The organism is Faecalibacterium gallinarum (assembly GCF_022180365.1).
GTDB classification, from domain to species: Bacteria; Bacillota; Clostridia; order Oscillospirales; family Ruminococcaceae; genus Faecalibacterium; species Faecalibacterium gallinarum.
Genome location: NZ_BQKV01000098.1, coordinates 57,061 through 113,872, shown reverse-complemented (window position 1 = coordinate 113,872; position 56,812 = coordinate 57,061). Strand labels below are relative to the sequence as shown.

56 protein-coding genes and 1 tRNA gene (2 of these 57 running past the window's edge) are annotated in these 56,812 nt (G+C 57.5%); 25 read left to right on the top strand and 32 right to left on the bottom strand.

From position 1 onward, the window contains the following. The 6 genes from JCM17207_RS11105 to JCM17207_RS11080 all read right to left on the bottom strand — a co-directional run. Positions 1–670 carry the 5' portion of a sugar transferase gene (locus JCM17207_RS11105; protein ID WP_238317691.1) on the bottom strand. It extends 83 nt beyond the left edge of the window, so the window shows 670 of its 753 coding nt (coding positions 1–670); the start codon lies at positions 668–670; its stop codon lies off the left edge, out of view. Positions 671–847: 177 nt separating this feature from the next. Beyond that, the gene (locus tag JCM17207_RS11100; RefSeq protein WP_238317690.1) at positions 848–1,579 is read right to left on the bottom strand and encodes a hypothetical protein; all 732 of its coding nucleotides are present in this window, start codon (positions 1,577–1,579) and stop codon (positions 848–850) included. 3 nt (positions 1,580–1,582) lie between these two features. Beyond that, a complete protein-coding gene (locus tag JCM17207_RS11095) occupies positions 1,583–2,326 on the bottom strand; it encodes a CpsD/CapB family tyrosine-protein kinase (protein WP_238317689.1) in 744 nt (247 codons plus the stop codon). Then, complete coding sequence (locus JCM17207_RS11090) at positions 2,323–3,108, bottom strand: YveK family protein (protein ID WP_238317688.1); 786 nt, start codon at positions 3,106–3,108, stop codon at positions 2,323–2,325. The genes JCM17207_RS11095 and JCM17207_RS11090 overlap by 4 nt, the downstream gene beginning before the upstream one ends. Positions 3,109–3,133: 25 nt before the next feature. Further along, entirely contained in the window at positions 3,134–4,150 is a 1,017-nt protein-coding gene (locus JCM17207_RS11085) for an LCP family protein (protein ID WP_238317687.1), read from the bottom strand. Next, entirely contained in the window at positions 4,147–4,860 is a 714-nt protein-coding gene (locus JCM17207_RS11080; protein WP_238317686.1) for a CpsB/CapC family capsule biosynthesis tyrosine phosphatase, read from the bottom strand. Before JCM17207_RS11080 ends, JCM17207_RS11085 begins: the two co-directional genes overlap by 4 nt. A gap of 288 nt (positions 4,861–5,148) precedes the next feature. Here JCM17207_RS11080 and JCM17207_RS11075 point away from each other — a divergent pair, with 288 nt between their 5' ends. Beyond that, positions 5,149–6,288, top strand: a complete 1,140-nt coding sequence (locus JCM17207_RS11075; protein ID WP_238317685.1) for a tyrosine-type recombinase/integrase — start codon at positions 5,149–5,151, stop codon at positions 6,286–6,288. A gap of 275 nt (positions 6,289–6,563) precedes the next feature. On the opposite strand, the gene JCM17207_RS11070 is transcribed toward JCM17207_RS11075, so the two are convergent. The 9 genes from JCM17207_RS11070 to JCM17207_RS11030 all read right to left on the bottom strand — a co-directional run bounded on the left by JCM17207_RS11070 (position 6,564) and on the right by JCM17207_RS11030 (position 18,937). Beyond that, positions 6,564–7,208, bottom strand: a complete 645-nt coding sequence (locus tag JCM17207_RS11070) for a ribonuclease M5 (protein ID WP_238317684.1) — start codon at positions 7,206–7,208, stop codon at positions 6,564–6,566. Next, complete coding sequence (gene holA / locus JCM17207_RS11065; RefSeq protein WP_238317683.1) at positions 7,205–8,230, bottom strand: DNA polymerase III subunit delta; 1,026 nt, start codon at positions 8,228–8,230, stop codon at positions 7,205–7,207. The genes JCM17207_RS11070 and holA overlap by 4 nt, the downstream gene beginning before the upstream one ends. A 66-nt stretch (positions 8,231–8,296) precedes the next feature. Beyond that, on the bottom strand, positions 8,297–10,405 hold the full coding sequence (locus tag JCM17207_RS11060; RefSeq protein WP_238317682.1) for a ComEC/Rec2 family competence protein: 2,109 nt from the start codon (positions 10,403–10,405) through the stop codon (positions 8,297–8,299). A 4-nt stretch (positions 10,406–10,409) separates the two neighbouring features. Next, a complete protein-coding gene (locus tag JCM17207_RS11055; protein ID WP_238317681.1) occupies positions 10,410–10,949 on the bottom strand; it encodes a phosphoribosyltransferase family protein in 540 nt (179 codons plus the stop codon). Positions 10,950–11,002: 53 nt separating this feature from the next. Next, on the bottom strand, positions 11,003–11,344 hold the full coding sequence (locus tag JCM17207_RS11050) for a histidine triad nucleotide-binding protein (protein ID WP_238317680.1): 342 nt from the start codon (positions 11,342–11,344) through the stop codon (positions 11,003–11,005). 107 nt (positions 11,345–11,451) lie between these two features. After that, positions 11,452–14,112 (bottom strand): alanine--tRNA ligase, encoded by a 2,661-nt coding sequence (gene alaS / locus JCM17207_RS11045; RefSeq protein WP_238317679.1) that lies wholly within the window; start codon positions 14,110–14,112, stop codon positions 11,452–11,454. 431 nt (positions 14,113–14,543) lie between these two features. Beyond that, entirely contained in the window at positions 14,544–15,332 is a 789-nt protein-coding gene (locus JCM17207_RS11040; protein WP_238317678.1) for an MBL fold metallo-hydrolase, read from the bottom strand. Between the two features lie 83 nt (positions 15,333–15,415). After that, positions 15,416–16,699: a UDP-N-acetylglucosamine 1-carboxyvinyltransferase gene (gene murA / locus JCM17207_RS11035; protein ID WP_238317677.1), complete on the bottom strand. Its 1,284-nt coding sequence runs from the start codon at positions 16,697–16,699 to the stop codon at positions 15,416–15,418. Between the two features lie 231 nt (positions 16,700–16,930). Next, entirely contained in the window at positions 16,931–18,937 is a 2,007-nt protein-coding gene (locus JCM17207_RS11030) for a fructose-1,6-bisphosphatase (RefSeq protein WP_238317676.1), read from the bottom strand. Positions 18,938–19,078: 141 nt separating this feature from the next. On the opposite strand from JCM17207_RS11030, the gene JCM17207_RS11025 reads away from it, so the two are divergent. From JCM17207_RS11025 to JCM17207_RS11015, 3 genes are all read left to right on the top strand, one after another. Further along, a complete protein-coding gene (locus tag JCM17207_RS11025; protein WP_238317675.1) occupies positions 19,079–19,999 on the top strand; it encodes a radical SAM protein in 921 nt (306 codons plus the stop codon). A gap of 159 nt (positions 20,000–20,158) precedes the next feature. Then, entirely contained in the window at positions 20,159–21,247 is a 1,089-nt protein-coding gene (locus JCM17207_RS11020) for a sugar kinase (protein ID WP_238317674.1), read from the top strand. A gap of 179 nt (positions 21,248–21,426) precedes the next feature. Next, a complete protein-coding gene (locus tag JCM17207_RS11015; RefSeq protein WP_238317673.1) occupies positions 21,427–21,867 on the top strand; it encodes a putative ABC transporter permease in 441 nt (146 codons plus the stop codon). A 286-nt stretch (positions 21,868–22,153) separates the two neighbouring features. On the opposite strand, the gene JCM17207_RS11010 is transcribed toward JCM17207_RS11015, so the two are convergent. Then, positions 22,154–23,359 (bottom strand): tyrosine-type recombinase/integrase, encoded by a 1,206-nt coding sequence (locus JCM17207_RS11010; protein ID WP_238317672.1) that lies wholly within the window; start codon positions 23,357–23,359, stop codon positions 22,154–22,156. A gap of 47 nt (positions 23,360–23,406) precedes the next feature. Further along, positions 23,407–23,877, bottom strand: a complete 471-nt coding sequence (locus tag JCM17207_RS11005; protein ID WP_238317671.1) for a helix-turn-helix domain-containing protein — start codon at positions 23,875–23,877, stop codon at positions 23,407–23,409. Between the two features lie 295 nt (positions 23,878–24,172). Between JCM17207_RS11005 and JCM17207_RS11000 the strand changes: the two genes are divergently transcribed. The 15 genes from JCM17207_RS11000 to JCM17207_RS10935 all read left to right on the top strand — a co-directional run bounded on the left by JCM17207_RS11000 (position 24,173) and on the right by JCM17207_RS10935 (position 34,378). After that, entirely contained in the window at positions 24,173–24,367 is a 195-nt protein-coding gene (locus tag JCM17207_RS11000) for a hypothetical protein (protein WP_238317670.1), read from the top strand. Between the two features lie 2 nt (positions 24,368–24,369). After that, complete coding sequence (locus JCM17207_RS10995) at positions 24,370–24,567, top strand: hypothetical protein (RefSeq protein ID WP_238317669.1); 198 nt, start codon at positions 24,370–24,372, stop codon at positions 24,565–24,567. Continuing rightward, positions 24,548–24,871 (top strand): hypothetical protein, encoded by a 324-nt coding sequence (locus JCM17207_RS10990; RefSeq protein WP_238317668.1) that lies wholly within the window; start codon positions 24,548–24,550, stop codon positions 24,869–24,871. The genes JCM17207_RS10995 and JCM17207_RS10990 overlap by 20 nt, the downstream gene beginning before the upstream one ends. Next, complete coding sequence (locus JCM17207_RS10985; protein ID WP_238317667.1) at positions 24,864–25,313, top strand: helix-turn-helix domain-containing protein; 450 nt, start codon at positions 24,864–24,866, stop codon at positions 25,311–25,313. Before JCM17207_RS10990 ends, JCM17207_RS10985 begins: the two co-directional genes overlap by 8 nt. Beyond that, a complete protein-coding gene (locus JCM17207_RS10980) occupies positions 25,294–26,574 on the top strand; it encodes a DnaB-like helicase C-terminal domain-containing protein (RefSeq protein WP_238317666.1) in 1,281 nt (426 codons plus the stop codon). The genes JCM17207_RS10985 and JCM17207_RS10980 overlap by 20 nt, the downstream gene beginning before the upstream one ends. 1,280 nt (positions 26,575–27,854) lie before the next feature. Further along, positions 27,855–28,091 carry a hypothetical protein gene (locus JCM17207_RS10975; protein ID WP_238317665.1) on the top strand — a complete coding sequence of 79 codons (237 nt, stop codon included), beginning with the start codon at positions 27,855–27,857 and terminating at the stop codon, positions 28,089–28,091. A gap of 81 nt (positions 28,092–28,172) precedes the next feature. After that, positions 28,173–28,529 (top strand): hypothetical protein, encoded by a 357-nt coding sequence (locus tag JCM17207_RS10970; protein ID WP_238317664.1) that lies wholly within the window; start codon positions 28,173–28,175, stop codon positions 28,527–28,529. Continuing rightward, on the top strand, positions 28,523–29,140 hold the full coding sequence (locus JCM17207_RS10965) for a hypothetical protein (RefSeq protein ID WP_238317663.1): 618 nt from the start codon (positions 28,523–28,525) through the stop codon (positions 29,138–29,140). Before JCM17207_RS10970 ends, JCM17207_RS10965 begins: the two co-directional genes overlap by 7 nt. Positions 29,141–29,362: 222 nt before the next feature. Beyond that, positions 29,363–29,797 (top strand): hypothetical protein, encoded by a 435-nt coding sequence (locus JCM17207_RS10960; RefSeq protein ID WP_238317662.1) that lies wholly within the window; start codon positions 29,363–29,365, stop codon positions 29,795–29,797. A gap of 22 nt (positions 29,798–29,819) precedes the next feature. After that, entirely contained in the window at positions 29,820–30,662 is an 843-nt protein-coding gene (locus JCM17207_RS10955; protein ID WP_238317661.1) for a major capsid protein, read from the top strand. Further along, on the top strand, positions 30,662–30,859 hold the full coding sequence (locus JCM17207_RS13880; RefSeq protein ID WP_373871960.1) for a helix-turn-helix domain-containing protein: 198 nt from the start codon (positions 30,662–30,664) through the stop codon (positions 30,857–30,859). Before JCM17207_RS10955 ends, JCM17207_RS13880 begins: the two co-directional genes overlap by 1 nt. A 166-nt stretch (positions 30,860–31,025) precedes the next feature. Next, a complete protein-coding gene (locus JCM17207_RS10950; RefSeq protein WP_238317660.1) occupies positions 31,026–31,400 on the top strand; it encodes a hypothetical protein in 375 nt (124 codons plus the stop codon). Next, positions 31,397–32,926 (top strand): phage terminase large subunit family protein, encoded by a 1,530-nt coding sequence (locus JCM17207_RS10945; protein WP_238317659.1) that lies wholly within the window; start codon positions 31,397–31,399, stop codon positions 32,924–32,926. The genes JCM17207_RS10950 and JCM17207_RS10945 overlap by 4 nt, the downstream gene beginning before the upstream one ends. Before the next feature lie 14 nt (positions 32,927–32,940). Beyond that, a complete protein-coding gene (locus JCM17207_RS10940) occupies positions 32,941–34,203 on the top strand; it encodes a phage portal protein (protein ID WP_238317658.1) in 1,263 nt (420 codons plus the stop codon). Beyond that, positions 34,190–34,378, top strand: a complete 189-nt coding sequence (locus JCM17207_RS10935; protein WP_238317657.1) for a hypothetical protein — start codon at positions 34,190–34,192, stop codon at positions 34,376–34,378. The genes JCM17207_RS10940 and JCM17207_RS10935 overlap by 14 nt, the downstream gene beginning before the upstream one ends. 72 nt (positions 34,379–34,450) lie before the next feature. Here JCM17207_RS10935 and JCM17207_RS10930 read toward each other — a convergent pair whose 3' ends face one another. Further along, positions 34,451–35,029, bottom strand: a complete 579-nt coding sequence (locus tag JCM17207_RS10930; protein WP_238317656.1) for a hypothetical protein — start codon at positions 35,027–35,029, stop codon at positions 34,451–34,453. A 120-nt stretch (positions 35,030–35,149) separates the two neighbouring features. Here JCM17207_RS10930 and JCM17207_RS10925 point away from each other — a divergent pair, with 120 nt between their 5' ends. Continuing rightward, entirely contained in the window at positions 35,150–35,350 is a 201-nt protein-coding gene (locus JCM17207_RS10925) for a helix-turn-helix domain-containing protein (protein ID WP_238317655.1), read from the top strand. A gap of 180 nt (positions 35,351–35,530) precedes the next feature. On the opposite strand, the gene JCM17207_RS10920 is transcribed toward JCM17207_RS10925, so the two are convergent. The 11 genes from JCM17207_RS10920 to JCM17207_RS10870 all read right to left on the bottom strand — a co-directional run bounded on the left by JCM17207_RS10920 (position 35,531) and on the right by JCM17207_RS10870 (position 47,977). Next, positions 35,531–35,608, bottom strand: a tRNA-Pro gene (locus JCM17207_RS10920). 86 nt (positions 35,609–35,694) lie between these two features. Beyond that, positions 35,695–36,342 carry a ComF family protein gene (locus JCM17207_RS10915; protein ID WP_238317654.1) on the bottom strand — a complete coding sequence of 216 codons (648 nt, stop codon included), beginning with the start codon at positions 36,340–36,342 and terminating at the stop codon, positions 35,695–35,697. A 113-nt stretch (positions 36,343–36,455) separates the two neighbouring features. Continuing rightward, entirely contained in the window at positions 36,456–38,486 is a 2,031-nt protein-coding gene (locus JCM17207_RS10910) for an S-layer homology domain-containing protein (protein ID WP_238317653.1), read from the bottom strand. A gap of 98 nt (positions 38,487–38,584) precedes the next feature. After that, on the bottom strand, positions 38,585–39,787 hold the full coding sequence (locus tag JCM17207_RS10905) for an ABC transporter permease (protein WP_238317652.1): 1,203 nt from the start codon (positions 39,785–39,787) through the stop codon (positions 38,585–38,587). Then, positions 39,778–40,521: an ABC transporter ATP-binding protein gene (locus tag JCM17207_RS10900; RefSeq protein WP_238317651.1), complete on the bottom strand. Its 744-nt coding sequence runs from the start codon at positions 40,519–40,521 to the stop codon at positions 39,778–39,780. Before JCM17207_RS10900 ends, JCM17207_RS10905 begins: the two co-directional genes overlap by 10 nt. Continuing rightward, positions 40,518–42,155, bottom strand: a complete 1,638-nt coding sequence (locus JCM17207_RS10895) for an efflux RND transporter periplasmic adaptor subunit (protein ID WP_238317650.1) — start codon at positions 42,153–42,155, stop codon at positions 40,518–40,520. Before JCM17207_RS10895 ends, JCM17207_RS10900 begins: the two co-directional genes overlap by 4 nt. 233 nt (positions 42,156–42,388) lie before the next feature. Next, entirely contained in the window at positions 42,389–42,772 is a 384-nt protein-coding gene (locus JCM17207_RS10890; RefSeq protein ID WP_238317649.1) for a NusG domain II-containing protein, read from the bottom strand. Further along, positions 42,769–44,673, bottom strand: coding sequence for a flavocytochrome c (locus JCM17207_RS10885; protein ID WP_238317648.1), 1,905 nt, complete (start codon positions 44,671–44,673; stop codon positions 42,769–42,771). Before JCM17207_RS10885 ends, JCM17207_RS10890 begins: the two co-directional genes overlap by 4 nt. A 121-nt stretch (positions 44,674–44,794) precedes the next feature. Then, positions 44,795–45,793: a GGGtGRT protein gene (locus tag JCM17207_RS10880; protein ID WP_238317647.1), complete on the bottom strand. Its 999-nt coding sequence runs from the start codon at positions 45,791–45,793 to the stop codon at positions 44,795–44,797. Between the two features lie 17 nt (positions 45,794–45,810). Further along, the gene (locus JCM17207_RS10875; protein WP_238317646.1) at positions 45,811–46,512 is read right to left on the bottom strand and encodes an iron-sulfur cluster assembly scaffold protein; all 702 of its coding nucleotides are present in this window, start codon (positions 46,510–46,512) and stop codon (positions 45,811–45,813) included. A gap of 232 nt (positions 46,513–46,744) precedes the next feature. Then, entirely contained in the window at positions 46,745–47,977 is a 1,233-nt protein-coding gene (locus tag JCM17207_RS10870) for an MFS transporter (RefSeq protein ID WP_238317645.1), read from the bottom strand. Between the two features lie 136 nt (positions 47,978–48,113). On the opposite strand from JCM17207_RS10870, the gene hisS reads away from it, so the two are divergent. Together hisS and glpK are read left to right on the top strand one after the other, a co-directional pair. Further along, a complete protein-coding gene (hisS, locus tag JCM17207_RS10865; RefSeq protein WP_238317644.1) occupies positions 48,114–49,358 on the top strand; it encodes a histidine--tRNA ligase in 1,245 nt (414 codons plus the stop codon). Between the two features lie 345 nt (positions 49,359–49,703). Next, the gene (gene glpK / locus JCM17207_RS10860) at positions 49,704–51,194 is read left to right on the top strand and encodes a glycerol kinase GlpK (RefSeq protein ID WP_238317643.1); all 1,491 of its coding nucleotides are present in this window, start codon (positions 49,704–49,706) and stop codon (positions 51,192–51,194) included. Between the two features lie 108 nt (positions 51,195–51,302). Here glpK and JCM17207_RS10855 read toward each other — a convergent pair whose 3' ends face one another. Then, positions 51,303–51,986, bottom strand: a complete 684-nt coding sequence (locus JCM17207_RS10855) for a metallophosphoesterase (RefSeq protein WP_238317642.1) — start codon at positions 51,984–51,986, stop codon at positions 51,303–51,305. A gap of 170 nt (positions 51,987–52,156) precedes the next feature. On the opposite strand from JCM17207_RS10855, the gene JCM17207_RS10850 reads away from it, so the two are divergent. Continuing rightward, positions 52,157–53,503 carry a D-alanyl-D-alanine carboxypeptidase family protein gene (locus tag JCM17207_RS10850; RefSeq protein WP_238317641.1) on the top strand — a complete coding sequence of 449 codons (1,347 nt, stop codon included), beginning with the start codon at positions 52,157–52,159 and terminating at the stop codon, positions 53,501–53,503. A 64-nt stretch (positions 53,504–53,567) separates the two neighbouring features. On the opposite strand, the gene JCM17207_RS10845 is transcribed toward JCM17207_RS10850, so the two are convergent. Then, on the bottom strand, positions 53,568–53,768 hold the full coding sequence (locus JCM17207_RS10845) for a type II toxin-antitoxin system antitoxin (RefSeq protein ID WP_238317640.1): 201 nt from the start codon (positions 53,766–53,768) through the stop codon (positions 53,568–53,570). Further along, the gene (locus JCM17207_RS10840) at positions 53,768–54,817 is read right to left on the bottom strand and encodes an SPFH domain-containing protein (RefSeq protein WP_238317851.1); all 1,050 of its coding nucleotides are present in this window, start codon (positions 54,815–54,817) and stop codon (positions 53,768–53,770) included. The genes JCM17207_RS10845 and JCM17207_RS10840 overlap by 1 nt, the downstream gene beginning before the upstream one ends. 194 nt (positions 54,818–55,011) lie before the next feature. On the opposite strand from JCM17207_RS10840, the gene JCM17207_RS10835 reads away from it, so the two are divergent. Then, positions 55,012–55,482, top strand: coding sequence for a MarR family winged helix-turn-helix transcriptional regulator (locus tag JCM17207_RS10835; RefSeq protein ID WP_238317639.1), 471 nt, complete (start codon positions 55,012–55,014; stop codon positions 55,480–55,482). A 128-nt stretch (positions 55,483–55,610) separates the two neighbouring features. Next, on the top strand, positions 55,611–56,812 hold the 5' portion of the coding sequence (locus JCM17207_RS10830; RefSeq protein ID WP_238317638.1) for a linear amide C-N hydrolase. The gene runs 7 nt beyond the window's last position; only the first 1,202 of its 1,209 coding nucleotides appear in the window; its start codon is at positions 55,611–55,613; its stop codon lies off the right edge, out of view.

The following is a 56,812-nucleotide window of genomic DNA, read 5'->3' as shown; positions in this document are numbered from 1 at the left end:
ATTTGAGATCGAGCTCCATCCATCGGGCAAAGCTCAGCTCATTTCGCCCAGGCTGTACCTGCCAGTAGCAGGTCAGGCCCGGGGTCACATAGAGCCGCTGCCGCTCATACCGGGTGTACTGTTCCACCTCCCGGGGCAGCGCCGGGCGGGGCCCCACAAAACTCATCTCGCCTTTCAGGATGTTGATCAGCTGGGGCAGCTCGTCGATGCTGGTACTCCGGATCCAGCGCCCCACCCGGGTGATCCGGGGGTCGTGTTTCATCTTGAACACTGGGCCATCCATCTCGTTCTGGTCCAAAAGACTCTCCAGCCGGGCTTCGGCGTCCGGGACCATGGAGCGGAACTTCCAGAGCCGGAAGAGCCGCCCGTCCCGGCCCACCCGCTGCTGGACAAACAACGGACTGGCCCCGGGGCTGTCCAGCCAGATCGCCAGAGCCACCGCCCCCAAAAAGGGCGAAAGCACCACCAGCGCCGCCAGCGCAAGAACCACATCCTGCACCCGGCGGCACACCCGGTAGAGCCGCCGCTTTTGCCGAAGCTCCGCCGGGTCAAACCAGTAAATATGGGTGGTTCTCTCCCCCGGAGCCGTCCGTTCCGGCCCGGACTCGGCCAGCGCAGCGTTAAAATCGGCCTTTGGCTGGGGCCGAACCCACATTCTGATGGATCGCATAAGAATCTCCTTCCCTATTCCCGCCGAATCCACGTACAAAAAAGGAAGGCTGCTCTCCTTGGCGTTTTACACGTTCGGAAAGCAGCCTTTTGGTATCCCTGGTTTATCCTGGATGGATCGGTGCAGCTACCAGAGAGCGGCTGCTCTTATTCCCCCAGAAAACGCGATCGGATGGGGTTAAGCCTGCGTACGGGTCATGAGCATGACAGGGCCGGAGGTTGTCACCGACAGGTAGACCACGCCGTCCACCACCCGGACCGGAACGATGCGGGAGTTGCCGGCACGATCCCAGCAGATGGCGACCATCTGGACGCCGTCCGCCACGCCGGGCACAGCGATGGCCACATCCACACTGCCGTTGGCGGCGATCACGCCGGCCGCACCCGCCGAGGCCGCAATATCGTACAGGGCCAGCGGGGTGTAGGCGTCCGCCGGGGCGCCAACGGTGGCGTCAAAAGCCGCCGCTGCGGCAGGGGCGGTAGCTGCCAGCAGCTGGCTCACCGAGGGGGCGGCGTTGACCTGATTGTACAGGCTGTTCAGCTGGCCGTTGGCCGCATAGGACAGGCCGCTGGAAGTGGCGGCACCTGCCATCTGCTCGGCGGTCAGGCCGGGGTTCGCCGCGTTGAGGGCGGCATTGGCGGCCAGAGTCTGGGACAAGGGGGTCACCTGGATGATGGCATCCTGAGAGCTCTCCACCTGGACGGCAGAACCGGTAGCCGGGTCCACCGCAGGGGCCGAGGAGACCGACACCGTAGAGCCTGCCGGGGTGGTGATGACGGGGTGCGCCACCCCCACCTCGTTCTGGGTGCGGCTGGGGTACCACTCGGCTGCGAGGGCCTGGCCCCCCAGCGCCGCCATGGCCGCCGCCAGCGAGACGCTGGCCAGACCGATTACAAACTTTTTGTTCATCTGTTACTTACCTCCATTGGTAGTTGGTTTATTGTGCGAATGACCATAGCCGTAGCCATAATCACTGCTACCATAATAACGGTGGTAGTACGCATTGGAGCGGCTGCCCACGTCCGCCCGGTTCAGCACCACCCCCAGAAGGGGGCTCTCGGTGCGCCGGAGCAGCTGAGCCGAATTTTCCACCAGCTTGCGGGGGGTGCTCCCGCTGCGTACCACCAGGACACTGCCGTGGCAATGCCGCGCAATGGTCAGCGCGTCCGCCACCCGCCCCAGAGGCGGAGTGTCCAGCAGAATGTAGGAAAACTGGCCGGCACATTCCTCCACCATCCGGGAGAAATTGTCGCTCTCCAACAGGATGGTGGGGTTAGCGATAGTAGAGGCCACCGGGATCATATAGCCATTGGGGACATTTGTCTTGTAAATAACCTCCTCCAGGCTGGCTTGGCCGGCCAGATAGTGGGCCCCGCCGATGAGTTTCTGGCCCGAAGTGCTGTGGATGCCGTACTTCCGGCGCATCTCCGAGTTGCGGAAATCACAGTCGATCAGAAGGGTTTTCACCCCTACCTCGGCCATCATCTTCCACAGATGAAGGGTCAGAAAACTCTTGCCCTCGTTGGGCACGCTGCTGGTCATCATGACGATTTTGATCCCGCCGCCGCAAAAGCCCAGATTGATCCGGAGTTGGTTGAGGGCCTCCGTCACCCCGAAGGGCAGCTCCCCCAGCTGCTTGATTTCCAGCTCTTTCATGTCGTTTCCTTTCTGTTTGGCCCAGCGGGCTTTTTGGCTTTGGGGGCAGCCGGGCCGCTGCCCGCTTCAGGGACGGTGGCCAGCGGCTGGACGCCAAAATACTTGACGATATCATCCGGCGTCACAAAGGTGTCGTTGAGCAGCTGGCGGACAATCAGCACCCCGCAGCAGAGAGCCGCACCCAATACGCCCCCCAGAATGACACTGCGGGCGTAGCTGGGGCTGGCCTTGGTCGTGGGCAGGATGGCCTCCTCCACCAGGTTGGGCTCTTCGGTCTCCATGATCTGGGGCAGGTAGACCCGCGCCAGTTTCACCAGTTCGTTGGCCACATCGGCGGCCTGCTGGGGGTCCGGGCTGGTGACCGTGATTTTCAAAATCCGGGTGTCCGAAGCGTTGGTAATGTCGATTTGATCCGCCAGCTCCTCAGTGGTCATTTCGAGGCCGAGGTTCGCCACCACATCCTCCAGAAGGGGGCGGCTGAGCATCAGCTCCTGATAATCGGCGGTCAGCTGGGCGCCGATCTGAAGGTCGGTCAGGTTGACCACCGAGTTGTTGGAGGCCGAGACAATATAGATGCTGGATGTGGCTTTATACAGCGGTGTAATAAAAAACCGGGTGATCCCGAAGGCCAGCACCGCCCCCAGAACCAGGCAGAGGACAATCTGCCGGATATGCCCCCAGAGCAGGTAGAACAGCTCGACCAGGTCGATCTCCTCTTCCTCCTCCGGGCCCCGGGTGTTCCAGCCCTGGGGCATCTCGCTGTGGATGGATGGGTTTTCCATAACCAATGTTTCCTCCTGTGTTGGGTTAAATTTCCTGATAGAACAGCTGCAAAATGGTCTGCTGTAAGCTGTCCTCGTTCAGATAATAGGCCCAGTAGCCGTCCTCCACCGTGTTTTCACCCTCGATGGTCAAGAGGGGCAGCTTTTGGTACCGCTGGAGCTTGTCCGCCAGCTGGACCGCCGGGCCCGCCGCAATGTTTGTAATGGCATACTCTGACAGCGCGTCGTAGGCATCTACGGCGAACTCCGGCTGCTGGCGGCGGACCTGGGCCTCAAAGGCCGAGAGAAACTGCCGCTGCCGGTCCATCCGGGCGAGATTTGTCTGGTCGTCCACATATTGGCGGCTGCGGACGTATTCCAGCGCCTGGTCGCCGTTCAGTGTGATGGTTTCGCTCTCGATCAAAGTGGGGTCGATGGCCGAAAAATCCGAGGTAACGGTGAGGGGCACCCCGCCCACCAGGTCCACCAGAATCCCGATGCCGCCCATATTCAGGGCAAAATATCCGTCGATGTCCTGGCCGCCCAGTAACATGGACACCGCCAGGACATTGTTTTCGCAGCTCTGCTCCCGACCGTTGCCATAGGCGTGGGCCAGGGCCAGCTGCTGGCGGATGGTGTAGGGTACCGTACCCATCATGCTGAGCACCGGTACTTCCACCATGCTGTCCCGGTTGAACTGGAGCATCTGCCAGGTCTGGGCCTCGTGGTCCAGCACCAGCAAAATCTGGGTATCGGCCTGCCCCCCGGCGATGTAGCTCTCGGTGCCCACGGCTTTGCCCATCACGTCAATGCCAAGAAAAAGATAGCTCTCCACCTTGGATTTTTGCCGGTAGGTTTTGCCGCTGTATGTAAGTTCCTTCTGGGCGACAGGCCGGCGGTGGTCGCTGCCCGTGCCGGTGGGGCTGGTCTCCGCCCCCTGGGCGTTCTCCCAGACCTGGAGGCCGTAAGCTCCACCCCCCAGAGCCGCCAGAACCAGGGCCGCCGCCCCCGCCGCCTTGCAGAAATCCCGGCGGCTGATCCGCTTTTTCTCGTATCCGCTCATGAGGCAGCCTCCCCTGCGGGAGCGGTCATCTCGGCGGCGTTTTGGTCCATCCGAGCCAGAAAACCCTCTCCCAGTTTTTGCATGACAACGGTTCTCCCTTCGTTCAGGTTGGGGGGCCTCAGGCCCAGGTTATGGCAGTCGCTGGCCAAAAGGGGCCGCCGGGCCTGGCGCAGAAGTTCCAGGGCCAGCTTCCGGCTGCGCCAGTGGAGCAGCGCCGAGGCGTTGACCTGCCAGCCGATGTCCAGCTGCCCCAGCTGGGCCAGTTTTTCCCGGTTGGACCGACTGGAGCAAAACCGCTCGGGGTGGGCCAGAATCACCCCAAACCCCCGGTCCAGCACCAGGGCGGCCACTTCTTCCAGCTGGAAGTCGTTCCACTCGGCAAAGGGCATCTCCAACAGGAGCGTCCGGCTTTCCCCGATGCAGAGCCGGTCCAGCCCCGGGCACTCGCTGATGCCGGAGAAAAAGGCCACCTCCGCCGCCGGGATCACCCGGGGCAATTCCGGGCTCAGCAGAGGCCCCAGCCGCTCCAGAGCTCGGGCCCTGCGCTGGCAGAATCGTTCGATGGAGTTCTGCCGCCGGTAATAGTGGGAGCTGGCGCAGATGGCCTTAACCCCCTGCCCCGCCTCAAGTCGGAGCATGGCGGCCGAAGTTTCCGGGTCGGGACTGCCGTCGTCCATTCCGGGCAAAATATGAGTATGTAGATCCAGCACAGCGGCTGCCCTCCTTTCATTTGAGAGTACCTCCATCTTTAAAATGGAAGTACCTCTTTTTGGCAAACAAAAAGCCCCCCGTTCTGAAAACGGAGGGTTTGAATGGAGATCGGCCTCGGTTTTGGGGCGAGGTCAGCGCCGGAAAAGGCTTTTTGCGGCCAGGGCTGCCCCCAAAAAGAGGCATCGGCGGCAGAGGGTTGGTTGGTTCTTTGCAAGGTTAAGTGGTCAGATAAGTGGTCCAAACTTACAGGGGGCCCAGAGCCCCCGGAAAACCGGGAGGAATAACCAATGGCAAGACACGGCGAAAACATCCGCAAACGCAAAGACGGCCGGTGGGAGGGCCGCTATATCAAAGGCAAGGACAGCGACGGGAAAACCCACTGGGGTTATCTCTACGGCCGGGACTACGCCCAGGTCAAACAGGCGCTGATCCAAAAGAAAGCCGAGAGCAGCTACTACCTGCTCAACGGCCGGGACCCCACTTTTTCCATGCTGGCATGCCACTGGCTGCGCTCCATGGAGCAGGGGGTCAAACCCTCCACTGCGGCCCACTACCGCTACACATTGGAGCGGTATCTGCTGCCGGTCCTTGGTCGGTACCGGGTCTCCGAGCTGGACGAAGATACCTTGGAACAGGGGCTTTTGGCCGTCTTCCGCCCGGAGGACAGGAGCCACCGGCCTTTGGGCGCCGCCATGGCCCGGGAATGTCTGGTGCTGACCCGGCGGATCTGCAAATACGGCGCCCACCTGCGGTATATGCGGCCGGTGGAAATCGTCGTGCGGCTGCCCCGGCCCATCCCCCGGGCCACCCAGCCCCTGAACCAGAAGGAACAAACCCGGCTGGAAGCCTCGATCCTGGCCCGGCCCACCGCCCGGGGGCTGGGGCTGCTGCTCTGCATGCAGCTGGGGCTGCGGATCGGCGAGGTCTGCGGCCTGCAATGGCGGGATATCGACCTGAAAGCCGGGGTGCTTTCGGTGCGCCGGACGGTGCAGCGGATCTGCTGCGGCGGGGGCAAAACCCAGGTGATTCTGCAAAGCCCCAAAACCCCCTCCTCCCGCCGGGAGATCCCTCTGCCCCGCCCCCTGCTGGAAAGTCTGAATGCTCTTGCCAAAACCCAGGGGGGCAGCGGGTGGTTTCTATCCGGCCGGGCAGAGAAACCGGTGGAGCCCCGCAGCTACCGCAAGAGCATCAAAGCCCTGCTGAAAAAAGCAAAGGTGCGCCTGGTGCATCCCCACATGCTCCGGCACACCTTCGCCACCTTCTGTGTCCAGAAGGGCTGCGATCTGAAAACTTTGAGTGAACTGATGGGCCACGCCGACGCCAGCATCACGCTCCGAAAATACGTCCACACCACCCTGGAACGGAAACGAAAAGAGCTGAACCGGATCTACCCGGCGATGCGGGTGAAAACCGTTCAGCTCGAATAAAAAGGGTCAATAAAGGGGCAGCCCCGCCGGAAAAGGCGGGCCGCCCCACGAAAAACCGGCCCGGCCCTCCATTTTAAAGATGGAGGCACCCATCGGCCCGTCTATGCGGGCACACCGGCGGCCCCGGCAGAGCGGACGCCCACTGCCCCGGAACCCGGCCCCCCAGGCCAACTTATACCGCATTTAACCGTGCGCAGAACGCCGTCAAAAACCACGCTGCGCACTGGGCAGTAAGATGATATCATGCACCGGTTTGGCTTGTCAATTGGTTTGGCTTATTTGTCAGATATTGTCATGGCCGCGTTCTCCCCCGCCTCGGCGAAAAGCCGGGCCTGGAGCGCGTCGATCTGCTCGAAGGTGTACAGCCGGTTCAAAGCCTCCACCAACTCCTTTTTGGACAAGCGGGGCGGCAGCCCCAGGGCGGAGAGCAGTTTCGCCTTTCGTCCGGCGGAGCCCGCCGTCCCCGACAGGCCCCACTCGTACAGATCGGTATAAGTAATCTGGCGGCCCTCCGGGCGGGGAGGCGCGTCCCCGGCCTCGGGGCCCAGAGCCTCCCGCAGGGAGCGGAGAATCTGCTCGTCCGGCACCCCTTCGACCCCCAAAAGCCCCTCTTTGCCGGGCTGGGCCTTCCGTTTTTCTTTGCCCTGGATGGCCGGGACATAGGCCTGGACCACATGCTCCGCCCCCACCAGGTTGGTGATGTAGTTGCGGATCCGGAACCCCGCCACGTCCGAGTCGGTGAGAAGAATCAGGCCGTTCTTTTTCGCCAAAGCCTTAAACAGCTGCTGCCGTTTTTTATCCGAATAAATCCCGAACCCATCGGTCAGCAGGATCATGGCGTCGGTCAGCCGGGCCAGCCGGGCTGCGTCGTATTTGCCCTCCACGATCAGGACACGATCGGTGTGCAGTCTCTCGTTCATCGTCCGCTCCCCGCCAGGGCCAGGCGGCAGAGGGCTGTTTCCAGCAGAATCTGCGCCGAAACCGGCTGGCTTTTTAAAGATTCATCCAGCTCCGCCAGGATCTCAAGGCACTGTTCCAGCTGGCCGAGGCTGTAATGGGCCGCCGTCTGGGCCGACCGCTTGAGCCGGTAATCGCTGCCTTTGTAGCCGAAATCCTTGAATACGGCGCTGTAATTTTTGCCCTTCTGCTGGCCGAGTTTCACCCGGTAGAGATCCACATAGCTGCCGATCATGGCCGCAGTGATGGCGATGGGCTCCTGTTGCAGCCGCAGAAGGGTCTGGAGCTTTTTGCAGGCCCCCGAGGCATTTTTGGCGTTCACCATCCGGATCATCTCAAAGACATCCGCTTCCAGGCTGACGGTGCCCATCTCGGCCACCATGGAAGCGGTGACGGTGCCATACCCCGCCAGAGCGCAGAGTTTGTCCACCTCATTTTCCAGCAAAAAAAGCTCCTCACCGCACCGCTCCAGCAGAGCGTCGGCGGCGTTCTGGGCCAGGGAAGCCCCCTGGGCCGCCGCCCGCTCCATCAGCATAGCCTTGAGCTCGTAGGGCTTGGGCTTGGCCAGTTCCTCCACGTAGCCCAGCTTTTTGCAGTGGGCGATCAGCTTCTGGGCCCGTTTGGAAAGTTTGAGCTTACCCCACTCGGGCTCGAAGGTACTGCACAGCACCAGCACCGCATTTTCGGCGCTGGCGATGGTATCGCAGAGGGCGTCCAGATCCTTGTCGCTGTACGATGCGGGGTCCAATTCGGGCAGAAGCACCACCCGCTTTGTCCCGAAAAAGGAGATGGTGCCCGCCGCCATGATGATCTGCTCGATTTCCGGCGCAGCGCCGTCCAGGGTGGTCACCTCTTCGGCGTCCTCCGCCAACAGACGGCAGACCGTCCGGCCCGCCTGGCGGACCAGATAGGCCTCGGTGGAATAAAAATAGTACACCGGGCAGCCTTTGGCCGCCACTTGGCGCAGCTTCTTTTCGTCCGGCATCCTTTCGCCTCCCCTCTCCGTTTATGGATATGATACCACAGCGGCCCGGCTTTTGCCAGCCCGGAGCTAGCTCAGCCGCCAGCCGCCCCCCGGGCGAAGGGATAAGGTCTGGTCCAGCCAAGCCTCCCCCGCCTCGGTCATCCAGGAACAATCCTCTCGCAGGGTCAGAACTTCGTCCCAAGTGAATGCGTCGGGCGCCGAGGCCGAGGCCAGCAGAACATCCCCGTGGACCGGCCGGGCCAATTCAAAGTCCCCGCTGACCGCCACCAGGCTGCGGCCTCCCGCCATCAGCCGGACCCCACAGCCCGCATGGGTGCGGAACACCTCTACCCCGATCCCGCCGCAGCGGTATTTTTCGGTATTGTAGTCGGCCATATCGGCCACAGTGAGGCTTTGTTCTGCCTCCAGGGTACAGGGCGTTTCAGGGGAAAGACGGAGGTCCACCACCAGGGCGATCTGTTCCACTCCGTCCCGGGCGAGGCGATTTTCTACGGCGGTTTGGCCGCTGGTGCCGCCCCGGTAGAGTACCACCGCCTGGCCGTTTTGGGTCAGAACCACCGATGGGGCCGTACTGCTGCCCACCAGAGTCACCTTGATGATATCCCGTTCCAGGGCGTTGCCTGTCAAAATTCCCACCGACGCCACCAGCAGGATCACCGGCAGGGCCAGCCGAAGCCGCACCCGCCAGTGGTAGGCCAGCAGACACAGCCCAATCAAGACCAGACAGAGAAACGCCGCATACCCGGTCTCAAAATAAATCTGCGCCCCGGGCCAGGTTTCCACCCACCGGGCCCAGCCGTTGAGCAGCCAGACCAGCAGCCCCGCCCCAAAGGAAAATACCATCTGAAGCGGCCGCAAAAAGGGCAGAAGCCCCGTGATAGCGGCGCCGATGCCCAGCAGAAGAATGGGCTGAACCATCCAGAGCACCGCCACACTGGACACCAGAGCATACAGGCTGGTACTCATCCCCCGCAGCACCAGCACCGGGAAGGTGGCCGCCGAAGCACAGACCGAAATACAGGCGGATTCCCACACCACCCCAGCGATACGCCCCCGCCACTGCCGGAGGGTGCTGGGCTGCGGGCGGTTTTTTCGAAGAGCCTGGCGTTTCATCCGGGCGGCGCGGCTCCGGCGGACCACTTCCGCACCAGCCAGGGTTCCCAGCACCGCGGCAAAGGAGAGTTCAAAGCCCACATCACAGACGGCGTAGCTGTTGGGCAGCGTGATCCAGAGCCCCGCAATGGCCAGGGAGGTGAGGGCATCCGCCGGGGCAAAGAGCCAGACCCCCAGGGCACCGATCCAGATGGAAATCCCTGCCCGGAGGACCGACGGCGTAAAACCGGTGATCCCCACCAGCAAAATGGCCATCCCCGCCGACGCCACCGACCGCAGACGGCTGCGCCAGAGTTTGCGGGGGCGGGTGGCGCTGGCGCGGCCTGCAAACAGCCCGCCGCAGAGGATGGTGGCGTGCATACCGCTGACCACCAACACATGGGAGAGCCCCGCCGCCCGGTAGGAGGCGTTCAGCTCCGAAGAAAGGTGACCGCGGTCCCCCACCACCATGGCGGCCAGCACACCACCGGTGTCCTCGTCGAGGAAGCGGCGCACCGCCCCGCTGAGGGCCTGCTGCCATCGGTAAGCCCGAGTGCGGAAGCTGTCGTCCTGCCCGGCGACCACAAACCCGCTCTCATATTCCGCCGAAAAGGCCAGGCCGTCGGCATAATAGTCCAGCCGATCCGCCCGGGCCGGGACTTCCAGCCAGAATTCCGCCCGGATGAGATCCCCCACCGAGCAGGCGGGCAGATCGTTGCATTGGCAGCGGAATTCCACTGCCTCGCCTTCTGCCTGTTCCACCCGGAGCAGAGCGCTCACCCGGCCATCCCCATAGGCGTCTATTTGTTCCACACAGGCCGACAACTGCACCAGGCGCCCCGCATAGCGTTGGTTCAGTTTTTCCAGCTCGTTCTGGGTACGGGCCAGCAGGGCCAAGCCAACCACCGCCCCCGCCAGCAGCACGATTGCGCCGCCCCGGGCCGGGCGGCAGGCAACCCCCGCCGCCAGACTCAGGCATACAAAGAAAGCCGCAAACGGCCAAAACACCGTCTGCGGCAAAAATATGGCAGCAATCTGTGCGCCCAGCAGCCCAGCGCAGAGCACACAAAGCGGCCTTCTCATCGCATCAGTGGAAGAACAGGGGCAGCGGCTCGAGGAAGATGATGTCGTCGCGCTTGGCGGCATCGCCCTCAGCCAGGACTGCCGCCTGGCCCACGATCTCACACTGAGTATGCTCGGCCAGGTTGTCCAGCGCCTTGAGGGAACCGCCGGTGGAGATCACGTCGTCCACCACCAGAACCCGTTTGCCCTTCATGGAGTCCAGCTCCTTGCGGTCGATGACAAGCCGCTGCTTGCCCTCGGTGGTAATGGACTGATCCTCCACAATCACCGGGTCGTGCATATACAGCTTGACGTTCTTGCGGGCGCAGACATAGGGCTTGCCGCTCTGGCGGCTCATCTCGTGGGCCAGGGGGATGCCCTTGGCCTCAGCGGTCAGCAGCACGTCGAACTCGGGGCACTTTTTCAGCAGTGCTTCGGCGGCGGCCACCGTCAGCTCGGCATCGCCCAGCATGATAAAGGCCGCAATATCCAGGTGGTCGTTCACCTTGCAGATGGTCAGCTCACGGGTCAGGCCCGCAACGTTCAGGGTATAGGTTTCAGCCATTGATAGCCTCTCCTTCTGTCACTCGGTTTGTGATTTCTGTCGGGGCAGGGCGATCAGCCCGGAGGCCAGGCCAGGCTGCGCTTGGCCAGCACATGGAAGTGCAGGTGTTTCACACTCTGGCCGCCGTCCTCGCCCACATTGGACACCACCCGGTAGCCGCCCTCACAGCCCAGCTCGCCGCACAGGCGGGCGATCACTGCGAAGATGTGGCCCAGCAGCGCGCCGTCGGCCTCGGTCAGGGCAGCCGCCGACTCAATGTGCTTCTTGGGGATGACCAGGAAGTGGACCGGCGCCTGGGGATCGATGTCGTAGAACGCCAGCAGCTGATCGTCTTCATACAGCTTGTTGGAGGGGATCTCCCCTGCTGCAATCTTGCAGAACAGACAATCGTTCATGGGATTCGCTCCTTTCGTCCGAAATTAAACCAAATCCAAAACAGCCCGGCGGCCCCAGCGTCCCCCGCCGGGGCGCCGCACTGCATTTACGGGAAAATCGGCCGAACTCAGGCCATCTGCTGGGCTACCACGCCGCCCACAGCGTTCAGAGCCTCGTCGATCTTGTTGGGATCCTTGAGGCCGGCCATAGCGAAGTCCGGCTTGCCGCCGCCCTTGCCGCCGGCGATGGCAGACAGCTCCTTGACCAGGGCGCCCGCCTTGAGGCCCTTCTCCTGGGCCAGCTTGTTAACGGTGACGGCCATGGTGATCTTGCCGTCGGCGCTGCCCACCAGGACAGCCGTCACAGGGTTGACCGCCCGCTCACGGATGGCGTCGCACATACCCCGCAGGGTGTCGCCGCTGGTGCCGGAGAAGAAGGCAGAAACGATCTTGACGCCGTTGATCTCCTCGGCGGAGTCGAACAGCTGCTGCACCTTGGCGCTGGCGATCTGGACTTTCAGGTTCTCCAGCTCGCGGCTCATGGCCTTGTTCTCGGCCATGACGGCCTCGGCGCGGGCCACCACATCGGCCACATTGTTGGCCTTGAGGGTGCCGGCGGTCTGGCGGAGGGTCATCTCGATGCCATTGGCGCGGGCCAGCAGGTTCTTGCCGGTGACGGCCTCGATGCGGCGGATGCCCGCTGCCACAGAGGACTCGCTGATGATCTTGAAGCCGCCGATCTGGGCGGTGTTCTTGACATGGGTGCCGCCGCAGAACTCGGTGGACCAGCCTTCCACATCCACAACCCGGACGATCTCGCCGTACTTCTCACCAAACAGGGCCATGGCGCCCAGCTTCTTGGCCTCGGCGATGGGCATGGTGCGGACCTGGACATCCATGGCCTCAAAGATCTTGTCGTTGACGATCTTCTCCACCTGAGCCAGCTCCTCGGGAGTCACGGCGCTGAAGTGGGTAAAATCGAAGTGGGTGACCTGGGCGTCCTGATAAGAACCAGCCTGGTGGACGTGGTCGCCCAGAACCTCCCGCAGAGCCGCCTGCATCAGGTGGGTAGCGGTGTGGTTGCGGGCAATGGCCATCCGGTACTCAGAATCCACCTGGGCGGTCAGAACATCGCCCACCCGGACATAGCCGCTCTCCAGCACACAGGTGTGGACGAAGTAGCCCTTGGGGGTCTTCTTGACATCCAGGACCCGCAGGGTGCAGGACTCGCCGGTCAGAACGCCGTGGTCGGCCGCCTGGCCGCCCATCTCGGCGTAGAAGGGGGTCTTGTCCAGCACCACCAGCACGCCCTCTTTGGCCTGGTCGTCGGTGGAGATGGCGTCGGTCAGGGTCTCCTCGTCGGACAGGGCCACCACGGTGCCCTCCTCGGTCAGGGACTCATAGCCGGTAAAGACGGTGGGAGCAGCGGTCAGCTCGCCGAACAGGTCGGCGCTCCAGCCGGAAATATTCTTCTTGAGGCGCTCGGCGCGGGCCCGCTCCTTCTGCTTTGCCATCTCGGCGTGGAAGCCCTCCTCGTCCACCTGCAGGCCCTGCTCGGCCGCGATCTCGCGGGTCAGGTCCAGGGGGAAGCCGAAGGTATCGTTCAGCTTGAAGGCATCCAGGCCGCTGAGCAGGTTCTGGTGAGCCTTCTCCAGGCTGTCGATCAGGTTGGTGAGGATGTTCATGCCGGCGTCGATGGTGCGGGCGAAGTTGGCCTCCTCGGTGCCGATGACCTTCTTGATATAAGCGTCATGCTCCCGCAGCTCGGGGTAAGCCGACTCGCTGGACTGGATGACGGTCTCCACCAGATCCACCAGGAAGGGGCGCTGGATGCCCAGCATCCGGCCGTGGCGGGCGGCGCGGCGGAGCAGACGGCGCAGCACGTAGCCGCGGCCCTCGTTGGAGGGCAGAATACCGTCCGACACCATGAAGGTGCAGCTGCGGATGTGGTCGGTGATGACGCGGATGGAGATGTCCACCTTCTCATCCTGCTTGTAGGTCTTGCCGGAGATGGCCTCCACATGATGCAGAACGCTCTGGACGGTGTCCACCTCGAACAGGTTGCCCACACCCTGCATCACGCAGGCCAGACGCTCCAGGCCCATGCCGGTGTCGATGTTGGGGCGGGGCAGCCGCTCATAGTGGCCCTTGCCGTCCGAATCGAACTGGCTGAAGACGTTGTTCCAGATCTCCATATAGCGGTCGCAGTCGCAGCCCACGCCGCAGGTCGGCTTGCCGCAGCCGTACTCGGGGCCGCGGTCGAAGTAGATCTCAGAGCAGGGGCCGCACGGGCCGGAGCCGTGCTCCCAGAAGTTGTCCTCTTTGCCCAGACGGACCATGTGGCTCTCGGGCACGCCCACCTTCTTGGTCCAGATGTCGTAGGCCTCGTCGTCCTCCTGGTAGACCGAGACAAACAGCCGGTCCTTGGGAATGGCCATCCAGTCCTCACTGGTCAAAAACTCCCAAGCCCAGGGAATGGCCTCCTCTTTAAAGTAATCCTGGAAGGAGAAGTTGCCCAGCATCTCGAAGAAGGTGCCGTGGCGGGCGGTGATGCCCACCCGCTCGATGTCGGGGGTGCGGATGCACTTCTGGCAGGTGGTCACCCGATGACGGGGCGGCTCCTCCTGGCCCAGGAACCATTTCTTCATGGGGGCCATGCCGCTGTTGATCAGCAGCAGGCTGGGGTCGTTCTTCGGGACGAGCGGGAAGCTGTCCAGGCGCAGATGGCCCTTGCCCTCAAAGAAGGTAAGGTACTTTTCGCGCAGTTCATTCAAACCGGTCCATTGCATAGATGTTATTCTCTCCTCAATTCCCCTGCCGTGCTGTTCACAACACGGCGGTATTTTTCTGACAGCCCCGCTCAAACGCAAAACAGCCCCCGCCCCAATCGAGGGACGAAGGCTGTGATAAGCTCCGTGGTACCACCCAACTTGCAGAGAAAGCGCACCTTCTCTGCCGCTTTGCCGCGATAACGCCGCGCTACGTCCGGCTTATCTCGCCGGAAGCTCGAGGGTGGCTTGGGACCTACGCATACCGGGGAGCCTTTCAGCCCCTTGCGGGGGCTCCCTCTCTGGGCGGCTGGTTGCAGACCCTGACCCTTTCTTAGCTGCTGTCATGATTCGACTGATTGCGCCGGACCGCATAGCCCAGCACACAGTATAGATTATAACATTTTCAAGCGCCTTGTCAACACTTTGACGCAAAAAGCGGCGCGCCCGGCTCAAAATTCCAGGGGCGGGCTGATCTCATTGCGGCGCTGGGCCTGGACGATGCAGTCCTTGTCCGGCACCACATCCGCCGCCCCCAGGGTGGTGAACACCGTCTGAAGGGCCAGCGCGGGGGTGTTATTATCCTGGGAAAGATGGCAAAGGGCGAACCGCTTGCATCCCTCCTGGATCAGTTCCAGCAGCTTTGCCGAGCACTCGTCGTTGGAAAGATGCCCCCGGACGCTCTCGATCCGGGCCCGCAGATAATAGGGGTAGGGCCCGGTGCGAAGCATGTGCAGGTCGTAGTTGCTCTCCAGCGCCACCAGGTCGCAGCCGGACAGGGCTTCATGTACAGCGGGGGTCAAGGTGCCCAGGTCGGTGGCGATGCTCATGGTCTTGCCGTCCGGGGTGTGAATGCGGTAACCCACGCAGGGCACGTCGTGACTGGTGGGGAACGCCTGGACTCCGAAAGCGCCGATGTCCTCTTCCCGGCCGCCCAGGGAATAGAGCGGGCAGGAAGCCGGGACAACGCCGTTCGATTCCAGCATATCCACGGTATCCGCCGATCCATAGACCGGCAGCGGATATTTCTTTAAAAAGGTGGTCAGACCCTTGACGTGGTCGCTGTGCTCGTGGGTGATCAGGACGCCGTCGCAGTCGCTGACGGACAGATCCAGAGCCTTGAGGGCAGCAGAGGTGGTGCGAACCCCCTTGCCCATATCCACCAGAAGATAACGCTGGCCGCAGCGCACCACGCTGCAGTTGCCGGACGATCCGGAATAAAGTGAGATAAATTCTGCCATGGGCCCCGGGCCTCTCCTTTCTCGACAGGAAAAGAGCCGCACCCGGTTCGATGCGGCTCCTTTGGGTTCATTTAAAAGATGGATTACAGCGCCTGTTCCATCGTCACAGGCACACGCTCCACTTTACGGATATCGGCTCCCAGGCCGCGCAGCTTCTCCACGATATCCTCGTAGCCGCGCTCGATGTGGCTGATCTCCTCGATCTCGCTGGTGCCCTCGGCCATCAGGGCGGCCACTACCATAGCGGCGCCGGCCCGCAGGTCGCTGGCGTGGAGGGGGGCGGGCTGGAGCTTCTCCACCCCTTCAAAAACGGCCACCTGGCCGTCCACCTGGACGTTGGCGCCCATCTTGCGCAGCTCGTCCACATAGCGGAAACGGTTATCCCAGATGCCCTCGGTGATGGTGCTGGTGCCCTGGGCCACGCTGAGCAGCACGCCCATCAGGGGCTGCATATCGGTGGGGAAACCCGGATGGGGCATGGTGTTGATCTTGAGGGGCTGGATGGGCCCGGTACGACGAACCCGGACGGCGTCGTCGAACTCCTCCACCTCAGCCCCGGCGCGGCGCAGTTTGGCCGTGATGGGCTCCAGGTGCTTGGGGGTGACGTTCTTGACCAGGACATCGCCGCCGGTGGCCGCTGCGGCCACCATATAGCTGCCGGCCTCGATCTGGTCGGGGATGATGCTGTAATTGCAGCCGTGCATGGACTCCACGCCCTGCACCTTGATGACGTCGGTGCCGGCACCGCGGACGTCCGCGCCGCACATGTTCAGGAAGTTGGCCAGATCCACCACGTGGGGCTCCTTGGCGCAGTTCTCCAGAACCGTCTGGCCCTTGGCCATGACGGCGGACAGCATGGCGTTCATGGTGGAACCCACGCTGACCTTATCAAAGAAGATCCGTGCGCCGTTGAGCTCGGTGGCCCGGACGGTAATCATACCGTAGTCCACACTGTCCTGGGCGCCCAGGGCGCTGAATGCCTTCAGGTGCTGGTCGATGGGACGGGGGCCCAGGTTGCAGCCGCCGGGCATGGCCACCTGCGCCCGGCCGAACCGGGACAAAAGCGCCCCCAGGAAGTAGTAGCTGGCCCGCATCTGGCGGGACAGGTCGTCCGGCACATTGGTGCCCACCAGATGGGTGGTATCAATCTCATAGGTGTTTTTGCTCAGCATCCGCACCTTGGCGCCCAGCGCGCTGAGAATATTGAGGCTGACGGATACATCGCTGATATTCGGCAGGTTTTCGATCACGCAGACATCCGCTGCCAGGATGGTGGCCGGCAGGATGGCCACCGCCGCATTTTTTGCACCCGAAATCGAAACTTCGCCGTACAAGGGCTTACCGCCCGTAATCACAAATTTTTCCAAAACAATGCTCTCCTTCATGGGTCCGCAAATTCCAGATAACGTCCCACGCCGCAAAAGCGGGCAGCACAAGCTCCGCCCTCTCTCAACGGCTCACCTTATTATACACAACTTCCCTGAAAAAGCAAAGGCTGGGTTTCACCGTCCTCCTTATTTTCTGTTTTGCCCAGATTTTTTCGCGACATGCGGCATTTTTCTTATTTTTTTAACAGACTCGACGCAGGATCTACACCTTTACCAGATGCGGTCCTCGCTGCGGGACTCCTTGATCCAGCCCAGCTGATAGGCGGTCACCAGCTGTTTGAGGTCGTGAACCCGCTCCCGCAGAGCCTCGCCCTCGTCGATATCTTCCACGAGAATCCGCCGGTTTTCCGTCTCCACGATGTTTTTCCGGGAAATAATATCCAGGTTTTCCGAGATGGCTTTTTCGGCGCTGACAAAGGGCTGATGGGTCCGCAGAGACATGCTCCGGCTGGAATACACCAGGGTATACCCGGCGATGCCGGTTTTTTCGTGGTAGGCCCGACAGAAACCGCCGTCGATCACCAACAGCCGTCCCCCGCCCTTGATGGGGCTCTCGCCGTTTTTCTCCTGGACCGGGACATGGCCGTTCACAATATGGCAGCTGCCCGGCAGACCGAACTCGGCCAGAATCCGGCGGCAGACCGCCTCGTCGTTGTACCACTTATAATAGGGGTCCTTGGTTTCGGTGTGGGTGGATTTGTCGGCCACATAGAGCCGCTCGAAGGTGGTCATGGCGCTGCGGCCAAAGAGAGGGGACATCTTGCCACACCAGAGATACCACAGAAAATCCTGTCCGTTCCGGCGCTCGGCGCTGCCCTCGGGGGCGTAATAACCCCGCCGGGCCCGGGCGTCGCAGTAATCCATCAGGGCCCGGCCCGAGTAGTTCCGCCCCTCGAACCGCTCCACCGCGAAGGTGCCCTTTTCGGTCATGGGCACCACTCCATGGTAGAGCAGGTTGCCGTTTTCGATGTGGTAGACACTGCCCTTAGCGTAAAGGAATCCCACGTGCTGCTGGAGCTTTTCGCTCTCCCGGAAGGAGCGCACCAGCCGTTCCAGCACCATCTCTTCGTCCTCGTTCAGGGCGGTGGGGTCGGCGGGGTCTACGGTAGGGAAAGAAGTATCCCGCAGGGGGTAGTCTTTCCCTGCGATGTTGACCGTCCCCTTTTCCCAGTTGATCCGGCGCAGATAGTCCCGCCCGGCCATCTTGAAGTCGGGGTTCCGGTCGATGACCCGGCACTCCACCTTGAACATCAAAATTGAGATGGCCTTGTGCATCACGGCACAGCGGTGGAGCATCCCCTCGGTATAGGGGCCCCGGGCGGCGTCGGTGTGGGGCATCCAGATGGACAGGTCGTCCTGGCCGTAGTAGTACTCCGCCATCCGCTGCAAATGCCGCAGGTTGATGCCATAGCAGTCCTCCAGCATCCCGTGGTTATGGTAGGCCAGGGTGGTCTTAAGTACCGTACAGGCACAGATGGCGCTGCCGGCCGCCGCCCCCATCCAGACCACGTCATGGTTGCCCCACTGAATATCCACACTGTGGTGACGCATCAGCCGGTCCAGGATGATATCGGGGTGGGGCCCGCGGTCAAACAGATCGCCCACGATATGGAGTTTATCCACCGCCAGCCGTTTGATCAGCTCACACAGCCGGATGATGAAGGCATCCCCCCGGCCGTTCTCGATGATGCTGCCCACGATCTGACCGTAGTAGAGTTCCTTATCGTGGTCCTCGAAATGGGCGTGGAGCAGCTCGTCCATAATGTAACCGCAGCTGGCGGGCAGGCACCGCCGGACGTGGGAGCGGGTGTGCTTGGAGGAAACCAGCCGGCAGATCTCAATCAGCTGAAAAAGCGTCTCGGTGTACCACTGGTCCAGCCCATCCTCGTCCGCCCAGCGGGCTTTGAGCTGGGGGAGCTTTTCGGCGGGATAGTAGATCAGGGTAGCCAACTCGGCCCGAGCCTCCTCGGGCAGGGTGTCGCCCAGCACGATATCCACCTTTTCCCGGATGACCCCCGAGGCGGAGTTGAGGATGTGGACAAAAGCCTCGTGTTCCCCGTGGAGGTCGCTCATAAAATGTTCGGTGCCCTTGGGCAGTTTCATCAGTGCCTGGGTGCTGATGATCTCGCTGGCCGCTGCCGCCTGGGAGGGATAATCCCGGGCAAGCAGGCTGAGGTATTTGAGATTGTCCCGAATCTCGTCGGTTTCGGTGCGCATTGGCTCTCCTCCTCTGGGATACAGACCGGGGCATTTTGCATCCAAGTTATTTTGAAAATAGTATAACACGTCCCGGGCAAAAAATGGTATAATTTTCTTATTCACTTTCCCATCAATTTTTTACAAAGGACTTTATGCAATATGTCAGAAACCCTTTCTTTCACTCCCCCTGCCCATTGTGAACTCTGCCCTCGCCGCTGCGGCGCCAACCGCGCCGCCGGGCAGGCCGGTTATTGTGGGGCGGGCGGCACCCTGAAAGCCGCCCGGGCCGCCCTCCATTTCTGGGAGGAGCCCTGCATCAGCGGCACCCGGGGCAGCGGCACCGTCTTTTTCTCGGGCTGCACCCTGCGGTGCTGCTACTGCCAGAACTACCCCATCAGCGCTGAAGGGCTGGGGCGGGAGATCACCGTTCCTCGCCTGGCGGAAATTTTCCTGGATTTGCAGCGTCAGGGCGCCCACAACATCAACCTCGTGACCCCGGGGCAGTGGCGGCCCTGGATCACGGCGGCTCTCGATCTTGCACGGGCTCAGGGTCTGAAACTCCCCATTGTCTGCAACACCGGCGGCTACGAGACGGTGGAGAGCGTGGCCGCCTGGCAGGGGTACATCGACATCTGGCTGGCCGATTTGAAATACTTCTCCCCCGCCCTTTCGGCGGAACTCTCGGCGGCCCCAGATTATTTTTCTGTGGCCAAGGCCGCCATCGAGGCCATGCTGGCCCAGGCGGGCCGCCCGGTTTTTGATGAAGAGGGGATCCTGCAAAAGGGCGTCATCCTGCGGCATCTGGCCCTGCCCGGCCATGTCGACGACAGCTTCGCGGTGCTGGATCAAATGGCCGCCTGGAATGACGCCGACCCGGGGTGCTTTTTGCCCAGCCTGATGAGCCAGTACACCCCCTTCTACAAAGCAGCGGAACACGGCATCGGCCGGCGGATCACCACCTACGAGTACCGCCGGGTGGTCAACTACGCCATGGACAAGGGCCTGACGGCTGGTTATATGCAGCAGAAGAGCAGTGCTAAGGAGGAATACACCCCCGCCTTTGACCTGACCGGAATTTAACGCTCTCGAGAAACCCGTCATATTTCACGAAAAATACAGGTCATCCAAACGATAATTGTCAATTCTGCTTGCAATCATCCGGAATTCCGTTATAATGGATACAAGAGCTTTATCACACGGTTGAATTGCATCCGGTGACACCCGAAAAGGAGGACCACGATGGAACATTATAACCCTCTCTTGGGCAACGGCACCAAGGACCACAAGTTTATCACCTGCGGCGAGATTATGCTCCGGCTGACCCCGCCGAACTACGAAAAGATCCGGATGGCTTCCAGCTTTGAGGCCAGCTACGGCGGCAGCGAGGCCAACATCGCCCTGGCTCTGGCCAATCTGGGGGTGGACAGCACCTTCTTCAGCGTGGTGCCCAATAACAGCCTGGGCAAGAGCGCTGTCCGGATGCTCCGCTCCAACGACGTCCACTGCACCCCCATGATTCTCTCCACCCAGGCCGAAACCCCCAGCCACCGGCTGGGCACCTACTACCTGGAAACCGGCTACGGCATCCGGGCCTCCAAGGTTACATACGACCGCAAGCACAGCGCCATCACCGAGTATGATTTCTCCCGGGTGGACCTGGACGCCCTGCTGGATGGGTACGACTGGCTTCACCTGAGCGGCATTACCCCGGCCCTGGCCCCCAACTGCCGCACCCTGATTATGGACCTGCTCCAGGTGGCCAAGAAAAAGGGTCTGACCGTCAGCTTTGACGGCAACTTCCGCAGCAGCCTCTGGACCTGGGAGGAAGCCCGGGATTTCTGCACCCAGTGCCTGCCCTATGTGGATGTGCTGCTGGGCATCGAGCCCTATCACCTGTGGAAAGACGAATCCGACCACTCCAAGGGCGACTGGAAGGACGGCGTCCCCCTCCAGCCCAGCTATGAGCAGCAGGACGAAATCTTCCAGCATTTCATCGAGCGGTACCCCAACCTCAAGTGCATCGCCCGCCATGTGCGGTACGCCCACAGCGGCAGCGAGAACAGCCTGAAAGCCTTCATGTGGTACCAGGGCCACACCTTCGAGAGCAAGCTGTTCACCTTCACCATCCTGGACCGGGTGGGCGGCGGCGACGCTTTCGCCAGCGGTTTGATCTACGCCATGCTCCACGACTACAAGGCCATGGATATGATCAACTTTGCCGTAGCCAGCAGCGTCATCAAGCACACCATCCACGGCGACGCCAACATCACCGATGACGCCGCCAGCATCCGCAATCTGATGAACATGAACTACGACATCAAACGGTGAACCTGCATCAAAAGCCCCCGGCCATTTCTATGGCCGGGGGCTTTTTGTGTCCAGGAGCGCATAGATTCTCTTTCGGCGCCGTATGGATGATATCAGTCCACTATCCCAATGAAAACCACATTTCCCGAAAAAGACACAATTATTTTATCGCATTTACTCTCCGAAAAAGGCAGGTACAGATGAAACATATTCTCAAGGGTACCCTTCTTGCACTTTGCGGCGGCTGTCTCTATATCCTTCTGGAGTGGATCTGGCGGGGGTACAGCCACTGGACCATGGGGATCCTGGGCGGGATCTGCTTTGCACTGATAGGTCTTTTGAACGAGACCTCCGCCCGTCAGACGCCGCTGCTCTGGCAAGGGGCGATCGGATCCGCCTGTATCATCACTCCCCTGGAGTTTCTCACCGGATGTATCGTGAACCTCTGGCTGGGGTGGGATATCTGGGATTATACCGCCCTTCCCTGCAATCTGCTGGGCCAGGTCTGCCTGCCTTTCGCCCTGCTGTGGGTTCCGGTGGCCATGGCGGCGGTACTGGTGGATGACGGGCTGCGCTGGCACTTTTTCGGTGAGGAACCGCCCCACTATACCCTGATTGTCCCGCGGAAAACTCCAACATGACACGCCCGCCCCCAGCGATAAGAGGGCTTTTGTTTCGTACACCGAAAAAAAGAAATCCGAACCTATCTCCTATTCGGAAGACAAAGTTCGGATTTCTATCTTTTGGTCCGAGTGGCGAGAATCGAACTCACGGCCTCTTGAACCCCATTCAAAAACACATCTCATTGCATTATCCCTTATCTTTATGTAAAATGGCCTAAATAGGCCATTTTTTGAGCCTTAGTTTGATTATCTTCTTGTATCGCTTCGGCTCTTAACGCAACTTTGTTGACAGATTTGTTGACAATCAACCGCCTATTGCAAGGGTCTTAGCCAAACTGTTCCCAGCTTTGCGCAGGCTCTCGGCATCTACACCAGCGTAAAATTTGAGCGTGGTTTCAGGGTCCTCGTGCCCAAGAAACTCCTGTACGGCTTTAAGATTGACACCGGAATCCAACATTAGAGAGCCACAAGTATGACGCAGATCATGCGGGGACATATCAGGCAAATTGTGCGCCTTGCAGAACGCTTTAACCTTCTTTGTGAGATGTGTTGGAAATTGCGGACTGTACGGGTCTGTGTCGGCATTGAAAACAAACGCGGTTTGGGTAATCACCACAGTTGCACCAGCCGCCTTACAAAACTGACCTGCTTGCTCTTGTTTCCATGCTCTAAGTGTTTGCATGAGTGTTATCGGAGCGGGCAGAATGCGGAAACTGTTTGTTGTCTTGGGTTCTCCAACTATCACTCCCGCAGCAGCAGTATATGTCACATTGCGGCGTACATTTATTGTATTGGCCACAAAATCCACGTCCTGCCATTGAAGGCCGCACACTTCACCACGCCTGAGGCCCAAATAAATCATAATTTGCATGATTGCTCTCCATCGTGTAGGAGCTTCTTGGAGGGCCGTGATAAATCGTTGCGCATCCGCTGGGGCTAGATAGTCAACCTCTTTATGCGGCTGTTTGGGCGGTTTTACGCCGTGCATCGGGCTTTTGGCTATGTAGCCCTTTTCTTCGGCGAATGCGAAAATTGTTCGCAAGAAATTGAAAATGTGCTTTTGAGTGCTAGCTGAAAGGGGCTGGCCGTTTTTTTGTTTCTGATCCCGGAGCCAGATAAGGAACCTCTCGCAGTCTGTTTGACGTATAGCGGACAACTTTTTGTTGCCAAAGTATTCAATACAGCGTGGTTTCATGTTGGTATAGAACGCGACCGAGGACGGTTTAAGATTGCCTCCCAGAACATGAAGTTCCCAGAAATCACCCTCGACAAATGCCTTAAAACTACTATTATCTCGACTCTCTGTTCCTGCTATTAGTCCCTTCTCCCAGCTATCGGCCTGCAACTGCCAGGCCTTTTTTATTTTTGCCTCAGTGCGCTCGTCTGGCACATCTTTTACTGTCTTAGTCGCCCAGATTTGCTTACCCGTGCCGTCTCTCCCCAGGCAGGCCCGCCAGCGGCAGCTGATTATAACGCCGTTCTTGTCTTTATTGACTTTGATACTCGCCATTTTACCTCTCCTTCTTTTTTATTATTATTATAAGGTGTCTGCTTGCCCTATTCCTCCACATCACCCCCTTTAGTGGCACTCTTAAAGACTTTAACACTTGCATTAAATGCAGCCTGCAACTGCTCTAAATACTGCGGTGAGCCGACCGGCAACTTGTCCAGAGCCTCTAGCGCCTTACAGAGCCTTGCCACACTGGCCGTATCATCCAGTAATATAGTAAGGCCCGAACCACCACCTTGCTGTGTAATCGCGTCTACCTGGCTTTGGAGCTTTCCAACAGTGGTATCCAGTCGCCGAGTATGCCGTCCTTTGTCCAGAGCTTCTAGTAACTCATGCGGGAGTTCAAGAAAGTCAACCAACTTTTGCATATTATTGAAACTTGGCACCGTGCGCCCAAGCTCCCACAGTGCAAGGGTCGTTCGGTTTATCCCCAACTGCGCTGCTAATTGTCCCTGTGTCAATCCTTTCGCCCGCCGAGCTGTTGAGATCGTGGTAGCAATATTATTTAACTCATCCATCTTGCCGCTCCTTATTGTGCAATTCGCAGAATTACAGACTATATTTTTGTGCACTTTCGATTGTTTTTGTTGTTTTTGTTGTATAAACAGTGCACAACAAAGCCGCTTTGCACTTGTTTATATCCAATACAAACTATACAAATTGCGTGAATTTCCATTACAAAAATCGCGTTTTGTCAAGTTATTTTTAAATAAAAATGCGAATATATACATCCTTGACACTCAGCCGTACCTGTGTTAAACTCATTATATCACAATTAAACACGCCAAGCAATAAGAGGAAAGGAAAAAATCCATGAAAAAACTTTGCAGCATCCATCAAGCAGCTCAACACCCCGATATCTGCTTGAGCGAATACGCATTGCGCCGAATGGCCAAGCAGGGCAAACTGCCTTGCATCTATTCAGGAAATCGGTGCCTGGTCAATGTTGAGCAGCTTATTAACCAGCTTAACGATCTGCCCGGAAACATCAATAGTAAGGAGGGTTAAAAATGACTTTGAATGAACTTAACCACATCAGCGAGGCGGCAGCCGCAGCAGCTCACTACGACCCTTCCAAGGGTTGTGCAGTAATCGAGTTGTGGCAGCTTGACCGCATCCTTTACGCGACTAACTACGGGCCTGACAGTGCCGTTGTGCCGTCCCTCAATACCAACGAGGTAGCGGCACATGGTAAAAACGACCGATAAGATTATTGATTTGCTCCAAAGCGGAGAGGCCAACGCCAAAACGGCCCGCGATCTGGCTACAATCACTGGACTGACCCTGCGAGAGGTTACGCTCCAGATTGCCAAAGAGCGCCAGGACGGTGCGGTTATTCTATCGAGTGGAAAGGGCTATTTCCTGCCGGGGAATATCGAGGAAGTCTTGCACTTCTGCCGGACGATGGACAGCCGGGCAAAAAATATCTATCTCGCATCCCGCAGCGCTAAAGCCCTACTAGCTCAGATACCGGGCCAGCTTGACTTAGAGGGGGTGGGGCCAGATGACTAAGACAGGATTTTGCCCCATGAGTCGAGAAGTGCTTAATGGCCCCTGGCATGACACCCCCAACACGCAGCTTGTATGGCTTACCCTACTGCTTTCTGCCAACTGGGAACCTCGTCAGTGGCGTGATATTACGATCCAGCGCGGACAGCTTGTTACAAGCTATTCCAATATTGCACAGCAAACCGGCTTAACCGTTCAAAATGTGCGCACTGCGATTAAACACTTAAAATCAACAGGCGATCTAACACAGGTGATAACGTCAGAATATAGCGTATTCACGATTAAAAATTACGATCTTCTTTGTCCATCTAACAAAGGTTCTCACAGTCAGTCAACACACGACTCACAACAAAATAAACATTATAAAAATTATAAAGAGGATTCTTCTCTTGAAAAAACCGGGAGCGAAGGAGGGTTTAGCGTAGATGCAGAACCATTATGGTAATGGGTATGATCCCAATTTTTCGCCATTACTGGCGAGCGCTGAGATGTTGACGATTGCGTTGGTTGCAATGCCAGAAACAGCATGGCCGATAGTACGCAGCTCTCTGACTGAGCAGATGCTCCCGACAATAGAACCCGTAGATATGTTGCGCCGGGTGTATGCAGTATGCTCCCAGATTGAGCAAGAGGGGCGGGAGCTGACGGTAACCGGCATTGTTGACTTGCTTAGCCAGCCCGAACGCAATCAGTTGTACCAGTGGCGAGACTGCCAGTTATATAGCCTATCTGCCGAGCGTATACAGGATTGGGCTGACGTTATTTACCAAAATTTCAAGAGTCTGCAACTTGGGCAGAGTCTGGCCGAGACGGCAGTTAGACTGCAAACCAATCAGACAACCTTGGCAGAGGCTATTAGTGTAACACAAGCCGCCCTAGACAGTGCAACGGCAGGAGCAGCTAATACCAGTAGCGCAAAGGACTATACAGCTCGTTATATTGAGTATCTAGCTACTCCAAATAATAGTATACACACTGGTATAGATGCTCTTGACACCTATACCGGAGGGTTAATGCCCGGCGATCTTAACACCATTGCGGCACGTCCTGGCGGCGGCAAAACCGACTTTGCCCTTTGGATAGCCAGACATATTGCCGAGGGTGGAGACACTGTATTATATATCTCTATGGAGCTGTCAGAAATCGAAATAAATGAGCGTCTATTTGCATCTGCTGGAATGATAAATGGTCGAGCCTTGCGCGATAAGACCTTGACTGCTCAAGATAAGGCCAAAGTAGACAAGACTGCCGCAAAGCTGGCACAACTGCCCCTGCATATCCGGGAAGAACCAGCACAGACAGCAGCAAACATTGAACGAGCGATTATGCAGACCAAACCCAAGGTCGTATTCGTCGATAACCTTGACTTGGTACGGCCCATGCAGCGTAATACTCTACGCAATTATGAAATCGAGGAGATTTGCCACTCTCTGAAAAGCATTGCCAAACGATGCAACTGCTGTATTGTTGCGCTGGCCCAAGCTAACAGACGCACCGATCAAATCGGAAAACCAACTCTTGCCGATCTGTATGGGAGTAGCGCAATAGAGCACGATAGCAGCTTTGTGCTGATGCTGGCCCCCGCAGCCCACCCAGAAAGCAGCGGTTCGATTGATGGTTTGATTCTCAAGGCCCGGCGGGGCCGCACCGGTGAAGTAGCTCTGCAAGCTGATTTCCAGTATCACCGCTGGCGCGAGGTAAGTTAAAAGATTACAAAATGGTTACAAACCGTAACCGACTGACAAGCCATAGCTAGTCAATAAAACCCGGTTCCCGATCCAGGAAAAATCCTGTACTGATGGGGCCGGGTTATTCTTTTGATCGACTGTATACTGATTCAGTATGGTTTGATTATGATATCCCTATTTTTTCTTCCCTCATAGTAGGTTTTGGGATCATATTTAGTCCTGAACTAGGTACGGCAGCCAAAGCTGTCCACCTACTGGATGCCCTTTTTATATGGAGTGTCAAATTTCCCGCCCCTTTTTGATCGAAATGGGGAACGAAATTTGGTTCTCCTTTTCTTTTTATGAAGGGGTGCGTCAAATTTGACGCACCTTTTTCTTCTGCTCATTTTTTGAACGAAAAGGGTGTGCCGGAAATTTCAAGCACCCCCCCTGACCCGGTAAACCGCCGGTACAGGTACGTTCTCAAAAATGAGAAAATTCTCACAGCGCAAAATTGCGCCGTCAAATCCACTGAGCTCAAATTTGAGCTCGCTATATCAAGCCACGCAAAATTGAGCCTGTTGGTTATGGACAGATCAGTCCGTCACTCAGCCAAAAACTGGGCCTGTTGCTTTCCCCACTTTTGGGGAATTATATCAACCGCCCCAAAATAGGGTTGGGTCACAAAACACGACGGTATTCAGCCAGTCCAAAAATGGACTCGCTAACAACAAGGGGAACGAAATTCACTCCCCCCCAAAGTTGGGGTTAGTGAGTTCAGTCAAAATATACAGGCCGGATTCGTTGATAATGGTCATGCCACTCGGGCGTTTAAAACTGTCATTTTGGCATTTTTCTTATCATTAAGGTCAACGCGATTTTTCAGAGCCTCAAATGCCCGCTCCATATCCTTTCCCTACCAGCTATGATTTTTAGCAGTACAGATAGTGTCATGGCTCATTCTGATTACCCTGGGTTCCCAAAATGGGAATCTGGCGTCATGCACACAAGTGGGTATAGCTCTATTCCTGCTTGACAGCTTGTAAGAGAGTGCAATTTTATAGGGCTTTTAACTCATATTCAAGAGGCCAGATGACAGCATCCAATCACAGATGCTAGGTATAGCGCCAGTTTTGGGAATCTTTAACGGGAGACTTGGGTTAAAAGTGTCAACAGTTTTGTCAACATCCATTTTCTTATTGCGCTTTATATTATTTTAAAATATCTTGTATTTTATTTAATATTTACATTTTTAAACTTATATGATATAATAAAGTAAAGGCATCAGAGAGATTCAATCCTTTATTGTAAAGCACAAAATGAAAATCAGATATTACAGCTATGACAAGCAATCTATCATCCAGGCAGTACAAACGGTGGGAGAGGATGCCGTGGCTGATGCAGCCCTAGAGGCTATGCCATATAGTTACCAAGCAGGTCAGCCACTTATATTTATGGCCGGTGGATACAAGTTTCAAGGCCACGTCGTTCTGGATCTGCTGGTAATTGAGCGAGGGGTAAAGCAGCACAATCAGCATAAAAGGCCGAGAGCATAAAACAGATTTGATACCCCTTTTTTCGGCAAATCCACCCTTGAACCCCGATTTTTTTACCCAGAGATTTTTAAGAGGTTAGGAATGCAGCTATACAATATGACTAACTACGACCGACTGATGGTTGAACTCAACCACAAAATGTACCTGCCAGAGGATGATTATAAGCGTCTGCTTGAGGAAAATGGTCTAATTGATATCGAAAGCTACTCGCGTGAAGATCGTCTAAAGCTGCTTAACACTGTTCTCTCTATCTTTCAGATTTTGGCAAACGATGTGGACTTGTACCGGAGCGTACAGACGGAGTTTGCGACCACAGGCGAGGCAATCACTGCGATCAACACCCGTATCACCCGCCTTAAAAGTGAAATTTCCCAGATTGAGGCAGAGAATGAGGCCGCAAGCGGCCCTGTTTCCTATTTATTTCGGGGGCGGTGCTGATGTTCCACTGTTTGCAGGATAACTTCAAACGTGCCCTTGACCGTGAGGGCGTAGAGGTTCAGATTGGCGGCACAAGCAAAACAGTCCTGTTTAGACGGCAGCGAAATGGTCAAGACAGCGCCGACTGGGTGGATGTTTACAGCGCTACAGAGGACAATTTGAGGCCCGGCAACATCTTAACCACTGGGGCAGACAATTATCTTCTGGTGCAGCGAGATCACCGTGAAAACGGCGTATATTTGCGATATAACGCAGTTAGATGTAACCAAACCATTTCGCTTACCAGGGAAATGAAGTCCCCGGTTCCTGATGAGTGGGGCGACTATCCGACAATCACCGTTAACTATTTTACCTCACCCGCATACTTGGCGACCCAACTAACGGGATTAAACAAAACAGCCATCGGTAATGTGATCGGCGGCAATATGGTAGTGATTATGCCAGGGGTTGAGATTACACCAAACGCTGTTTTACAATGCAATACGTTTGACAATGAGGGCAAGTTTACCGCCTGCGATTACCAGATCGAAAGCATTGATAGCACAGATGTTTTTACCGATAACGAGGGCAGCATCCACGGTATCTTGCGATTGCAGATTAAGCCCGAATAATATGCTATAACCGTGCAACAGCACGATTATATACAGGCAGGCCTTCGTAGCCAGCAATGCCATTTTTCAACCTTTCCTTTCTTTCAGGGCACGGTAGGGACTCTCCTGCCGTGTTCCGCAAACCACTAGCCGAAAGGCTATACACATATTTCTTTTTGGCGTGGAAACCACGAACTTACTGCAAGGGCGCGGAACCACTACAAGCAAAGGAGCACCAAAATAATGACTTTTGAAATTGAGCAGAAAGACAGCTATACCCCGGACGAAGTGCAGGGCTTTATTTCCAAGTTTGTACAGTCTGAAACCGATAAGGTGCGGACAGAGTACAGCCGCAAAATCAAAGAACTGCAAGCAAAATTGCCCGCAGAGCCTAGCGCAGCCGAAAAAGCCATTGCAGAGCGCACCGCCGCCCTTGACAAGCGGGAGCGGGAACTGAATTGCAAGGCCGCAGGTATCCCGGTTGAATATGCCGAGTATTTCAGCGACAAGGCCGACTTTGTCAAGCTGTCCGAACTTTTCAAGTCTGGCGGCTATGTGCCGCAAAATCACAAACAGGGCGCAGGCATTACCAAAGACGATTTTGCAAAAATGAACTACGCCCAGCAGGTCAAACTCTACCAAACCAACCCTGAACTGTTCAAGCAGTTCACCAGATGACCAAACAGGAGGAATTTTATAGATGGCTATTTTCGTTCCCGAAGTTGCCGCCCCTTACCTGATGAAAGAGATCGACAAGCGACTTGTTCTCTCCAACGCCGCACTGGATATCAGCGCCGATGTTCCTGAAATTGAGTGGAAGGGCAGCAAGATCACCTTTCCCGTTTATTCCCGTGTAGCTGTTGCCGATGAAGTTGCAGCAAAAGGCGGTGTTACCGCCACCGAGATTGACGGCACGAGCGCAACCGCCGATATTAAGCATTTTGCGGCGGCTGTTAAATACCACAAGGACAGCCTGCGGCAGTCCGGCGGGCCGATCCTGCAAAACATGGCAATCACCGACCTGGCAGATGCAATCGCGCTTAAACTTGACGCTGATCTGATGGCTACTGCGATTGCAGGGGCTACCCTCAAGGCAGCTTGTGCAGAGGCCGATGTTATTAACCCGGCCGAGCTTGAAGCAGCATTTGCCCTGTTTGGCGACCGCCAGAATGCAGACGAGTTTGCAGGCATCTATATTAACTCTAAACTGTTTCCGTTCATTCTGGGTATGGAAGGCTTTAGTGCAACCGGGCTGACCTATACCACCCCCGGCAACGGCATTGTCAAGGGCCAGTGTGTGGGCTTCTACCGTGGTGTGCCTGTTATGCTGACCGATAATGCCAACCGCACCGGCAGCACTCCCGAATGCAAGACCCTGATTGTCAAGAAAGGCGCTCTTGCAAAGGCCCGCAAGGCAGAGCCGGAGTTCAGCGAGGAGTATCACGCCACCACCTTCTATACTGACGTTGTGGCCGATGTATACGCCGCTCACAAGGTTCTGGACGACAGCAAGATCGTTCTGCTGGCCAAGACCATTACCTGATGAACAGACTTGAACTGCGAGCTATCAGGGAGCGGTACGGATACAGCTTGCGGCAGGTAGCAAATGCAGCGGATATGTCGCACCCCTATCTGCAACAGTTGGAAAACGGAACAAAACCGCTAAAGCCTGAACTGCAAGCCCGAATTTTGAATGCCCTTTACACATTGGCCCAGAAAGACGCACGGGGTAAACGATAACATGAGCCGTCCACACAGCCCCAGAAAGGCCCTGTGGGCGGTTTTATTTTAATCCAGGGAGGTGGTTAAGATAGCTGAAAAAGTGAAACAAAACGCCAGAAACAGCCTTAAGCTGACCCCCAGAGGGGCAAGCAAACCGGAGATTGTAAAGCGTATTTTAGACAGTATGCCGGAATACAAAGCCAACTATATTTTTTGGCGATATGCCCCGGAGTGCATGACTTGTACCCCGGAAAACAAGAGTTTTGATAGCTTCAAAGCCGCAGCCGCATTGCCGGAACATTTTACTGAGGATTCCTGTAAAATGTGGTTGCTTGATGCAGATGTGCAAGACCTTGTGCGGCTTCTTTTGGAGCGTAAAAACCAGCAGCAGCTTCTTGACCTGCATGAAAAGTATGTTGTTAAGGCTGAGAATGATCCCAATAGTCTGAAAGCCCTGTTGCAGCTCAATGAAACGCTCTTTAAAAACACTGGAAACCAGCTTTATAACCTTCTGGATGCCGTGCCGGATGATGTAATCGGGGAGGAAATCAGCAAATGACCAAAACACAAAAGGCAGGAGCAAAGCTGCGGGCTATCATCTCCAACCCGGTGCTGTGGTCGCGATACTTCCTCAAAATCACCAACAAGACCGGTCAGCTTGTGCCGTTTGAGTTCAACCCCCAGCAGCTCGATCTGGTCAATAGCCTGCAAAAATATAATCTGGTACTTAAATCCCGGCAGTTGGGCATCACTTCCGTAGCTTGTGCCCTTTCCCTTTACTACTGCCACACTGAGCGCAATATCACCTGCCTGTTGATGTCTTATTCGATGGAAAGCGCCAGAGGCATCTTTGAAAAGCTAAAGGCCCTTTGGCAGGAAATGCCGGATTGTGTGCGCCTGCCAGAGCTGACCAACAACCGGGGAGAGTTAAAATTTTCAAACGGCAGCCGGATTATTGTCTGTACTTGCGGCTCCAAAGACGTAGCGCGAGGCCTTACATTGCGGTATGCTCACCTGTCCGAGTATGCGTTCTTTCAGGATGAACGGGCAAAAAAGAACTTGCTGGCCCTGGAACAGGCTTTAAGACCGGATGGAATCATCGTTATTGAGTCCACCGCAAACGGTTTTAACGGCTTTTCTGATCTTTGGACGAAAGCCGAGCAGGGTGAAAACCTGTATACCCCACATTTTTACGGCTGGGTTGATGACAAAATCATGTTTCAGGAAGAACAGGAACAGTTTTGCAAACGTTGGAAGGCGATGAACCACAAGTTGCCCACTGTTGACGAGCTGGACAACGAGGAAAAGGCTCTCTTTGAGCGCGGGGCCACCATTCAACAGCTTGTTTGGAGGCGGCTCAAAATCGCTAACAGCAGCCCGGACGAGTTCAAGCAGGAGTTCCCGAGCACTCCACTTGAAGCGTTTCTCACCACCGGGCAGAATGTGTTTAATACAACTCTGATTAAAGAGCGTTCAACCGCCCTGCCGAAGATTGTAGCGCCGCCGAAGCAGTTTATAATGGCTGGCTTAAAGTTTTGGGCTTTACCTGTTCCTGGCGTTCGCTACTATATCGGCGTAGACGTAGCCGAAGGTTTAGGCGGTGATTCCGACCACTCCTGTATTGAAATAATCAATGGAGACGGCTACCAGTGTGCCGAGCTTTACAGCAATACGATTGCCCCTTATCGGTTGGCCGAAGTTCTTCTCAAACTGGCACAGTATTACAACGGTGCTTTGTGTGTGATTGAAAAGGCCAGCGCAGGGCACACAGTATTGGATAAAATGCGCAATGAGTACACCTATCCCAATCTGTATAAAAGCAAGCAGTACGATGCAAGCGGCCAGCTTCGCCGCCGTCCTGGCTGGGAAACAACCCAAAAGAGCCGCCCTATCTTAATCAGCAACTTTAGAGAAGCGTTTGAAAAAGGCGAGGTTTGTATCAACAGCAAAACGTTACTGTCTGAAATGCAGCTCTTTGTGGACAAGGGCGGACGAATGGAACACGCAGGCACTACCGGAGACGATGCGGTTTTTGCCTTTGGAATGGCCCTACAAGGCATTAAAAGCGGGCTTTGGTATCTTTAACAGGAGGCTCTACTTTGGATATTCAAGAGATTTTGGCAATCCCTCAGACCAGCGAAGCAATGTACATTCAGGCCACCAATCTGCGGGTTCGTGATTTTCTGGCCGGTCAGCACAAGGTTTTGCAGAGAAAAGACTTCACCTTCAAGGACGATATTTTCGAGACTGCAAAGATCGTTCTGCAATCTGTCCCGGCGGTTGTAGACTTTCACACCAGCTATATTTGCGGCAACCCTGTAACTCTGACCGGCGAGAGTGCAGCCGTTAAGACCCTGCAAGGATGCTATAACCGCGCAAATTATTCCCTGATTGACTATAAGATTGCAGACAACCTGGTTAAATACGGCAATGCTTTTGAGTACGTCTATAAGGCCCAAAATCGCGTTTACAGCAAGGTCTTTGATCCTCTGGACAGCTACCCTGTCTACGATGATAAAGGTGTATACAGGGCATTTCTGGAACATTGGAGCGATGCAATCAGCGGCATCTCTTACTACAACTTGTACGAGCCGGACACTGTCACAGAATACAGCACCGAGAGCGGAACAATGCAGCAATTAGCCCGATATAGAAATCTGTCCGGCCTGCCGATCCACTATACCAGCGGTGTAGAGGCGGATTATAGCCTTTATGGACAGGGCATTGTATTGGGCTTAATCCCCATCGTGAACGAGCTTGAGAGTCTGCTTTCCAAGGCATCTGACGCGGTTACAACTCTCTCGCTTAACCCTCTTGCAGTTGCCGCCGGTCAGCGTATTGATGGAAAGATTGACCGTGATCTTGTTGGGGCCTGTATCAACCTAGAGGACGGAGGCAGTTTTGGCTTTGCCTCTGCCAATATCGACTATAACACTGTCAAACTCCTGTTGGAGCAACTGAGCAACCAGTTTTATACCGTTGCAGAAGTACCGAGTGTGGTCTTTAACGGCAATGTTTCCAACGTTTCTGAAACATCTCTTAAGCTCCTTTTTAACCAACTTGACAGCAAAGCCAAACGAACCGTTTTGCAGATGAAAGAAGGCTTTTATAAACGGTGGGAGTATATGCGCCAGCTTTTGCCTGTACACGCTTTCACTGATACAGGTTTTGATAGTCTGGATGCTGTATTCAACCTCAACCGGCCTACCGATAACAGCAGTATTGTGGCCGATCTGTGCAAACAGTATGAGGCAGGTGCGCTTTCCAAGCAATCTTTTATTGAGCAAAGCCCCTACACCAACGACCAGGAACAAGAACTTAAGAGAATTGAACAGGAGAATGCTAAAGATGCCGCACAGTGATTTCGAAACACTTTTTACGAAACTGGAATCAAATCTTGCATTTGTCAATGATTCCCAATTTATGGCAGAACTCAAAGCCAGCATTCAAACGCCAGAGCAATGGGTCAGACTTGCAAAGTTATACTGTGATAGTGCGAAAAAACTTTTCGAGCTGATTACTTCCATCTCTTTGTAATACAAAAGGGCTGTTGCAGCGTGATTTTAACGCATTTGCAACAACCCTTTTATTGTTATAGTATGTGTTGGCTTATTCTACATAATAATCTTTAAAAACATACTTGGTGGAACTATGAGGTTCGACAATGACTACAAATCGCCTTGTCTCAACATAACCGCCGCTTGAGAACTCAGCGGAACTTGCTACAGTAAAGCTATCGTCGCCTACTCCCATTCTGGAATCCGTCACTTTTTCGATATAGATATCGAACGAGTCAAAATCCGACACATAAGCCGGATATACGGCATTCTGAATAGCATCTTTGGCCATCGAGTACAATTCCGATTCCGAGAAATACCCGTAAGAGTTCCCATATTCTTTATGGGCATTACACCTCTGGCAAACTCCCTTATTATCGTAATCATGCCCCAGAGCTTCACCTTCTGTTTCTCCGCAAATCGTACAAGTTTTCGGTTCTGTACAAGTTGCATCTACCCAGTGATGTTTTCCATCAGGTGACAGCGTTGTCCCCTCGGTCATACCGCAAGTCGAGCAGGTTTTGGGAGCTGTGCAAGTAGCTTCTACCCAATGGTGTCCAAACGCACACCTACACCCGGATAGCATCATCACCATGGAAATAACAAATATTCCGTAGACCGCCTTTTTCATGATTCCACCTCTAAATCAACAGGATTCCATCTCAAAGCCCATTATAATGCTACCGTTTGGTAGTATTCTCACAATAATTATGCCACCACTTGGTAACATTGTCAACAAGAAGGTGGTAATATGTTCTTACCGAGGCTTGAGGATCTGCGAACCGACAATGACCTTACACAGCAGCAAGTGGCTGACATTTTGCATTGCCCTCGTGAAGTGTACAGAAGGTACGAAAAAGGAATACGAGAACTTCCCCTGTCTTACGCAATTATCTTGGCAAAATATTATCACGTTTCACTGGATTATTTAGCCGGATTGAAAGATGAATAAGTTTCATCATAAAATCATAAAGCCGCAGCTGGAATCGCTGTGGCTTTTTTCGAGTCTGTTGACATTTTTTGTTGACACTCTTTCAGAGGCAAGATATCTAAAAAAGCAAAAGAAAAACCGCGTAGCGGTCAAAATCGACTTAACTACGCGGTTTTACTGCTGATAAATCAGCTTACTTTTTGGTCCGAGTGGCGAGAATCGAACTCACGGCCTCTTGAACCCCATTCAAGCGCGCTACCAAAACTGCGCTACACCCGGATATGCTCAGAGCGGTTATCGCTCACAGCTTTTTTATTATACCGGATGGCATCTGTTTTGTCAAGCGTTTTTTAATTGATTCTGATTTATTTATTTTGCTTGTTCACCTCGGCGGCAGCAAGCGCTATTGCGAATACGCTCTGGGCCCCGGCGTCCAGCAATGCCTGGGCACAAGCAGAAGCGGTGGCACCAGTGGTTATTACATCGTCCACCAATAGAATCCGCTTACCCTCCACCTGTTGAGGCTCCTGAGCCCGGAAAGCGCCGGCTATATTCACCAATCGCTCCTCCATCGAGAGACTTGCCTGCGGGCTGTTTTTATGAATCCGGACCAATGCCTCCGGTTCCAGTGGAAGCCCCAGCGCCTGTGCCACCGGCAAAGCCATTAGAGCCGGCACATTATACCCTCGCCCACGCCGGGAGGAAGGCACCGGGACCACCTGATCGTACTCAAGCCCCAGGGCCTTCTGCTGCTGTGGCACGGCAACTCCGGCCTTCAAGTCAATTTCGGCCCCAAACAGGAGCCGGGCGACCCAGCATCCCAGCTGGACTGCCGTCCAGCTTTCGCCCAGATATTTCGCGCGGAGGATAGCGGACCGCACTTCATCCCCATAAACAAAGGGCGCGGCTGCTCCTTCCAGCGATCCAAAGTAATGCTCCCCGGAATTGAGTCTGCGGCTGGGTTTTCGCTCCAGTTTTTTCAGCGCTTCGGCACAGTCCGGACAGACCGGCACAAATCCCAGTACCCTTCTGCAAAAAGGACAACGACGGGGATATACCAACTGGCGCAGCTGCCGCAGGCGTATCCGCCCGGGTGCATAGTAGCGTTCTGCCGGGTCCCCAGCCATCAGTTTTTCTTCAGCGCCATCAGGATCCGCACCTGACCGCCGGCTGTGCAGCCAAAATTGTCGTACCAGCCGGTCAGATAATAATCCTCTGCGTTGATGGAGGCCAGGGTGGTCTTATAGTACACGCCCATATGCCACAGATAGACCTGCATATTATCCGACAGCTCATAGCGCTTGTCGCCCGAGGTGGCATAGGCTGCGCCCAGACCATCGATCAGGATGGGCTGAAGCTGTGCCATCGCGCGGACGTTGCCGTTGGATTCGGTCCGCACGGCAATCCCGCCCGCCAGAACCGGATATTTAATATCGGCGCTGGCCGTGGTGGGCATGCCGTCCACCATGTAAGTATACTGTGCACCGCTTGCAACGCTGCCGATAATGGAACCAACCAGACCATCGGTATTGTCCGCAATGGTGCCCAGAATCAGGCTGATGAGTTTGCCGGTGTTGCCGGTGAGGCCTTTCCAGATATCATCCAACAGGCTGCCGGTGGCCAGACCCGAAACGATCTTCATCAGCACGGCATCCGGCTGGATGCTGCCCAGCCCGGTGGAATCGCTGCGGTTGCTGATGCCCACCAGACACCCATAGGTCCAGATGTCGCCGGTCACGTCGTCCAGGATTAGGTGAGAAATCTCGCCCTTCTCGTTTAACTCATAGTAGCGCACATCCCCGGTGCTCAGATTCACGCCGTTCAGCCGGTCCGGGCGGATTACCACCCCGCCGCCCTCTGTTCCGGTATCCAGAATCTTTACGTCGTTGGCCAGCTTATATTCCCCCAGGGTCATGGCGTTGCTGTCAAACAGGCCGCCGACCGATCTGCCGTTGAGAGGCTGCACCTTCTCCCCTTCTTCGGAGGCGTGGATGGAGAGCAGCCAGCCCTCGGGATAATTTAAGTTCTTATCTACTTGAAAAGCACGGACGGTGCCGTCCGTGCAGAGAACTTTCACTACTTGAAGAACGTCCGCCCCATCCTGTACAGTCAGGGTACGGTTGGTGGATTCTACTACCCCGTAGTAGGTTTGGTCAACTTCCTCCTCGGTCACAATCCCGACGACCTCGTCGTCCATGCCCAGCAGGAGGGTGACCACCTGGCCCACGCCGCCGCCGGACAAAGCCGAAATGCGGTAAGCCACCGAAGAACTGCCGATCTTATAGGACAGGCCGGCGATGGTGACCGCCGTGGGAGCGCTGGCACTGGGGGAAACCGCAGTGATCCGGCCCGCTGCCCGGTTGGTGTAGATCCAAACGGCATTGAGGCTCTCACTGTAATAGTACACGTCGTACTGGTTCAGCTCAGAGGAGGTGGAAATCTGGCCGTTGCGGTAGATGGTCGCGGGCGCAAAGGGCAAAACCTCCCCCGCTGCCGCAATATAAGGACCATCCAAATTCTGGCGCAGCGCACCCGAAGCGTCCACCTCGCCCTCGGTGATGGTCAGGCCCAGGCTGCTGCCGTAAGTCTGGCCGCCGCTGGTGGTGGCCGTCAGGGTATTGTACATCAGCACTGCACACTCGGCGCGGGTGAGCTGGGCGCCCTGACCGCTGGTGATCTGGTCCCGCAGGCCCAGTTCCGTGGCCTTGCTCAGCTGAGCCGTGGGGAACGGGCCGCTCAGCTCAGAGGTCTTATAACCCAGCATTTTGAGGGCCGAGGTACAGGCAACCTCCAGCGTTACCGGGTCATTGGGGCGGAAGGTGCCATCGGTGTATCCGCTGATCCAGCCCTGCTGAACAGCGATCCGGATATACTCGGCGCTAGGGGTCTCGCTGGTGACATCGGGGAACAGGGTGCCCACTGCGCTCTGCTCACCCAGAGAATCTCTGTATACCGAGGCTGCAACCATCATCTGAGCAAACTCTGCCCGCGTGACCGGAGCGTCCAGATTCTGGCTCATCTCTGTGGACAGAATCCCCAGCATCCGCGCGGTCTGGATCTCCATATTGATATTGGCGCTGGCCGCCGCTGCCGGCAGCGAAAAAGCCGGAACCAGCAGACACACGGCGAGCAGGAGTGCAAGAAGACGTTTTTTCATATTCTTCTCCTTCAAAATGTTTCGTGGTGCGTATGGGAATCAACTGCCGGAATCCCCCGCCCCAAAGGGTCGAATGTTTCCGGCCGAAGCCACGCGGATCAATCGTAGCGCAGCGCCTCAATGGGGTTGAGCCGTGCGGCGCGACGGGCAGGCAAGAAGCCGAAGAAGATGCCGATGCCCACCGAGATACCAAACGCCACAATCACCGACTCAAAGGTTGGGGTGACCGTCGCATTCGTTTCCATAATCATGGGCAGGACCTGGTTGGCCGCAGCCGACAGACCATAGCCCAGTATAATGCCCATCACACCACCCAAAGCGGACGTGGTGGCGGCCTCCATGACGAACTGGAGCAGGATTGCGCCCTCCCGGGCGCCCAGCGCTTTGCGGATGCCGATCTCCCGGGTGCGCTCGGTGACCGACACCAGCATGATGTTCATAATGCCGATGCCGCCCACCAGCAGGGAGATGCTGGCAATCAGGGTCAAAACTGCGATGACCATGCCGATGGTCTCATTCATGACCTCCAGCATTTCGCCCATGCTGTAAACATAGTAGGCGTTTTCATCGTTATAGATTTTAAACAGCCCCTGTTCCACCGCCTCTTTGGCCTGGGTGGCGTAGTTTTCGTCGGTCATGGTTACCAGGTAGGTGTTGGGCACGCTCATGGCTGAGAGCCGCATGGCCGTGGAATACGGCACATACACGCAGTCGTCCTCGCTGCCCTCCTGCATATCCTGCTGTTCCACCTTGGCCTCCAATACGCCAACAATGCGGAATTTATTGGCCCCAACCTTGATGGTTTGGCCCACCGCGTCGCCGCCATAGGCTTTTCGGGCGAGATATGCACCGATGACACAGACATTTTTGTTCTCTTGGGAGTCCATATACTGAAGATCCCGGCCCTCCGCTATACGGTAGTTCCGCATCTCAATATAATCCTCGCTGACCCCTTTCACGGTGGTGTAGTGGTAACTCTCGGTGTCAACCTTCACCGTACCTTCGAGGTAAATCTCCGGCGAAACCGATTCCAAATAAGCGGGATTATCCTCAACAATCCGATACAGATCATCCACCGTGGCATTGCGGGAGGTTCCCCTGCCCCAGACCGAGACGGTCATGGTATTGATGCCCATGGAGGCGAAGCTTTCCCGAACCGAGTTGGTCATACCGGTGCCCAGACCGACGATCACGATAACGGCTGTAACGCCGATGATGATGCCCAGCATGGTCAAGATGGTGCGCAGCTTGTTGCTCCAGATATTTTTAATGGCAAGCCAGAAGGTTTCGGTTATGAGCATGCCTCATCACCTCCCTGTATCACCGGACGGATCATGGTCGCCTCCGGGGCGTGGGCGTCGCCATCGTAAACGATCCGGCCGTCCTCCAGGCGGATGATCCGCTGGGCCTGGAGTGCGATGGAGTTGTCGTGGGTGATGAGGATGACGGTGTGGCCCTGACGATGCAGGTCCTGGAGCATACCCAGGACCTCGCGGCCGGTATGAGAGTCCAGCGCGCCGGTGGGCTCGTCGGCCAAAATCACCGGCGGATTCCGGACCAGTGCCCGGGCAATGGAGACACGCTGCTGCTGGCCGCCCGAAAGCTGGTTGGGTTTATTCCGGAGCTTGTCGCCCAGCCCCACCTGCTCCAGCACCGCTTTGGCGCGGGCATGGCGCTGGCTTCGGGGCACCCGGGCGTAAATCAGCGGGACCTCAACGTTTTCCATCAGATTAAGCCGGGGCATCAAATTATACTGCTGGAAAATAAACCCCAGCATCTCATTCCGGATGGAGGCCAGCTGGTTGCGGCCCATCTTGCCCACGTCCTGACCGTTGAGCCGGTAGGTACCGCTGGTGGGAACATCCAGGCAGCCGATGATGTTCATGCAAGTGGATTTGCCCGAGCCAGACTGGCCCACAATGGCCACAAACTCCCCTCTTTCGATCTTCATGGAGATATGATCGGCAGCACGCACCACCGTGTCGCCCATCTGATAAAATTTGCAGACCTGGTCAAATTCAATCAATGCACTCATCTTGCACGGCCCCCCGCAAACACACGGATCTGACCCAGGGCCGGGCCGTAGGAGCTCTGGGTGGTCTCAACGCCGACCACATCGCCTTCCTGCAGGCCGCTGAGAATTTCCACATAGTTGTCATCGCTGACCCCTGTGGTTACCGCCACATAGACATAGCCATCCGGAGCTTTGCGGTCTTCCACAGCGTTAACCGCGCTGGGAGAATTCTTAGTTACCAGAACATAACCGCCCCGCTCGACGGCTCCATTGGGAACAGAGATCGCATTCTCGGTCTCAGCCACAATAATCTCGGCGTTGACGTTCATGCCGGGGCGCAGGCCATCGGTGTCGTCAATCTGGATGGTAACAGGGTAAGATGTGGTTCCGTTGTTGGTAGCACCCGCCATGGAAACACGGGTGACCGTGCCGGTATAAGACACGTTGCTGACCGCATCTGCTGTAATGGTAACGCTCTGGCCCACCTCAATGGCGCTGATATCCAGCTCGTCTACATTAATAATCATCTGCAGGTAGCTCATATCATAAATGGTGCACAGCGCCTGGGCTGTCTCGATGATATCGCCCTGCTTATACTTCTTTTCAATGATGGTACCGCTGATGGGAGAGGTAATGGTGTAGTTGTTCAGCTGCTCCTGGGCGTTTTCCATAGAGAGCTCTGCGCTGCGCAGAGTTTCCGCCGCATTCTGGATCGACTCGTCCAGATCCTCGCCCATGAGAGAGAGCAGAGCCTGGTCTTCCGCGATGGGGCTGCCCTCCTGAACATAGATCTCGGCCACGGTGCCGGCGGCCAGGGCAGTCAGGGTTTTCTCCGCCTGGTAGGCAAACGTGCCGCTCTCGGTGGAGTTGACGCCGTTGATGCTGGCGGTTGCCACCTGGGTATTGTTCAGAGTGCCGGCATTGGTGGCCGCAATGGTCACTGTGCGGACCAGCACGTTGCCGGTGCCCAGCACATCGCTGCCGGAGATGGCCGTCACCCGGCCCTCCAGAGTTTCAAAGGTGCCGTCCAGGGTGACGATGGCCGTTTGGCCTACGCTGAAATTTGCGGCATCCGCTGCGGGGAAAGGCAGCTTCAGGACCATCTGAGAGCTGTCCTGAATGACCGCAATCTCCTGGCCCTGGGTGACTTCGTCGCCCACCGCCACTTTCAGGGAGTAAACCACGCCGCCCACATCAGCCCGGACATACTGGGTATCCGCAATCTTGTCGTAACTGCGCTGTGCCTGTTCCAGGGCAATCTGTGCCTTCTCGATGTTGGTGGTGGCGGTGGTGTTGTCCACCTGGTAGAGAACAGCGCCCTTTTCTACAATGTCGCCCTCCTCAAATTCAGCCGAGAGAGCCTCGCCTGCCACCAGGGATTTGACGGTATATGTATTCGCCGGCTGCAGAGTGCCGTATCCGCTGAACGACTCCGAAATGGACCGCCGTTCCACCGTTTCCTGCACGTAAGAAGTCGAAGCAGCCACCGTCTTGGGCTGCGAGCCCTTGATCCAGAGCAGCCCCGCCAGGACCACCACACAGAGCGCGGGCACACCCCATTTCAGCTGTTTTTTCAGCGCAGGGTTGATTCGGGCGTCCGCATTCTTCTGGGAGTTTTGCCCGGCAGAAACATCCTTTTTGTTTTTCCAGATCATAGCAAAATTTTCCTCCTGATCTTGCTGTTTGGCCCCGCCATGGTTCTGCTTTGCATCCGGGGCCGGTAAACACTTCCAGTATAGCACATGTCTACCACTTTACAAGCAACCAAAGTTTGCTTCACACAAAACTTCCCAATTTGAGCCCTCTTTGGAAATAAATTTTCGGAAATTTTCCCAATAAAAAGGGCGGCGCCCCGGATGACATCCATCCGTAGCGCCGCCCCATGCGGTTACGCTGATTCTGTTTCGATGGTTACAAAAACCCCTGCGGGCATGCAGCAGGCCCACTGGCCTTCCTCATTCAGCCAGCCAAAGTCTTCACACACGCCGTCCGGACATTGACTGTCCATAAAGGCGATGGCGCCGTCCTTCACCTGAAGATGAACCACATACGCGCCCACCTCGTAGAGGTAGTCCCCATCTTCCGACAGAGGAAGATCCTCGGTGACCCCCATGCCGAAATCCACATGGGCGTACAAACCGGGTTTGTGGCTGCGGACCAGCCAGAGCCCCAACGCCGCCAGCAGGATCAAAGCCACAAACAGGACGTTGATCCAAAAGCGGCGGGGCCGCCGGGCCGCACCCTCTGATACGGGTTTTGCAGCCTTACTCATCCAACGTAAGCGCTGGCCTGCTGGCCGGCGATGCGGCCGAAGACGGTGAAGTCAGCCACAGCGTTGCCGCCCAGACGGTTTGCACCGTGGACGCCGCCGGTAACCTCACCAGCAGCGTACAGGCCCGGGATCACGGAGCCGTCCTCTGCCAGGACCTCAGTGTTGGCGTTGATGGTCAGACCGCCCATGGTGTGGTGGACACCAGCGGTGACCTTGATGGCGTAGTAAGGAGCGGTGTTCAGGGGGTTAGCGAAGCTGGTACGGCCGAACTCCTCGTCCTTGCCAGCCTCAACGCAGGCGTTCCACTTCTCCATGGTAGCGGCGAAAGCGGTAGCATCCACGCCCATGGCCTCAGCCAGAGCCTCATAGGTCTCGCCGGTCACGGTGTAGCCATTCTTGATGTAGCCCTGGATGACGCTGGAAGCATCCACCATGGCCTGGTCGATGATCAGCCAGCTGTAGCTGCCGGTCTGAGCGATCTCAGCAGCGGAGACAACATCACGGGTACCCACTTCGTCGGTGAAGCGGTTGCCTTCGGCGTTGACCAGGATAGCGCCGTCGCCGCGCAGACCCTCGGTGATCAGGGCAGCGGTGTTGGCCTCAACGGTGGGGTGAATCTGGATCTGATCCATATCCACAGTGCCAGCGCCGATGGCAACTGCCATGTCGATGCCCTGGCCCTGAGCGCCAGCAGCGTTGGTGGTCATGAAGCCGGCCAGATCGGGCTTGTACTCGACGACCTTCTCCAGGTTGGCGCCGAAGCCGCCGGTAGCCAGAACAACAGCCTTGGCGTTGACGGTGACGGTCTCGCCGCTCTTGCCGGTGGCAACGACGCCCACAGCAGCGCCGTTGTCGTCAGTCAAGATCTCGTTGGCGGTGGTGTTGAACAGGATCTCAACGCCAGCCTCCTCGCAGTTCTTCTCCAGCAGGGGGATCATGTAGCTGCCGACGGAGACAACCTTGCCCTCGTCGTTCAGGGGGCGATGGATCCGCTTGACGGAAGCGCCGCCGAAGCTGGAAACGCTGGGCATATCGATGCCGATGGAAGCCAGCCACTCGATGGCGTCAGCGGAGTTGGAGCAGAGAACCTCGACCAGCTCGGGGTTGTTGACGCCCTTGCCGCCGATCATGGTATCCAGCTCCATCAGCTCGACGGAGTCGAAGTAGCCAACGGGGTTGGCCTGGTACTCGGCCCACTGCTCAGCCACGGTAGCAGCCAGAGCGGTGATGGTCTCGTCGTCGGCGTAGCTCTCAGCAGCGGTAGCCAGGGTCTTCTCGACACCGGCAGCCTCGTTGAACTCGTTCTCGTCCTGAGCGGGGGTGTGGGTTGCGTTCAGGCCGCCGGTAGCGCGGACAGAGTTGCCTCCCACCATGGACTGGCTCTCAACGATCACGACGCTCTTGCCTTCCTTCGCAGCGGAGATGGCAGCGGTCATGCCGGCGCCGCCTGCGCCGACCACAACGATGTCAGCCTCAACGGTGGTATCCTCAGCGGTCTCCTCGGAAGCGTTGCCGACAAAGTCAGCAGCATCCAGGCCGGCGGCGGTCAGAGCAGCAGCCAGAGCCTCGTTGACAGCGTTGGAGGTGATGGTAGCACCCGAGACAACGTCGATGGAGCCCTTGTTGGCAGAGACGACCTCTTCGGGAGCGTTGGCCACGACCACAGAGCCGATGCCCTCGGTCTCATCGGGGCCTTCCACCACACAGTCGGTGATGACGCCATCGGTCAGGGTGACAGTCACAGTCACTTCACCCATACCATTGGCAGTGCCGGTGAATTCGCCCGACACGCCAGCAGAAGACGAGCTGCTGGCAGCGGTGGACTCACTCTTGCCGCCGCAGGCAGCCAGGCTGAAGACCATGGCCGCTGCCAGCACAAGAGCAGCAATGCGCTTTTTCATAGTGGATATTCCTTTCTTCTTGGTTGTGTGTGATGCGGACATACTCAACAAAAAAGGGGGAGTCGGGTCCCTTTTTTTAAGGAATACGGCTCCCCCCTGTCGAACAAAGGAAAACAGGGGATTAGGCGTTGGCCTGTGCAGCAGCGACGGCGCAAGCGACAGTGGCGCCAACCATCGGGTTGTTGCCCATGCCGATCAGGCCCATCATCTCAACGTGCGCGGGCACGGAGGAAGAACCAGCGAACTGAGCATCGCCGTGGACGCGGCCCAGAGAGTCGGTCAGGCCGTAGCTGGCGGGGCCGGCTGCGACGTTGTCCGGGTGCAGGGTACGGCCGGTGCCGCCGCCGGAAGCGACGGAGAAGTAGGGCTTGCCATTCTCGTTGGCCCACTTCTTATAGGTGCCGGCAACCAGGTGCTGGAAGCGGACGGGGTTGGTGGAGTTGCCGGTGATGGAGCACTGGACGTCCTCCTTCTTCATGATGGCAACACCCTCCATGACGTCGTTGGCGCCGTAGCAGCGGACAGCAGCGCGCTCGCCCTTGGAGAAGGGGATCTCCTTGACGACGGTCAGGGTCTGAGTGGGGATGTCGTACTCGGTCTGAACGTAAGTAAAGCCGTTGATCCGAGAGATGATGTAAGCGGCGTCCTTGCCCAGGCCGTTCAGGATGACGCGCAGGGGGGTCTTGCGTACCTTGTTGGCGGTGCGGGCGATGCCGATAGCACCCTCAGCAGCAGCGAAGGACTCGTGGCCAGCCAGGAAGGCGAAGCAGGTGGTGTCCTCGCTCAGCAGACGAGCGCCCAGGTTGCCGTGGCCCAGACCGACGTTGCGCTGCTCAGCAACAGAGCCGGGGATGGTGAAAGCCTCCAGGCCCTCGCCGATGGCGGAAGCGCAGGCGGCGGCATCGGTCAGGCCGCGCTTGACGGCGATGGCGGTGCCCAGGGTGTAAGCCCAGACGGCGTTGTCGAAGCAGATGGGCTGCACGCCGCGGACGATCTTGTCGCAGTCGATGCCCTTGGCGAGGAGCATCTCGTTGCAGGCGTCCAGAGACTCGAGGCCGTTGGCCTTCAGGCACGCCTCAATTTTGGGCATGCGACGATCCATAGATTCAAAAGTTGCCATTAGTTGCTCCTCCTCTCTTATTCCTCACGCGGGTCGATGTACTTGACGGCGCCCTGGTCCTCGCTGAAGCGGCCGTAGGTGCCGATGTTCTTCTTGTAAGCCTCGTTGGGCTCGACGCCGTGACGGATGTCCTCCATCATCTTGCCCAGCTTGACGAACTGGTAGCCGATGACCTCGTTGTTCTCGTCCACAGCCAGCTTGTTGATGTAGCCCTCGGTCAGCTCCAGGTAACGGACGCCCTTCTCACGGGTGGAGAAGATGGTGCCGGTCATGGAACGCAGGCCCTTGCCCAGGTCGTCCAGGCCGGCGCCGATGGGCAGGCCGTCCTCAGAGAAAGCGGTCTGGCTGCGGCCGTAGACGATCTGCAGGAACAGCTCGCGCATAGCCACGTTGATGGCGTCGCAGACCAGGTCGGTGTTCAGAGCCTCCAGGATGGTCTTGCCGGGCAGGATCTCGCCTGCCATAGCAGCGGAGTGGGTCATGCCGGAGCAGCCGATGGTCTCGACCAGAGCCTCCTCAATGACGCCGTTCTTGATATTCAGAGACAGCTTGCAGGTGCCCTGCTGAGGTGCACACCAGCCCACACCATGGGTGTAGCCGCTGATGTCCTTGATCTCATAAGCCTTGACCCATGCACCCTCTTCGGGGATGGGGGCGGGACCATGCTTAGGACCTTTGGTGATCGGGCACATGTTCTGTACTTGCTGCGAATAGGTCATAATCATACTCTCCTTTTGTAAAATTCACCGGCCGTCCGGCCACGCTGCCGCACCAGAACCGGTATAAACCACGCTTGGTTTTATTATAGAGAAATCGGTTCCATTTTGCAAGTTCTTTCACGCAAAAATCCTCCGTCAAAGGGGTTCTTGGGCACAGTTCGGCTGCTTGTACGCTTTTTGGTGCAGGTTTTGTGAATTTTTTGTCGTTTTTGCCATCCCGGGGTTTTCCGCCTCAGTTGGCCCGGGGCGAGCGCGGGGCCCGGGTGGGCCGGAGCAGCCAGATGGCTCCGAACCCGGCGGCCGCCGCCCCTGCTGCCAGCCAGTGGCGGCCCATCTCCAGCCCCAAACCATTGGCTAAAAAGGGAAAAGCCAGGCTCCCCGCCGTCTGTCCCAGGGCAAGAAAACCATAGTTGACCCCCGCGTGGGGCAGGCCGAACAGATCGGTGGAGAGGGCGGGCAGCACCGCCGCCAGGGCCGAGTAGCAGAAGGTCAGCCCCGCATAGACAGCAATCACGCCCCAGCTTTGTGCAAAAGCAAAGGCCACCGATAGTCCGAACAGCCCCCCGAACAGGAAAAGATCGGTCTTTCGCCGGCCGATTTTATCGCTGAGCAGAGGCATCAGCAGCCGCCCGGCGGCGCTGCCGCCGCTGCCCAGCACAATGGCCCAGACCGCCGCCCCTTCGCTCAAGCCCCTCTCCTGCCCCAGCCGGAGGATAATCGGGCTGAACAGCAGCACCGCCGGGGTGGAAAGGCAGACCGCTGCCGCGCAGAGCCAATACTGGCGGGTACAGAGCATCCGGCCGGGGGGATAATCCAGAGGTGGGGTTTTCTGCTTTTTGCCCTGCTGATCGGGGCGGGGCTTTTCGGCGGGCGGATCCGACAGCAAAGCGCTGCCTGCCAGGCAGACCGGCAGGGTCAGCCCGCCCAATGCCCAGAAGGCCCCGCGAATCCCCTCCACCGGGCCGAACCCCGCCACCGCCGCCCGGACAAAGAAGGTCAGAAAGGCCCCCGACAGCCCCACTGCCCCGCCGATGACACCGGTGGCCAGCCCCTTGCGGCCCTGGTACCACTTCTGGGCGCAGGACTGGATGGCGGGATACAAAAAGGCGCTGCCCAGCCCCGCCGGGATACTGAAAACCAGAAAAAAGGCCCAGCTCAGCCCCGGCGGCAGGGCTCCCGCCCCAAAGAAGCCCCCGCAGAGCAGGGCCGTTCCCCAGAGGGCGGCGCACCGGGGGCCCCGGCGGTCCTGCAAAAAGCCCCCCAAAAGGCACCCCACCCCAAAGGCGGCGATCAGCAGCGCGAAAGCATAGCCCGCCTGAGCCTCACTGAAGCCGTATTCCTCCATTACCGGCTGCTGAAAAGCCCCCCAGGCGGCAGGAATCCCGGTGAGAATTTGAATCACCGCCCCGGCCGCCAGCACCGCCCAGGGGTGCTCTGCGGTAAACCGGCCCATTTTCTGTTCCATATAATCTCCTTTCCGCCCCCCGAGAAGGGACACAGGCTATCCAGCTTATAGTGTATCCCCTTTTCGGTTGACAATCCGGGCTGAACCTTTATAATGAAAAGAGAGTATCGTCTGAACAAAGAGGAGCGAGAATGTTATGAAAATCCAAGCTTTAAAAGGAATGCGGGATCTTCTGCCTGCTGAGCAGAGCCTGCGCGATTATATTCAGGGCAAAATTCTGGAAACCTACCGTGCCGCCGGTTTTGAACGGATCTCCACCCCCATGCTGGAGGATATGGAAAACCTGGACAAATCTGAGGGCGGCGACAACCTGAACCTGATTTTCAAGGTTATGAAGCGGGGCGAAAAGCTCACCGCGGCTCTGGCCTCCGGCGATCCCAAGGAGCTGTCCGACATGGGTCTGCGCTATGACCTGACCCTGCCCCTCTCCCGCTACTACGCCGCCAACCGCAACGAACTGCCCAACCCCTTCAAGGTCATCCAGACCGACCGGGTGTTCCGGGCGGAGCGCCCCCAGAAGGGCCGCCTGCGGGAGTTTGTCCAGTGCGACATTGACATTCTGGGCGACTCTTCCCCCAATGCAGAGGTGGAGCTGATCGACGTGACCACCCGGGCCCTGCTCAACATCGGGTTCACCGGATTCACTGTCAACATCAACGACCGGCGCATCCTCCGGGGGATGCTGGAGAGCATGGGTTTTGCCCCCGAGACTCTGGACTCGGTCTGCATTACCTTTGATAAGATGGACAAGATCGGCGCCGAGGGGGTCCGGGCCGAGCTGACCGAGAAACAGCTGCCCGCTGAGGCCATCAACGCCCTGTCCGACTTCATCGCTGCCGGGGATGTCACCCTGGACGCCGTGGCCGCCCGCTGCGCCGACCCGGCCATCGCCGACGATCTGAAATACGTTCTTTCCACCGCCAGCGCCCTGGCCGCTGGGCGGTATGCCGTGGCCTACTGCCCCAGCCTGGTCCGGGGCCAGGGCTACTACACCGGCATGGTGTTTGAGGTCACCTGCCCCCAGTTCGCAGGAGCTGTGGCCGGCGGCGGCCGCTACGACAACATGGTGGGCAAATTCATCGGCCAGCAGGTGCCGGCGGTGGGTTTCTCCATCGGCTTTGAGCGGGTCTGCGGCATCCTGCTGGAGCAGGGTTACCAGATCCCCGGCGCAAAGGCCAAGCTGGCCCTGCTCTACCAGAAGGGGGACGACTTCGCTGCCGTCCTCCATCAGGCGGAGGCCCTGCGGGAGCAGTACAATGTCACCGTCCTGGCCCAGGGCAAAAAGCTGGGCAAACAGCTGGGCCAGCTGGAGGCTGCCGGCTTTGTGGGCGCAGCTTTCGCGGGCAAAGAAGAGATCAAGCTGTTCAGCGAGCGGAACTGAGCAGGCGCTCCCCAGTCTTAAATAAAAAATTTGGCCGGGTCTTCTGCGGTAAACAGGCAGAGGGCCCGGCTCTTTTTGACGGCAGAGCCAACAGGGCCGGTTGCACTTTTTTGTAAAACTTTTATAATTTTTATTGTTTTTCGGGATAAGTATTGCGCAATCATCCGAGATATGTTATCTTAGGGCCACACAACCAAGGATCCGTTGGGTTTGCATGAGAAATCTAAAAACGCAGGGCATTCCATTGTGCAGGGGTGTCGTGCGTTTTTGTCATACTGAGGGGCAGCGGTCCGTCCCCCACCCCGACGCATCAATTATCACCCTCGACAGGAGGTAGCAGAGACCATGCCGAAATACATTCTTTCGCTGGACCAGGGTACCACCAGCTCCCGGGCCATCCTGTTCGACGAGAATCAGAACATCGTCGCCGTCAGCCAGAAGGAATTTACCCAGATCTACCCCAAAGAGGGCTGGGTGGAGCACAACCCCATGGAGATCTGGTCCTCCCAGTATGCAGTGATGATGGAGGTGGTCGCCCAGAGCGGCATCCGGGCCGAGGATCTGGCCGCCATTGGCATCACCAACCAGCGGGAGACCACCATCGTCTGGGACAAGGCCACCGGTACCCCCATCTACAACGCCATCGTCTGGCAGTGCCGCCGGACCGCCGATCTGGTGGACCAGCTGGTGGCCCAGGGGCTGAGCGATTACATCAAAGCCACCACCGGCCTTCTGCCCGACGCCTACTTCTCCGCCACCAAGATCCGCTGGATTCTGGACCACGTGGAGGGGGCCCAGGCCCGGGCCGAGCGGGGCGAGCTGCTCTTCGGCACGGTGGATACCTGGCTACTCTGGAAGCTGACCGGCGGCGCGGTGCACATCACCGATGCCACCAACGCCTCCCGCACCATGCTTTATGACATCCACAAGCTGGACTGGGACGACACCCTGCTCAAAGCCCTGAACATTCCCCGGGCGATGCTGCCGGAGGTCCGTTCTTCCAGCGAAATTTACGGCCATACCGAGATTCTGGGGGTTCAGGTTCCCATCGCAGGCATCGCAGGCGACCAGCAGGCCGCTCTCTTCGGCCAGACCTGTTTTGCCCCCGGCGAGGCCAAAAACACCTACGGCACCGGCTGCTTCTTGCTGATGAACACCGGCGATAAACCCTGTGTCAGCCAGAACGGCCTGGTCACCACCATTGCCATCGGGCTGAACGGCAAGGTCCAGTATGCGCTGGAAGGCTCCGTCTTTGTGGGCGGCGCCGTGATCCAGTGGCTGCGGGACGAGATGCGTTTCTTCAATGAGAGCCGGGATGCCGAATACTACGCCCAAAAGGTCAAAGACAACGGCGGCGTCTACCTGGTGCCCGCCTTTACCGGTTTGGGCGCCCCCAACTGGGACATGTACGCCCGGGGCTGCATCGTGGGCATCACCCGCGGCACCCGGCGGGAACATATCATCCGGGCCGCGCAGGAATCCATCGCCTATCAGGTGGCGGATCTTGTCCGAGCCATGGAGAACGACACGGGACTCACCCTCACCTCCCTCAAAGCCGATGGCGGCGCCAGCCGGGACAGCTTTTTGATGCAGTTCCAGGCCGATGTCATCGGCTGCAAGGTGCGCCGCCCCGCCATCCGGGAGACCACCGCCCTGGGCGCTGCCTATCTGGCGGGCCTGGCCGTAGGGGTCTGGCACAGTCTGGAAGAACTCGGCCAACTGTGGGAGTGCGACATCGTATACGAGCCCCGGATGGATTCCGCCCAGCGGGAAAAGCTGCTGCATGACTGGCATAAGGCCGTCCAGCGCAGTCTCGGCTGGGCCCGGAACGACTGATTTGCTTTCCTCTCTCTCTTTTCTCTCTCAAATGGCAGCGCCGTCTCCTCTTCTTTTGGAAGAGGGGGGCGGCGCTGCTGTTTTGTGATTAAAGATAAGGGGTTCGGTTTACCGCCGGGCGTGGGACTCGCTGGTGGGGATCAGCCCGCAGAACACACACTCCGCCTTGGTGGAAAGGCGGGTGTCCTTATGGTAGCAGCCGAAAAACCACCGGTCGTAGGTGAGTTTGAGCAGCAGCCGGTCGAGAAATTCGTGCAGGCGGTTGGTCTGGCCCTGTTTCAGGGCGGTAAAATCCAAAAATTTGGTTGGTGCGTCGTGGGTCAGCACATAATCTACCTGATAGCCGTTGGCGGCGGCGTTGGCCTCGCAGCGGGCGCACTCGGCCTCGGAGGGCATCTCCTGGGGCCACCAGTTGACCCCGGGCTCCCGCTCCTCTTTGTCGGGGCTCTCTCCCCCACCGAAGCAGAGATACCGTTTTCCCTCCAGTTCCAGCACGCTGCCCCGGCAGACGTGGTAGAGATTGCCCCCCAGGGGCTGCACCAGCCCGCCGAACTTTTCCTCGGTGGGGTATGCGGCCAGCAGATCGTAATTCTCGTGGGTTCCATCCAAAAACAGGATGGTATAGCGGCGCTTCTGGAGCCACTTGAGGTGAGCGGCCTCTTTCTTGCTGCCGTCCCAGACAAAGCCGAAATCCCCCAGGACGATCACCGTATCTTTTTTGCTCAGCCAGCGCAGCCGGCCGTGCTTGAACCGCTCCAGATCCCCGTGGGTATCCCCTGTAATATAAACCATCGCGCTCTCTCCCCGCCGGTTTGTGAAACCCGGCAAAGGCCTTGTCACCTTCCGGCAAACCTGTTATTATAATAGAATCAATGATGGCAGTCTGTGTTCTGCGCCCCGGTTTGGGGACCAAACCGCCGAATATCAGCTTTATTTTATATCGTTTTGAAGGAAATGTCCACATGAAAAGGTTTCTTGCACTGGTTCTCTCCCTCGCGGTTCTCGTTGGATGCCTGGCGCTGCCCGCCGGGGCCATTGGCTACGACCCCAGCACCTACTATCAGGTCCAGGCCTCCAGCGCCTACATCGTCAACACCGACACCAATATTATTGTCTACGAAAAAAACAGCACCGAACAGGTCTACGCCGGCGGCCTGACCAAGCTGATGTGCGCCGCCCTGGTGCTCACCAACTACGGCGACCAGCTGGACAGCTACACCTTCCAGATGCCTTTTGCCATCTCGGACTACGTCTACGGCACCGACAACGCCGACATGCGCTCGGGCGAGACCTTCACCCTGCGGGAGGCCCTTTACGCCATGCTGCTGCGGAACGCCAACGATGCTGCCATGGGCATGGCCTATCAGCTGTCGGGGAACGATCTTTCCGGCTGGGTCAGCCAGATGAACAGCCTCTCCCAGCAGATCGGCACCACCGCCAGCACTTGGACCGACGCCTGCGGCCTGGATCCGGGCAACACCACCAATGCGGTGGATATGTACCTGATCCTGCGGTATCTGATGGGATTCGACGCTTTTGTCCAGATTGCAGGGTCCGCCAGCTTTGAGATGCCCGCCAAGGAGAAGCACTCCAAATCCTTTATTCTGACCAATCAGAACGTCGCTCTGAACAAGTCCGCCGGAGGCAAGTTCTACCGCTCCGAGATGCGGGGCGGCATGTGCGATGTGATGGCCTATAAAAACGACACCGGCACCCAGAGTTATGTCTCCTGGGCTTCCAGCGACGGCGAAACCTATATCTTCTGCGTCATGGGCAGCCCGGACAGCTGCGACGACTACGGCTACTCCAACCGGCGCCCGGCCCTTTGCGAAACCACCAAGTTAATCGACTGGGTCTACGACAACTTCTCGATTCAGGCGGCTCTGGACACCGACCTGGCCCTGGCCGAGATCCCGGTGAAATACTCCTCGGATACTGACACCCTGATGCTCTACCCGGACGACAACATGATGACCATTCTGCCCTCGTCCAGCGACAGCACCGTGACCCAAAAGTTTTTCCACCTGCCGGAATACGTCTGCGCCCCCATCCAGAAGGGGGACATCGTGGGCACGGTGGAACTCAAGCTGGCGGGCGAAACCATCGGCAGCGTGAACCTGATTGCCGGACAGGATGTGAGCCGGAACGGCCTTCTGTATGCGGCGGCCAAGTTCCAGGATTTTCTGGGCAGCCTCTATCTGCGGGTGGTCATCCTGCTGAGCCTGCTTTGCCTTGGCATCTACGGCATCTGGCGGCTGCAATACGCCTTCCACCACCGGAGCGGCGGCCGAAAGATTCGCCGACACTGATCTCTTTTATAACCATAAAAAGCTCCCCTTCGGCTTTCGGGCCAAAGGGGAGCTTTTTATCATTTCACTTGATGTCCAGCTCAGGGGGCACGTCGATCTCGTCCGAGACATACTTGCCGTTTTTCTTGCGCTGGCGCACACACTCGGTGAGCAGATACTCAATCTGCCCGTTCACCGACCGGAAATCGTCCTCCGCCCAGGCGGCCAGGGCGTCGTACAGTTTCGCGGAGAGGCGGAGGGGAATCTGCTTTTTGGGTTCAGCCATCAGTACAGGCTGCCGGAGTTCACCACCGGCTGGGCGTCGTGGTTGCCGCAGAGCACCACCAACAGGTTCGAGACCATCGCCGCCTTGCGCTCGTCGTCCAGCTCCACCACTTTATTCTCGTTCAGACGTTCCAGAGCCATCTCCACCATGCCCACGGCACCATCCACAATCATCTTGCGGGCGTCGATGATGGCCGACGCCTGCTGACGCTGAAGCATCACCGCGGCGATCTCGGGAGCATAGGCCAGGTAAGTAATCCGGGCCTCCAGAATTTCCAGACCGGCGTCCTGGACGCTCGCCTGGATCTCCTGGCGAATCCGCTCGGCCACCACCTCGCTGGACCCCCGCAGGCTGCCGTCGTCGGCCTGGCCGTCACCGGTGGTATCCACGTTGGGGGCTACGTCGTAGGGGTAGATTCGCACCACGTTCCGCAGGGCGCTGTCGCACTGGAGGGAGAGATACTCCTTATAGTTATCCACGTTAAAGACCGCCTTGGCGGTGTCGGTCACCCGCCAGATCACCGCGATGCCGATCTCCACCGGGTTGCCCAGGCAGTCGTTGATCTTCTGCCGGGCGTTGTTCAGGGTCATGATCTTAAGAGAGATTTTCCGGCTGGCTGCCTCCTGGGCTGCCTGGGCGTTCTGGGCCTTGTTGTTGATCAGGGCGGCCACCGCGTTGTTATTGCTGACGTCGCCGCTCTGGCTCAGCCGGGTGCCCGCCGCCGGGTTCACTGCGGCGCAGAAGGGGTTGACCCAGTAGAAGCCCTCCCCTTTCAGGGTGCCGATGTAATCGCCGAAGAGGGTCAGGACCAGGGCCTCCTGGGGTTTCAGGACCTTCAGGCCGCAGAGGGGAATCCAGCCCAGAACCAAAATCACCAGACCCAGAATAAAGAGGGGCCAATTGGGTTCAAGGTCGCTGTGGGGGGTGGGCCGGGTGCCGAAAAGCTGGAAGCTCAGGAATACCAGCACACCGCCCAGCAGCCAGACCAACAGGATCAGGCAGAGGGCCGCCAGGCCGTTCTTTTTGGTTTGGAGAAGTTTTTCACTCATATTCTTTTCTTTGTTGACAGAAGGAACAGATTCGCTCATACAAGATACCTCCTTTAAGGCTGGAGCGTTCTATTTGATATCAAAATCATATCATTTTATCTTTTATTTGTCAAGGGCTTTCTCTTGTGCCGGGGGACGTTCCTTTATATAATAGAAACCAAAGAAGAGAACCCTACTTTTGGGAGGAATCCGCCATGGAAAACCGCTTCGAGACTTTTTCCGGCTCCATTGTGCAGCTGAACCGCTGCCTGCAAAAGATTAAAGACCTGGAGATGCGCCGGCTGGGCCTGCGGGCCAACCACGCCATGTGCCTGTACTATCTGGGCCGCCACCCTGAGGGGCTGACCGCCACCCAGCTGACCGATCTGTGCCGGGAGGACAAGGCCGCCATCAGCCGAACCCTGGCTCAGCTGGCCGAAAAAGATCTGGTTTGCTGCCCGGCCTCCGACGGAAAACGCAGCTACCGGGCCCCCTACTACCTGACCAGCCAGGGGCAGGCCCTGGTCCAGAAGATCAACAATCGGGCCGAGTACGCCCTCTCCACCGGGGGCCAGGGACTCACCGACGCCCAGCGCACCGCTTTTTACGAGGCTATGGAGGTAATTCTGGGGAACCTGGAAGAATATCTGGAACAAAACCGGGAACCGGCAGAGGATGATTGTTGATTTATCAACAAGTCCGTGTTATAATGCGGAAAGTTGATTTTTCAACAATGTTCTGTGCCGGGTGACCCGCCTGTTTTGGGCTGCCGTGCACAGACCCAAATACAGGAACAAAAGGAGAACCCGGTTTTATGACCCAAACAAAAACCCGCAAACGGCTTTTGACCGCCCTGGGCGTGCTGATCGCCCTGGTGGTGCTGGCCGCCGCCGGCATTTTCTGCCTCTGGGGGGATGAGATCCGTTCCCTCGCTTCCATCCGTCAGATCGCCGTCAGCAACGACGACCACAACGACGGCTATGTCTACGAGATGCAGATTGTGGGCGGCTACGATTTCGACGAGTTTCTGGCCTCGGGGGGCGCTTCTTCGGACGCTGAGCTGATTTCCTTCGTGACCCAGAGCATTACCAAGGGGCTGATCCCCATGACCATCAACAGCAAGGAGATCGCCTGCTCTTCCTTCACCGCCGAGACGGCGGAGGGCGACCGGCTGTTCGCCCGGAACTACGACTTTGACAAAACCAACACCTGCATCGTCTACACCAACCCTGGTGACGGCCGCCACGCTTCGGTCTCCACCATTGACCTGCAATTCATCGGCATCGATCCCGACACCGGCCTCACCAGCCTGTCGGACAAGCTGCTCTGCCTGGCGGCCCCCTTCATCCCTCTGGACGGCGTCAACGATGCGGGCCTGAGCTGCGGCATCTATATGTCCTACCAGGGCGGTGAAAAGACGGTGGCCACCGACCAGCAGACCGAGAAGCCCGACCTGACCTCCACCACCATGCTGCGGATGATTCTGGACTATGCTTCCACCGTGGACGAGGCCATCGCCCTGGTGGAGCAGTACGACCTGCATGACTCCGCCGGAACCTCTTACCACTACATGATCGCCGATGCCAACGGCGACAGCGCCGTTCTGGAGTGGGTGGGCGAAACCGACGCCACCGACAACGACGGCTCGGCCCGAGTGCTGAACGTCATCCGCAACACCGACGCGGCCAACCTGGCCGACACCGGTACCGACGCTTACCAGTGCGTCACCAACTACATCCTGACCCCCGGCTACTACGCCGAGGGCGAGGACCGGGGCGGCGCCGACCGCTACGATCACCTGAACGCCTCCCTGAACGCCACCGGGGGCCTGGTGGAGGACGACCAGGCCGCCATGGACCTGCTGGCCCAGGTGGGCCGCCGGGGCTGGGTGGTGGACGGCGACCACACCCAGGGTACTACCGTTCACAGCGTGGTCTACAACCTGACCGACTGCACCGCCCTGTGGGTGGGCAACGAGCACTACGGCGAAGAGACTTATACCTTCCAGCTGGCGAT

Bases quoted from the DNA above. Each gene is read 5' to 3' on its own strand.
- JCM17207_RS11015 (WP_238317673.1), top strand. From the start codon at position 21,427: ATGAAACATATTCTCAAGGGTACCCTTCTTGCACTTTGCGGCGGCTGT.
- JCM17207_RS10835 (WP_238317639.1), top strand. From the start codon at position 55,012: ATGGAAAACCGCTTCGAGACTTTTTCCGGCTCCATTGTGCAGCTGAAC.
- holA (WP_238317683.1), bottom strand. From the start codon at position 8,230: ATGCCGGACGAAAAGAAGCTGCGCCAAGTGGCGGCCAAAGGCTGCCCG.
- JCM17207_RS11010 (WP_238317672.1), bottom strand. From the start codon at position 23,359: ATGGCGAGTATCAAAGTCAATAAAGACAAGAACGGCGTTATAATCAGC.
- JCM17207_RS11085 (WP_238317687.1), bottom strand. From the start codon at position 4,150: ATGAGCGGATACGAGAAAAAGCGGATCAGCCGCCGGGATTTCTGCAAG.
- JCM17207_RS10890 (WP_238317649.1), bottom strand. From the start codon at position 42,772: ATGAGTAAGGCTGCAAAACCCGTATCAGAGGGTGCGGCCCGGCGGCCC.
- JCM17207_RS10840 (WP_238317851.1), bottom strand. From the start codon at position 54,817: ATGAGTGAAAAACTTCTCCAAACCAAAAAGAACGGCCTGGCGGCCCTC.
- JCM17207_RS11090 (WP_238317688.1), bottom strand. From the start codon at position 3,108: ATGGAAAACCCATCCATCCACAGCGAGATGCCCCAGGGCTGGAACACC.
- JCM17207_RS10910 (WP_238317653.1), bottom strand. From the start codon at position 38,486: ATGAAAAAACGTCTTCTTGCACTCCTGCTCGCCGTGTGTCTGCTGGTT.
- JCM17207_RS10990 (WP_238317668.1), top strand. From the start codon at position 24,548: ATGGTAAAAACGACCGATAAGATTATTGATTTGCTCCAAAGCGGAGAG.
- JCM17207_RS11070 (WP_238317684.1), bottom strand. From the start codon at position 7,208: ATGAACGAGAGACTGCACACCGATCGTGTCCTGATCGTGGAGGGCAAA.
- JCM17207_RS13880 (WP_373871960.1), top strand. From the start codon at position 30,662: ATGAACAGACTTGAACTGCGAGCTATCAGGGAGCGGTACGGATACAGC.
- JCM17207_RS10875 (WP_238317646.1), bottom strand. From the start codon at position 46,512: ATGACCTATTCGCAGCAAGTACAGAACATGTGCCCGATCACCAAAGGT.
- JCM17207_RS10980 (WP_238317666.1), top strand. From the start codon at position 25,294: ATGCAGAACCATTATGGTAATGGGTATGATCCCAATTTTTCGCCATTA.
- JCM17207_RS10935 (WP_238317657.1), top strand. From the start codon at position 34,190: ATGCCGCACAGTGATTTCGAAACACTTTTTACGAAACTGGAATCAAAT.
- JCM17207_RS10985 (WP_238317667.1), top strand. From the start codon at position 24,864: ATGACTAAGACAGGATTTTGCCCCATGAGTCGAGAAGTGCTTAATGGC.
- JCM17207_RS10925 (WP_238317655.1), top strand. From the start codon at position 35,150: ATGTTCTTACCGAGGCTTGAGGATCTGCGAACCGACAATGACCTTACA.
- JCM17207_RS10885 (WP_238317648.1), bottom strand. From the start codon at position 44,673: ATGAAAAAGCGCATTGCTGCTCTTGTGCTGGCAGCGGCCATGGTCTTC.
- JCM17207_RS10970 (WP_238317664.1), top strand. From the start codon at position 28,173: ATGCAGCTATACAATATGACTAACTACGACCGACTGATGGTTGAACTC.
- JCM17207_RS11095 (WP_238317689.1), bottom strand. From the start codon at position 2,326: ATGAAAGAGCTGGAAATCAAGCAGCTGGGGGAGCTGCCCTTCGGGGTG.
- JCM17207_RS10845 (WP_238317640.1), bottom strand. From the start codon at position 53,768: ATGGCTGAACCCAAAAAGCAGATTCCCCTCCGCCTCTCCGCGAAACTG.
- JCM17207_RS10855 (WP_238317642.1), bottom strand. From the start codon at position 51,986: ATGGTTTATATTACAGGGGATACCCACGGGGATCTGGAGCGGTTCAAG.
- JCM17207_RS11040 (WP_238317678.1), bottom strand. From the start codon at position 15,332: ATGGCAGAATTTATCTCACTTTATTCCGGATCGTCCGGCAACTGCAGC.
- hisS (WP_238317644.1), top strand. From the start codon at position 48,114: ATGAAAATCCAAGCTTTAAAAGGAATGCGGGATCTTCTGCCTGCTGAG.
- JCM17207_RS11100 (WP_238317690.1), bottom strand. From the start codon at position 1,579: ATGAACAAAAAGTTTGTAATCGGTCTGGCCAGCGTCTCGCTGGCGGCG.
- JCM17207_RS10930 (WP_238317656.1), bottom strand. From the start codon at position 35,029: ATGAAAAAGGCGGTCTACGGAATATTTGTTATTTCCATGGTGATGATG.
- JCM17207_RS10880 (WP_238317647.1), bottom strand. From the start codon at position 45,793: ATGGCAACTTTTGAATCTATGGATCGTCGCATGCCCAAAATTGAGGCG.
- JCM17207_RS11030 (WP_238317676.1), bottom strand. From the start codon at position 18,937: ATGCGCACCGAAACCGACGAGATTCGGGACAATCTCAAATACCTCAGC.
- JCM17207_RS11000 (WP_238317670.1), top strand. From the start codon at position 24,173: ATGAAAAAACTTTGCAGCATCCATCAAGCAGCTCAACACCCCGATATC.
- JCM17207_RS10950 (WP_238317660.1), top strand. From the start codon at position 31,026: ATGCCGGAATACAAAGCCAACTATATTTTTTGGCGATATGCCCCGGAG.
- JCM17207_RS10975 (WP_238317665.1), top strand. From the start codon at position 27,855: ATGAAAATCAGATATTACAGCTATGACAAGCAATCTATCATCCAGGCA.
- JCM17207_RS11050 (WP_238317680.1), bottom strand. From the start codon at position 11,344: ATGAACGATTGTCTGTTCTGCAAGATTGCAGCAGGGGAGATCCCCTCC.
- glpK (WP_238317643.1), top strand. From the start codon at position 49,704: ATGCCGAAATACATTCTTTCGCTGGACCAGGGTACCACCAGCTCCCGG.
- JCM17207_RS10960 (WP_238317662.1), top strand. From the start codon at position 29,363: ATGACTTTTGAAATTGAGCAGAAAGACAGCTATACCCCGGACGAAGTG.
- JCM17207_RS11075 (WP_238317685.1), top strand. From the start codon at position 5,149: ATGGCAAGACACGGCGAAAACATCCGCAAACGCAAAGACGGCCGGTGG.
- JCM17207_RS10900 (WP_238317651.1), bottom strand. From the start codon at position 40,521: ATGAGTGCATTGATTGAATTTGACCAGGTCTGCAAATTTTATCAGATG.
- alaS (WP_238317679.1), bottom strand. From the start codon at position 14,112: ATGCAATGGACCGGTTTGAATGAACTGCGCGAAAAGTACCTTACCTTC.
- JCM17207_RS11025 (WP_238317675.1), top strand. From the start codon at position 19,079: ATGTCAGAAACCCTTTCTTTCACTCCCCCTGCCCATTGTGAACTCTGC.
- JCM17207_RS10895 (WP_238317650.1), bottom strand. From the start codon at position 42,155: ATGATCTGGAAAAACAAAAAGGATGTTTCTGCCGGGCAAAACTCCCAG.
- JCM17207_RS10955 (WP_238317661.1), top strand. From the start codon at position 29,820: ATGGCTATTTTCGTTCCCGAAGTTGCCGCCCCTTACCTGATGAAAGAG.
- JCM17207_RS10995 (WP_238317669.1), top strand. From the start codon at position 24,370: ATGACTTTGAATGAACTTAACCACATCAGCGAGGCGGCAGCCGCAGCA.
- JCM17207_RS11055 (WP_238317681.1), bottom strand. From the start codon at position 10,949: ATGGCTGAAACCTATACCCTGAACGTTGCGGGCCTGACCCGTGAGCTG.
- JCM17207_RS11060 (WP_238317682.1), bottom strand. From the start codon at position 10,405: ATGAGAAGGCCGCTTTGTGTGCTCTGCGCTGGGCTGCTGGGCGCACAG.
- JCM17207_RS11005 (WP_238317671.1), bottom strand. From the start codon at position 23,877: ATGGATGAGTTAAATAATATTGCTACCACGATCTCAACAGCTCGGCGG.
- JCM17207_RS10905 (WP_238317652.1), bottom strand. From the start codon at position 39,787: ATGCTCATAACCGAAACCTTCTGGCTTGCCATTAAAAATATCTGGAGC.
- JCM17207_RS10870 (WP_238317645.1), bottom strand. From the start codon at position 47,977: ATGGAACAGAAAATGGGCCGGTTTACCGCAGAGCACCCCTGGGCGGTG.
- JCM17207_RS10945 (WP_238317659.1), top strand. From the start codon at position 31,397: ATGACCAAAACACAAAAGGCAGGAGCAAAGCTGCGGGCTATCATCTCC.
- JCM17207_RS10850 (WP_238317641.1), top strand. From the start codon at position 52,157: ATGAAAAGGTTTCTTGCACTGGTTCTCTCCCTCGCGGTTCTCGTTGGA.
- JCM17207_RS11020 (WP_238317674.1), top strand. From the start codon at position 20,159: ATGGAACATTATAACCCTCTCTTGGGCAACGGCACCAAGGACCACAAG.